Genomic DNA, 44,821 nt, shown 5'->3' with positions numbered 1-44,821 from the left:
GGGGGGGGGGGGGGGGGGGGGGGGGGGGGGGGGGGGGGGGGGGCGGGGGGGGGGGCGGGGGGGGGGGGGGGGCCGCCGCCGCCCCCGCCCGGGGGGGGGCCCCCCCCCCGGCCGTGTCCTGCTTGACTCGCGTGACCGGCGCCAGCACAGTGCGGACCCATGAGCACCGACGCGATCTTCCTGGGCCTGGGCCTGACCGCCGTGCTCGCGGTCGGCTCCCAGGTGCTGGCGAGGTGGCTGCGCGTGCCCGCGCTGATCGTCCTGCTGCCGGTCGGGTTCACCGCCGGCGTGCTCACCGACGACCTCGACCCCGAGCGGCTGCTTGGCGCGGCCTTCTCCCCGCTGGTGTCGCTCTCCGTGGCGCTGATCCTCTACGACGCGGGCCTCGGCCTGGACCTGAAGCACCTCCAGGGGCACAACCGGCGCGTCGTGGTCAGGCTGCTGCTGCTCGGGGTGCTGCTCACGGGGTTCCCGGCCGCCTTCCTGGCGGCGCAGTTCCTGGGGATGTCCTCCCGGGCCGCGCTGATGCTCGGCGCGATCCTGGTGGTCAGCGGCCCGACGGTGGTCGGGCCGCTGCTCAACTTCGTGCGCCCGGTGGAACGGCTCCAGCAGATCCTCACCTGGGAGGGTTCGCTGATCGACCCGATCGGCGCGATCCTGGGCGCCCTGGTCTTCCACTCGATCGTCGCGAGCACCCATCCGCACGTCGGCGTGCGGGCCGGCCAGTTGGTGCTGAGCTTCGCCGTCGGGATCGCCGGTGCCCTGGTCGGAACGGCGGTGCTGTGGCTGCTGCTGGGCAGGTTCCGGATTCCCGAACCGCTCGGCACGTCCGTGCAGCTCGCCACCGTGATCGGCACGGCGGCGGTCTGCGACGTGCTGCGCGACGACACCGGACTCATCGCGGCCGTGGCCATGGGGGTGGCCGTCGCCAACCTCCCGTCCTCCGACATCCCTTCGCGCAACCCGTTCTTCGAGACCCTCGTCCAGCTGATCATCGGACTGCTGTTCATCTCCATCTCGGCGACCATCACCCCGGACTCGCTCAGCGGCGTCATGCTCCCGACGCTCGGCCTGGTCGCCGTACTGGTCCTCGTCATCAGGCCACTCGTGGCCGGGCTGTCCACGCTCGGGACGGACCTCCCACAGGGCGAACGCGCCTTCATCGGCTGGATGGCCCCGCGCGGCATCGTCGCGGCCGCCACCGCCTCGACCTTCTCCACGACCCTGGTCGCGGACGGCGTCGGCGGAGCCGAGAAGATCCTCCCCGCGACCTTCCTGGTCATCGTCGCCACGGTGGCGGTCTACGGCTTCACCGCCGTGCCCGCCGCCCGCCTCCTCCACGTCAGGCGCTCCGCCCGCTCCCGCCCCCTGCTGGTCGGCGGCGCGCAGTGGGTGGTGGAGGTCGGCCGGGCCCTGCGCTCGGCGGGCCTCGACGTCCTGATGTGGGCCGGCCTCGAACCGGAACGCGAACGGATCCGGGCCGCCGGCCTGGAACTGGCCCCGGGCGAACTGCTGGCGGCCGCCACCGGCCAGGGCGCGGAACTGGAGGGCATCACGGCCGTCCTGCTGCTCACCGACGAGGACGACTTCAACGCGCTCGCCTCGACGATCCTGCAGGGCGGCGTCGAGGGCCGGGTCTACCGCCTGGGGCCGCCCCACAGCAGCCACGGAGTGGTGGCCCCGTACACCGGCGGCGAGATCCTCTTCGACGAATCCCTGGCCCGGCCGGCCCTCGCCCGCCGCCACGCCGACGGCGCCCCGCTCCTGGCCGCCCCCGGCGCCGGTACCATCCCCACCGGCCACGACCTGCTCTTCCGTGTCCGCTCCAACGGCACCCTCGCCCCCGTCGTCAGCGGCCACCCACCCCCCGAGGAACCCGGCGACATCCTCATCCTCCTCGGCCCACCCCGCCACCCCACCCCACACTGACCGGAGCCCCGGCACCGGTCCAACCGGCGAGGTCGGCTGGATCATGAACCATGATCCGTCCGCGCGAGACGGCAATGAGACGGTGGTCCGTCAGCACACGCAGGACTCGCACCACCGACTCGCGGGAGGCTCCCACGGCGCTGGCGAGCTCCTGCTGATTGATGGTCAGCCGCCGAGCGGTGAAGTCCCCTGGTACTGGGGCCCCGTAGCTGTGGGAGAGCCTCGCGAGGACCAGCGCCGTACGTGAGACCGTCGGCAGCGCACCGAGGTCCGCCCGGCCGACATCGGATTCGCGCAGCCGTTCAGCCACGCACCGCAGCACAGCCAGCGCGAGTCCACCATGCGCCTCCATGAGGGAAGTGAAGGCCGGAGCCGGTACGGCGACCCCCTTCACCTCTCCCATCGCCGTTGCCGTCGCGGACCGGAGCCCGCCATCCACGCAGGACAGCTCACCGAGCAACTCATCCGGTCCGCGAAGGGCGAAGAGGCTGGTGAAGCCGGTCGCGGATACCGAGGTGACCTTCACCAATCCGCTATGCAGGAGGACCACTCGGTCCGCCGTGTCACCCTCGCGCATCAGGAGCTCACCGCGGCGCCACTGCACCTCCTGGCCCGCGGACCTGATCAGGTGTCTCCACTTGTCGGGCAATGCTGGTCCGGCCATCTCTCGATCCTCCGGGGCCCACCGTAGTCGACCTCTCGTTCTCTTTGCGTAGTTTGACGCAGACGGCCTTCTCCGTCCCCAGGTACAAAGTTGATCAGCCGGTTGCTCTTGCCGCGGACCGGCCTGGAATTCAACCGACCGGGAGAACCGCATGACTGCCCCGACCATCGGACCCAACGGCCGCCCGTTCCCCGGGCGATCGGACGCCACTACCCCGGTCGCCACCGCAGGACTCGACGCGGCCTGGCGAATCCACGGTGTGCTGTCCGAGTGGGTCAGCCGGGTGGACGTCAAGGCGTCGTTCGCTCTGAGCCTCGAAACAGCAGCTCTGGTGGCGATTTCGAGCGTCGCACAGACCGCGCCGGCCACCGGGTCCGTCGCGTCGGGGCGACAGGCGGCAACCGTTCTCACGCTCTGGGCCAGCGCGCTACTCGTCGCCACCGCTCTCGTCTTCGCGATAGCGGCGGTCGCTCCTCGCATCGGTTCCCGCGGCGAGGCGGACGACTGGCGGCACAACGTCATCTTCTTCGGTCATGTAAGGCACTGGGACGCTGATGACCTGGCGGACGCACTCGCCGAGCAGGACCTGCTGCCGGCGCTGAGCAGGCAGCTGGTCGTGCTCTCCCGAATAGCCTGGATCAAACACGTACGGGTACGAGCCTCACTGATCCTGGGCGGGATTGGGGTCACGCTGGCTGCCCTGCCCGCGATGATGAACTCTGTAGCGTAGGCAGACTGACGACGGCTTCACCGATCTGATCGACCAGAAACGGACTCGCTCCATGGACACCACTGCTCCGACTCATCCTTGGGACCTGCCGCCCGAGCACACGCTCTTCGCGGTTGACATCAAGGACTTCAGCAAGGCCCCCGAGCATCGTCAGCCCAGGCTTCGTCAGGCCCTGGACAGCGCACTGGACTCGGCCTTCTCCAAGAGCGACCTACTGGAGGAGTGGAAGAATCCGACGTACCGGCAGGACACCGGTGACGGCTGCATACTGGTCCTCCCCCCGGCTCGCACATGGCGGTTGGTCGACCCGCTCATCGGTGTGCTGGACGAAGAGTTGCACAGCTACCAACAGCAGCGGCAATTTGACGACCCGCCGCTACTCGTGCGGGTGAGTGTGCACATCGGCCCCATGCCCGAAAGCAACCTGGCGGATGCCATCAACGATGTCGCACGGTTCGTGGACAGCGACGCCGTCCGGGCGGGCATCGCCGCCGCGGGTGCCCACGGCAGCTACACCGCGCTCGTACTGTCTGACGACATGTACCGGCGAGTGGTCCTGGCCCGCCGGAGCAGGCTTCTGCCGGAGCGCGACTTCTTGGCCGCACCCGCCACGGTGGCAGGAAAGGGATTCACCCGAACTGCGTGGATCCATGTGCCGAGGCTTAGCCCCAGCGTGGTCGCCCAGCACCTGAAGACGTGCGACATGCCGCCTCCCCGGGAGGAGACCGCAGGGGCGGCTCCTGTGGCTCCTAGTGGCATCCGGGTGTCCGGCAACGTCAACATCAACACCCTGGCAGACAAGATCGACACCGTGCGGACACGACAGATCAACCGCACCGACCAGGCCTCCGGGGAAGGGCAGTTCAACGGGTGAACACCGAGGATCACCGGCCGGTCGACGACCTGGAGGACCTGCTTGCGTCGCTGCCCACTGAGCACCGCTCGTCGGATGGCGTTCCGGGGGCCACACCGCCGTGGTCTTTTCTGCCCCCGCCGTTCGACCCTCGTGTCGTTCGTCCCCTGTCGGACGCGGTTCCGGCCCGGATCACCAACATCGATGTACTCGCCAATACCATCGAGAACGTGCACCAGGAGGTTCGCAAGCGCGACGTCCTCGACGGGACGGAGCTCAGCCGGGCCGAACTGGTCGGCTCCGGCGCCTTCTTCCTGCCGCCGGAGTGGGAACAGGCCTGGTCCGACGGTGCCGACGTACTTCGACCGGACGGCAGCAACGGAGTCCTCCTCGTACTTGCGCGCCGGGGCTACGGTGCCACCACCTTCGCCAGACAGCTCATGGTCCGCCATGCCTCAACGGAATCGACCCTTTTGGACCTAGAGGTTGACTGGGTCCATCCGTCCACCGGACGGTTGCCGCTCAGTGCCGGCCACACCTACTTGTTGGAGCTGAAGGACCCGGAGAGTGATCGCCTCGACCGCGACTTCCTCGACCGACTCTCGACCTTCGCGGAAAGACTGTGCGACGCCCGGTCTCGCTTGGTGGTGACCGTCACGGACGAGATCTGGGTCGGCCATCACGGCTGGCACGGTCCGGGGGTCAAGACCGTGTACCTCTCGGCACCGCCGAACGCGCAACGACTCGTCGAGCACCACCTCAGTGCCAGGAGCCTCGCTCCGCTGATCAAGTACGTTCGGTCGGCGAACGCCAGGGCGTCGATCCAGGGGCGGGATGCCGTCGAGGCGATGCGCTGTGTGGAGATGGTGGTTCGGCAGTGGGCGGCTCACCGGAGGCGGCCGGCCTCCGCCGAGAACGACGGGATGATGGGCCCCGGCGACCGTCCCGTGAGAATAGAGCATCTGAGCTCCCCGACCACACCACCCGACGGGTTGCAGACGCAGATCGAGCTGGCCCTCGCGGACTGGCGGGACCATTTCGACCTGCTCTTCAACGACCCGGCCAGGTCGCCCGCCGGCAAAGACTCTCCGCTCTCGCTCTCCGATCGCTGCCTGCTGCTCGCTCTGGCCGTTCACGGCGTCGCGCCGGCCTCGGTGATCGGTGAGGACGCGCACGCACTGGAGGCGGCCATCGAGGCTGCGTCCGGGGGACCGCAGGCCACCGGTGCCCCCACCGTCGGAACGATCTTCGCCGGACGGGGCCTACGCCCGCGCCTGCTGGCGCTTTCCGCCGAGGTCGATCCCCAAGACCGGGTCACCTTCGACCGTCCCGGGTACTCAGAGGCCGTCCTCGCGTATGTCTGGGACAACTTTCCGTCGTTCCGCTCGGTGCTGCTGACCTGGCTGGTGAGCCTTCCTGTCCGTCCGCGGATCAACAGCGATCCCTCGCCCCAAGCCCTCGCAGGGCTGGTCCTCCGGCACAGGACGTCACAAGACCTGGACGCACTGAAGGACCTGGCCCTCCAGGCCGACCGTGCGCCACTCCTGGTCGCCGTCACCGAGGGGGCACTCAAGGATGACCACATGCGCCGCACGACCTGGAAGTCGCTCCTGCGGTGGGCGAAGCAGGCGACACAGGTCCGTGTGGTCGTCGTGGACGTCTGCCGTGGCGTTTTGCTTGACGGGAACAGCACGCAGAGCGCCTGCCGGTTGGCGATGACCCGGCTTCGCAATCTCGTGCAGACGGAGGACCACACGATCCGGACCGCGGTACTGGACATTTTCGACGTTCTCGCTGCGAGGCCCGACATGCGTCCGATACTGGTCCGCGAAGTGGGGAACTGGCTCGTCAGGGACTGGCCTGCGTCGGCGGGGCGCCTGTGCCTGCTCGCGCTGATGCGCTGCGAGGACGCCGGGACGCCGTGGTTGCTCAGCCCCTCGTCCCCCTTGTCCGAGGTTCACCTCCGGATTGGGCTTGAGGAATTGTTCGGCGACCTGGCCGAATCACCGGAGACCGTCACCCGTGCGGCTTCCTGGCTTCGCCATGCCGCTGCCCACCATGTCGTCACCGACATCGTGCTGGACTGCCTTGCATCTACCCTGCGAGGCCACTCGCAGGCCCAGGCAGCCATGGCGTTGTACCAGGCAGTCCGAGGGACAACGCTTCCGGACGGCAGCCGAGTCGGCGACCACCTCTTCGATCGCATCTCCCGCCCAGCGAATTCCTCAACGCCGCTACCGCTCCAGGTCGATCGCCACACGGCCTCAGTCGGTCCACTTTCAAAGTGATTCTGTCGGGGAGCCCTCCATCGTATGTGTCCGCCGGGTCCGGGTGGCGAACGTGGAGGCGCGGATCCGCTCGCCGCACCTTCACCGCCCCGCCGCCCCGGCGGCGCGCTCATCGCCGACCCGGCGCCCTGCCCGGAGGCGCCGCTGGTCGGTGGCGAGGTCCCGCTTTCGAGCGTACGAGGCCCTCGAGGCGTGTTCCTGGGGTGCGAGGTCGGTAGGGCCAGACCGGCTGGGACTCGCCTCTGACCTCACGTACGCTCGGGTGCGACGGGGGACTCATGGGGGTGGGCTCGGTGCCTGGACGCGGGGGTGTGCCACGCGGTTGCGCGGTGGTCGCGTGGGTGGTGCTCGCGGGGGGCTTCGGGCTGGCCGCCTGGATCTACCTGAGCCTGCGGCCCGAGCCGCAGCCCGACGTCGCGAAGGCGGCCCAGTCGGTCACCGCCCGGGCGGCGGACCGGGCGCTGACCGCCCAGGCGGACCGTCAGCTCGACCAGGTGCGCGCCGCGTTGCCCTGGGCCATTTACCTGGGGACGACGGTGGCGGACTCCTGCAGCACCGGCTGGGTCGACCACGGCCTCGCGCTCACCCGCCGGACGTGGACCCCGGTGACCTGCTCCAGGACCACCACGGTGTACGAGGCGTTCGATGGCGACCTTCCGTCCCGACTCGCAGAGCTCGACACCGTCCTGGCCACCGCGGGGTGGCATCCCGACCGGACCGGAGCCCCGCTGGACCGCGAGGAGCACCCGGGGCTGGTCGCAGCACTCGACTACGCCCACCGGCCGCCCGACGATCCGACCCCGGCCCAGGTCGCGGAGGCGGCCGCGCGGCCGAATGCGGCCACGGTGCAGTACGCCGTGCCGATCAGCTTCGACTTCGTGCCGCCCGCAAGTGCGAAGGCGACTGCTCGACAGGGCGGAACGGTCGATGTGGCGCAGGCCCCCTACCTGCCGGCCCTCGACGACGGAACGGCCGCGCACGACGTGATGCTCAAGTACCCGTCGGTCAAGACCTCGTACTACGTCGACTGGCGTCAGTACGGTCACTCCCAGCTGGCCGCCGCTGCCTATCCCGCACACGGCGCCGTCCTCGCCATCTCGATCAGCGGGAACTACAACACTGGCCGGGCTCGGCCGTGACGAGCTCGGTGCCACCGGGTAGGCCGATCTCCAGCTCACCCGGAGCCTCCGAGCGATCTCCGGAGGCATGACCCCTTCGCCGAACAGCGCGGCAGCCTTCAGTCGAACACCCTCACGGCGCTGACGTGCTTTCGCCGTCAGCCCGCTCCCACACGTATCTCGCGTGCCGGACGCTCTGCCGCGAGGGGTGACCATCCGTCAGCAGAACGGTAGGCCCTCTGACCCCGAAGAGCCGATTCCGGTGGGCAAGCCGGGATTTCGACAACGGAGTCGAGAGGGCGACCGATCGCGCTACTTCGTGCACAGTTTCCGATGCGCCGCTGCGTTTCGGCGATCGATGGCGTGATGTCGACCAGTGCCCTTGTCGGCACGCATCGCCCCCGTAGCATGACCGGATGTCGGATTCGGTCGTGCAGGGAGGATCCCATCGGTGCTGCACTTCAGCACGCTCGGATCGCTCAGGGCGCGGCGCGGCGACCGGGAGCTGCGGCTGAACCGGGCTCGGGACCGCGCGGTGCTCGCCGTCCTTCTCGCGAACGCCGGGCGGCCGGTGCCCGTGGCGGAGATCATCGACGGCGTCTGGGGCGAGGAGGCGGACGGGGCGCCGGACCGGGCCAGGGGATTGCCGGCCACCATGTACCGGCTGCGCAGCGCCCTGGCCGGCACGGACGGCACCGGCAAGGGTGGGTCCGGCAAGGGTGGGTCCCCCGACGGCGGCAGTGTCCTGCGGCACGTCGGCAAGGCGTACCGGCTGGAGGCGGACCCGGCCAACATCGACCGCGCGGTGTTCCTAGCCGAGCTCGCCGCCGCCACCGCCGCCCGGCACAACCGGCAGCCCGAGCGGGCCCACGCCCTGCTCACGGCCGCACTCGGCCGCTGGTCCACGCCGGTGGCGCTGGACGGCGTGCCGGGCCCGTTCGCCGAGCACGACCGCCGGATGCTGGCCGGGCGGCGGGAGGAGGCCCGGCTGGCCCGGCTCGAACTCGACGTCGAACTCGGGCTGCCGCTCACCGAGGAACCCGCCCCTGAGCAGGCCACCGTCGTTCCCCGCGCGCTGGCGCAGGGCCGGGCCGGCCGCACCGAGCAGGCCCTCGCCCTGCTCGCCGGCGCCGACTCCGGCAGCGAGGCGGCGGCTCTGGCGGCACGCCTCCGCGACCCGGCCGCGGATCTCGCGGACTGGACGCCCTGGGCCTCCCGGACCGCCCCCCGGGCAGGTTCGTCGGCCGTTCCAACTCCCTCCAGACATCGTGGCATCAGCGCGGGCGGCGGCCAGGTGTCGGCGCAGGTGACCACCAACTTCGGCGGCAACAACTGCACCGAGCAGATCATCATCTGGGACTACACCACCGGCAGTCAGGCGCTCTCCAGCTCGTTCCCCTGCCACTCCGGCCAGTACTCCTACACCTACACCCTCACCAACCCGACCCCGGGCCACGACTACAAGGCCGAGGCCCGCTTCTACTGGCAGCCCGGCAGCGGCTACGACTACCAGCTCAGCCCCGACCTCTGGTACTGAGCCACCGGTCGCGCGGTGACACGGCCCGCCACCCCGTGGGCCCCGCACCCGTGCCGCGTCCCGCTCCCGACACCCACGGGGGCGGGACGCCCCGTTGCCCGGGTGGGGCCGGGTGCTGGGCGTCGGCCACCTCGCGCTTCGGGCGCGTCGGCCGGATGTCAGATCGCGGCACCAGGGGTTCGGGGCCTGGCCCGGGATGGAGCGCGCCGGTGGGCAGGCCGTCCGGTCCCTCGGTGGCGACGCGTCTCGCCGGCCCTGGTCCCGCTCGGGTTCGGGTCAGGTCCGAGTGGGTGGATCCGGGTGCGCGGCCCCAATGCCGGCCAGGATGAGGTCGATGCCGGCCAGGAACTGTTCCCGGTCGTCGTGCTCGGGCAACTGCGCCGCCACCCGGTGCACGAACGGGTATCGAGTGGGATCGAGCTGGGTCCACCGCTGGGCGACCTCATTCAGGAAGGCCGTCCGATCGGTCCGGTGCGCGTGCAGGCGTGCGTTGGCGGCGTTCTGTCCGGCGACGCCGAGGACGTGGATCACGAGCGTGGACGTGGCGTCGAACTGCGCCTCCTCGGGCACGCCGAGTTCCTCCAGCCGGCTGCCGAAACCCTCGAAGATCTGCGGGATCGCGGCCAGCCACGGTGAGCGGGAGAGCTGGGTGCCGACCCAGGGGTGTGCGTCGATCGCGTCGAAGAGTCCGAGTGCGAGGGACCGGACCGCCTCCCGCGGACGCGCGCCGTCAGGCAGATCCGCCATGACCCGGGCGATCACGTCGTTGGTCGCCGCCGCCAGTAGGGCGTCCTTGTCGGCGACGTGCCAGTAGATCGCCCCGCTCCCGGTGGCCAGGTGGGCGGCGAGCGCGCGGAAGGTCAGTGCACCCTCGCCTCCGGAGTCGAGGATCCCGATCGCGGCCTCCACGATCCGTTCCTTCGACAGCGCGTCCGTACGTCGTGCAGCCCGCTGCTTCTCGATGGCCATGAACACAGTTTGACATGAATGGATCGCCGTTCCAACATGGGAATGGAACGGCGTTCCATCCTTCGCCGTCGCTTCGGAGGGACCACCATGACGACACCGGTCACGATCATCGGCGCGGGCCTGGGTGGCCTCACCCTCGCGCGCGTCCTGCACGTCCACGGCATCCCCGCCACCGTCCACGAGGCGGACCCCACCGCCGAGTCCCGCGCCCAGGGGGGCCAGCTCGACATCCATGCGGAGGACGGGCAGCGCGCCCTGGCGGACGCCGGCCTCACCGACGAGTTCCGCGCGATCATCCACGAGGGCGGCGACGCGGCCCGGGTGCTCGACCAGCACGGTGCGCTGCTGCTGGACGTTCCCTCCGGCGGCAGTGCGGTGCGCCCCGAAGTGCTCCGCGGCGACCTGCGTCGGATCCTGCTCGACTCCCTGCCTGAGGGGACGGTGCGCTGGGGCAGCAAGGTCACCGGCATCCGGTCGCTCGGCGACGGCCGGCACGAGCTGACCTTCCGTGACGGCTCGACCGAGAGCAGTGACATCCTGGTCGGAGCGGACGGTGCCTGGTCGAGGGTTCGGCCCCTGCTCTCCCAGGCCCGGCCGGTCTACACCGGAACGACGTTCGTCGAGACCTACCTGCACGACGTCGATGAGCGGCACCCCGAGACGGCCGCACTGGTCGGCCAGGGCGCCATGTACGCACTCGCCCCCGGGAAGGGGATCGTCGCCCACCGTGAGGCGGGTGGCGTCCTCCACACCTACGTCCAGCTGAACCGTTCCGCCGAGTGGATCGCCGCCACGGACTTCACCGACAGCGCGGCCGCGACCGCCCGGATCGCGGCCGAGTTCGACGGGTGGGCGCCGCACCTCACCGCGCTGATCACCGGCGGCAGGTCCGCGCCGGTGGCACGCATGATCCACACCCTCCCGGACGGACACCACTGGGACCGGGTGCCCGGCGTGACCCTGCTCGGCGACGCCGCGCATCTCATGCCGCCGTCCGGCGACGGCGCCAACCTGGCGATGTTCGACGGTGCCGAACTCGGCAAGGCCATCGCCCAGCACCCTGACGACGTCGAAGCGGCGCTCGTCGCCTACGAGAAGGAGCTCTTCCCGCGCAGCGCGGCGTTCTCTGCGGACGCCCACGAGATCCTCGACCTCTGCCTCGGCGAGCGCGCACCGCAGAGCTTGGCAGACTTCCTCGGCGGCCACCCGGAGGGACCGGTCGACGCGGTGGCACGGTCCTGAAGGTGACGGCCGCGTCGTCGAGGCCGGCGAGTCGGCCGCAGCGGTCACGGACGACGCGGTCGAAGCGGGTGCTGCCGGGCTACCGACCTCGGGTCACGCCAGGTCGAGCAACCGCTCGCGCGAGGCGAAGCCGGGAATCGTGTCGGTTCGCTGCGTGCCGGCTGGTCCTTGCCGGCCGGCGCCTCGGGGAGGCGCAGGAGGTGCGGATGGAGTCCTCCTCGCCTCCCGAGCCGTGACTGTCCGCCGCGCGGGTTCCGGTCACCACCGGTCCGCGGCCGGCGACAGGCCTGCGGTGCGCGCGGCGGCGCCCGCCTGGACCGCGAAGAGGCGGTCCCGCGCGTCCTGGTCGAGCGTGTGGAAGTGGCCGTGCGCCTCGAGGGTGACGAAGCCGTGCACGGTGGCCCAGGCCAGCATCAGGGCTTCCGCCGCGTCCGGCACCAGCGGGCTGCCGAGCCGGCCGCGTTCGGCCGTGTCGGCGACGAGTTCGACCATGTGCTCCATCGCCCGCCGGCCGGCCACCACGGTCGGTCCGTCCGGTGGGGCCGCGTACCCGGGCACGGGGGCGCCGAAGATCAGGGCGAAGCGCTCCGGATTCCGCTGCGCCCAGGTGCGGTAGCCGGTGCAGGTGGCCACGAAGCGTCCGTCCAGGTCGTCCGGCGGCACGGTCTCGCGGGTCGCCGTCAACGCGTCCGACAGGCTGTCGTACGAGTCGGCGACCAGGGCGGTGAGCAGCTCGTCCCGGTCGGCGAAGTAGCGGTACAGCGCGGGCGGGGTCATCCCCATGCTGCGGGCGATGTCGGTGAAGCGGAGGTTCGCGGCGCCGCGCTCGACGATCAGGCCAAGGGCCGCGCGCTTGATCTCCTCCACGGTGTCGGCGCGCAGCCGCTCACGGCGGCTCCGCCCGCCGCCCTCGTCGGCCGACCCACCCGTCATCGCCACTCCATCCGCTCGCCGCGTCAGTCACCGCGTCAGTCACCGCGTCAGTCACCGCGTTGACAATCCGTACCCGTCGAGGGAAACGTTACGCTTCGTAAGGCGCGTTATGAAGCGTAACGCTTTGCCGGGGGGCGGAGCCCCTGACGATGCACGGAGGACCACATGCCCCAGGGACTGCGCGAGGACCGGCGGACAGCCGCCGGGGAGAGCGGGCCGCACAGGCCCGGCCCGCTCGGCCGAATAGCCGGTTGGAGCTTCCGGAACAGGGGCCGCACGGTGCTGCTCTGGCTGCTCGCCGCCGTCGCGGCCTTCGGCCTCTCGGCCGGCCTCGGCGCCAAGTACAGCGCCGACTACACCGCGCCCGGCTCGGACTCCAAGCAGGCCCAGCAGCTGCTGGCGCGGGACTTCCCGGGGCTGGGCGGTGAATCGATCAGCCTGGTGCTGACCTCGGACGGCAGCGTGACCGACGCCGCCACCCGCGACCGGGTCAAGGACCTGCTCGCCCGGATGGCCGAGGTGCCGCACGTCAGCGGCATCGACGACCCGTACGGCCCGCGCGGCAAGGTGTCGGCCGACGGCCGCACAGCCCTCGGGCAGATCCACCTGGACGTCGCCGTCGCCCCCGACATGCCCAAGGCGGACACCCAGCGGCTGCTCGACCTGGCCCGCCCCGTCGACGGCGGCCTGCGCGTCCACCTCGGCGGCATGACGGTCCAGCAGACCGAGCAGGGCGCGATCGGCTCGGAGGGCATCGGCATCGCGGCCGCCGCCCTGATCCTGGTGATCACCTTCGGCTCGGTCGTGGCCGCCGGTCTGCCGCTGCTCACCGCACTCGGCGGGCTCGCGGTCAGCAGCGCCCTGCTGCCGGTCCTCGCCGCGATCATGCCGGTCCCGGACTGGTCGACGTCGCTCGCCGCGATGCTCGGCATCGGCGTCGGCATCGACTACGCGCTGCTGCTGGTCACCCGGTTCCGCGAGTGGCGCGCCGAGGGGCTCGAACCCGAGGCCGCCACGGTCGCCGCGCTGGACACCGCGGGCCGCGCGGTCGTGGTCGCCGGCATGACCGTGGTGGTCAGCATGCTCGGGCTGTTCGCGATGGGCCTGTCGTTCATGCGCGGCGCCGCGGTCGCGGCGATCCTCTCCGTGTTCGTCGTGATCGCCGCGTCCGCCACTCTCTTCCCCGCCCTGCTCGGCTACCTCGGACGACACATCGAGCGCCTGCGGCTGCCCCTGCCCCGGCGCCGCGCCGCCCGGGGCGAGAGCCCGGTGGGCGCCGGCTGGCTGCGCTGGAGCAGGCTCGTCGAGCGTCACCGCGTCCTCGGTGCCGTCACCGGGGTCGTCGTCCTGCTGGCGCTCGCCGCGCCGTTCCTGGGTGTGCGTTTCGGCTTCCCCGACGCGGGCAACGACCCTGCCGGGCGCTCGAACCGGCTGGCGTACGACGCGGTGGCCGCCGGCTTCGGGCCGGGCAGCAACGGACCGCTGGTCCTGGTCGCCGAGTTGGCGCCGGGCACCCCCGCCGACGCGACGGCCTCGCTGCCCACCGCGCTGAAGGCGGTGACCGGCGTCACGGCCGTGACCCCTCCGGTGCCCGGCTCCGACGGCCGCTCGCTGCTGCTCACCGTCGTCCCGGACAGCGGTCCGCAGTCCGGCGCGACCAAGACCCTGGTCCGCGACCTGCGCGATCACGTCATCCCGGGTGCGGTCGGCCCCGGCGTCCGGGTGCACGTCGGCGGGGCGACCGCCAGCGCGATCGACAGCACCGACAACATCGCCCGCCGCATCCCGCTGCTGGTCGGCGGCGTGGTCACGGTGTCGATGCTCCTGCTCCTGGTGGCCTTCCGCAGCCTCGCCGTCGCCCTCAAGGCCGCTGTGATGAACCTGCTCTCCGTCGGCGCCGCGTACGGCGTGGTCGCCCTCGTCCTCGAAGGCGGCACCGCCGGCCGGTTGATCGGCATCGACAGCCCCACCCCGCTGCCGGCCTTCGTGCCGGTGCTGACCTTCGCCGTCCTGTTCGGCCTCTCGATGGACTACGAGGTCTTCCTGGTCAGTCGGATGCGTGAGGCCTGGCTGCGCAGCCAGGACAACGCTGAGTCCATCGTCAGCGGACTGGCGGGCACCGCGCGGGTGATCACCGCGGCGGCGGCCATCATGGTCGCCGTGTTCGCGGCCTTCGTCCCGTCGCCCGACCTGCCGATCAAGGTCATCGGCGTCGGCATGGGGTCGGCCATCCTGATCGACGCCACGCTGGTCCGACTGCTGCTGGTACCGGCCGTGATGCACCTGCTCGGCCGCGGCAACTGGTGGCTGCCCACCTGGCTGGACCGCCGGCTGCCCCACCTCCACGTCGAAGGACACACCGAGTTCTACCAGCCGAAGGCCACCCCCGAGGCACCCCGCACCCCGGCGGTGGTCGGGTAGCGGCACCAGCGGACCGCGGGCGCCCGACGACACCCGCGGTCCGCCGTCACGGTGGAAGGCGGCGAGCGGCCTCCATCGGCCGGCGCCCCGACCATCACCTCCTTCGGGTCGCCGCTGCGCTCGTGGTGTTCCTCGGTGGAGGTCGGCAGGAAGACGGTGCAGCCCTTCGCGATGGCGAAGATCACGGCGAAGACGAACACCGGTGCCCAGCCGTCCGGGAAGCCCTGCGGTTTGAAGCCGAGCAGCCCGGCGGGCGGCCCCGCCCGGGCGAGGCCATGATGGGAGAGGCAGACCTCGTACGGGCCACCGACGAGAACAGAACCGAACCCGGGCTTTCCCATGACGGATCCAGGTGAGCGCGCGAATACGGCGTTGCCCGGCCCCGACAGCGTCGACCGGGCCGTGATGAACGCGCTGCTCACCGAGTCGCCGGTCGGGCTGTACATCGTCGACACCGACCTGCGGCTGATCCGGTTCAACACCGCCTCGGCGGGTGTGCGCGGGGTACGGGGTGAGGAGGTCATCGGCCGGCCACTGCGCGAGTTGGCGCCGCTCCTGGTCAACGACACGAACGAGCGAATTCTCCGGAAGGTCGCCGAAACCGGGGAACCGGTCATCGACCTGGTGCAGCGCGGCTCCCCGCCGTCCGATCCGGAGCGGGAGCACGTCTACTCCGTCTCCGCGCTGCAACTCGTGGGCAGCGACGACCAGCAGGTCATCGGTGTGGCCACGATCGTCATCGACGTCACCGAGCGCCACCGGGCCCGGGACAGGCTGGAGCTGCTCGCCCGCTCCAGCGCTCTCATCGGCACGTCCCTGGACGTGACGCGCACGGCGGAGGAACTGACCGAGGTGGCGGTCCCGCAGCTGGCCGACGCGGTGGCGATCGACATCCTCGACCCGGTGTTCCAGGGCTATGCGCTCGCCCCCGGGCCGGTCGGCGACGACGCCACCCTGCGCCGCACCGCATTCCGTTCGGAGCCCGAAGGCCGCCTGCAGCCGGCCTTCCCGGTCGGGACCGTCAACGTGATCTCACCGCCCACTCCCTTCAGCCAGTGCCTGTCCGACCTGCGCCCCCGCCTCGTCCGGGACGTCGAGGCGGCCGAGGACTGGCTGATGCGTGAGCCGCTCAGGGCGGAGCGCATCCGGGCGGCCCACGTGGACTCCCTGGTGGTGGCGCCGCTGGCCGCCCGCGGGGTGATCCTCGGTGTGGCCTCGTTCTACCGCTGGCGCAGACCCGAGTTCGACGAGGACGATGTGACCACCGCCGCAGAGCTCGCCGCCAGGACCGCCGTCTGTGTGGACAACGCCCGGCGGTACACCCGGGAGTCGCGGGCCGCACGGGCCCTCCAGCACACTCTGCTTCCCACTCGGCTGCCCGACCAGAACGCCGTCGAGGTGTCCTACTGCCATGTGCCCGCAGCCGAGGCCGCCGGCTGGTACGACGTCATCCCGCTCCCGGGAGCGAGGGTGGCGCTGGTGGTGGGCACCGTCGGCCGGGACGGCCTCCGGGCGGCGGCCGCGGCCGGCCGGCTGCGGGCCGCCGTCCACACGCTCGCCGCGCTCGACCTGCCGCCCGACGAACTGCTTGCCCACCTGGACGACCTGATGGTTCGTCTCGGCGGGGCGTCGGAGGAGCTCTCCGACGAGGGCACGCCCGTGCGCGGGCCCTCCGGCGCCACCTGCGTCTACGCTGTCTACGACGCCACCAGCGGTGAGTGCGTCTTCGCCCGAGCGGCGCACCCGGCGCCGGAGATCGTCCATCCCGATGGCACCGTCGCGGCCTTCCGCGTCCCGGACGGGCCACGCCTGGGCCTCAACAGGGCGCCTTTCGAGAGCTGCCGCCTGCACCTCCCTACCGGGAGCCTGCTGGCCTTCTACACGCCCGAGCTGCTGCGGTGCCTGCACGGCCGCCCCCGCCGCAGCCTCCAACGCCTTCGGCGGCAACTCGCCCACCCCGAGCGGTCCGTGCAGGAGACGTGCGACGCGACCATCTACTCACTGGTCCAGGAGCGGCCACGCAAGGACGTCGTCCTGCTGACCGCACGAACCTGGCTCCTCGACGGCGACCGAATCGCGTCCTGGACCTTCCCCGACGATCCCGCCATCGTCGCCACCGCCCGCCGCCTGGCCTCCAGCCAACTGGTCACCTGGGGCCTGGAGGAACTCGACTCCACCACGCTGCTCCTGGTCAGCGAGCTGGTCACCAACGCGATCCGGTACGCCGGCGGGAAGGTCCGGCTGCGCCTGATCCACGACATGACGCTCACCTGCGAGGTCTCCGACAGCACCAGTGCGGCACCGCACGTCCGACATCCCCGAGCGAGCGACGAGGGCGGGCGTGGTCTGCTCCTCGTCGCTCAGCTGGCCGATCGCTGGGGAACACGGCAGACGGCGGACGGCAAGATCGTCTGGGCCGAACAGGCCCTTCCGGTGCCCGATACGGCCCCACCCCCGTCCCCCTGAGCTGCCGTCCGGTGGGGTCGCGGCACCAGGCGTGCGAGGCCTTCGAAGCACGGCACCGTCTCGATGTCCGCCTGGATGACCGTGCACCCCCGGCGGGCCTCAGCCCGTCCGAAAGGCTGCGATCCTGGCCGTGCCATGGGCCTGGCGCAGCGCGAACGTGCCCGCCACGCCGCCGAGCTCGTCCCCCAGCTGATGACCCCCGGCCATCAGCTGACGACCGGCGCCGCCTGGCAGCAGCGGCCCAGCACCTACGTGGTCTGCGCCGCCGCTGGTGTCACTTCACGGATCCGGCCATCGCTCCCTGGATGAAGAACCGCTGGAAGCAGAGGAACACCCCCACGGGGACCAGGAGGGACAGGAACGCGCCCGGTGCGAGGACGTCCATGTTGCTGCCGAACTGCCGCATCTGGGACTGCAGGTAGACGGTCAGCGGCTGCGAGTCGTTGCCGGCGAAGATCAGCGCGACCAGCATGTCGTTCCAGACCCAGAGGAACTGGAAGATGCACAGCGAGGCGACAGCCGGTGCGGCGAGTGGCAGGGCGAGGGTGCGGAAGATCCGCCACTCGCTGCAGCCGTCCATCCGCGCCGCCTCCAGGAGTTCGGCGGGGATCTCCAGGAAGTGGTTGCGCATCAGGAACACGGCGAACGGCAGCCCGTAGCCGACGTGGAACAGCACGACGCCGGGGACGGTGCCGAACAGCCCGACGGCGCCCTCGAGTTTGGCGACCGGGATGAGCCCGACCTGGACGGGGACGACCAGCAGCCCGACCACGCCGAGGAAGACGGCGTCCCGGCCGGGGAAGCGCATCCAGGCGAAGGCGTAGCCGGCGCCCGCGGCGAGGGCAACGGTCAGCAGGGTCGCCGGGACGCTGATGAGTACGGTGTTCCACAACGCCTTGGGGACGTCGCCGCCGCCGAGCAGCGCGGTGTAGTTCTGCAGGGTGAGCTGGGCGGGCTCGGTCAGTGCCGTCCACCAGCCTCCGGTGGCGGCGACCTGCTTGGGGCGCAGTGAGGAGACCAGCAGGCCGACGGTGGGTACCAGCCAGGCGACGGCAGCCACGGTCAGCACGGCCTGGACGAGGCCGCTCCGGGTGAGGGCGGCGACCCGGGCCGTGCGCGGCAGTGCGGGCCGGCCGGCGGGCGTCGGTGCGGGCACGGTGGTGGTAGCGGACGGGGCCGCCTGGGTAGTGGTCATGCGCGGCTCCCTCGGAAGCGTCGGACGTTGAGGAGCATCACCGGGACGACGAGCAGCAGCAGCAGGACGCTGAGTGCGCTGCCGAGGCCCTGGTCGTTGCCGCCGCCGAAGGAGACCAGGTAGAGCCGGAGCGCGAGCACGCTCGCGTCCTGCTGCACCGGTCCGGGCGCGATGATGTACACGAGGTCGAAGATCTTCATCACGTTGATGACCATGGTGATGAACACGACGCCGAGGACCGGGGCGAGTTGGGGCACGGTGATGCGGCGGAAGATCTGCCATTCGCCGGCACCGTCGATCCTGGCCGCCTCGATGGTCTCGCGGGGCAGGTTGGCGAGGCCCCCGGCAATGATGACCATGGCGAAGCCGGCCCAGATCCAGATGTAGGCGCCGATGATGGCTGGGGTGATGAAGGCCGGACCGAGCCAGTCGACGCCGCGGTAGGGAGCGGCGAAGTTCGCGGCCGGTATCACCACCGAGGCGGTGGCGGACGGGGCCGCGCCGAACCGGAAGGTACCGTCGGCGGCGGTGGTGGTGGTGTCGACCGTCCGTCCGCCGTCCCGGAGTTGGACGGTGACGCCGGGCAGGCCCTTCTTCCCGGCGTCCAGCCGGCCGGGGTGGCCGCCGCCGCCCGGGACGAAGTCCAGGAACACCGTGCCGCTGACCCCGTCGCCGCCGGCCGGCTCCCGGGCCGTCCGGGCGGTTGCCGGGACCGCGCCGGGCTGTACGCCGACCAGTGGCAACAGCACGACGCGCGTGGGTGCGGGCGCCGCGACGTCGCCGCCCTGGGCTTGGTCGAGGCCGCCGCCGGCGCGTGGGTGGGCGCCCGGATAGGTCGGCTGGTCGTCGAAGGTGTCGTGGACGGCGACCGCGGCGGCGTTGAGCACGCCGCGGTGCGGGTCCGCGTCGTACACCGTGCGGAAGATGATCCCGGCGGCGAGGAAGGAGATCGCCATCGGCATGAAGACGAGCAGCTTGAACGCGGTCGCCCAGCGGACCTTCTCGGTGAGCACCGCGAACACCAGGCCGACGGCGGTCACCAGTGCCGGGGCGACGGCGACCCAGATCGCGTTGTTGCGCACGGCGGTGAGGGTGGCGTGGTCGGTGAAGGCGGTGCCGTAGTTGTCGAGACCGACGAACCGGTGGCCGGAGGCGTCGAAGAGGCTGCGGGCCACCGAGTAGCCGATGGGGTAGACGACGAGGGCGCCGAGCAGCAGCAGGGCGGGCAGGACGAAGAGCAGGGCGAGGCCCCGGTGGCGCCGGAGGGCGCCACCGGATGCCCGGCCCCTGCGGGGTGAGCGCAGAGACATGGTGGATCAGCCCTTGTAGGCCTTGGCCGCGTCGGCTTCGAGCCTGGCCGCGGCGCCCTGGACGTCGGAGGGGTTGGCGATGAAGTCCTGGAGGTCCTTCCACTCGCCCTGGCCCGCGGTGCCACCGAACGCGGCAGGGGCCTGGTCCGACATGTCGAAGCGGAAGGTGTCACCGGCGTCGATCACCGACTTGGCGAACTGCCGGGTGGTGTCGTCGGGGTAGACCGAGGGGTCGACGGCCTTGTCGGGCGAGATGAAGCCGCCGGCCTTGGCCCAGACGGTCGCAGCCTCGGGGCCGGCCAGGAACTCGACGAACTTCTGCGCGGCCTCGGGGTGCTTGGCACCCTTGAGGACGACCGCCGCGTCGCCCGCGCCCATCACCGGGGCCTTGCCGCCGTCCACGGCGGGGAACGGGAACACCTTGGCGTCGACGCCGACCTGCTTCTTCAGCTCGGAGGCGATGACGCCGCCGACGAAGTCGCCCTCGTGGGTCATGGCGGCCTTGGGTTGTGCTCCGAAGACCTCCTGGACGGATGTCGGGAAGTCGGTCTGCAGGGCGCCCTGCCCACCGCCGGCGACGAGTTGCTTGTCGCCGAAGACCTTGCCGAGGGTGGTCAGGGCCTTGAGGACCGACGGGTCGGTCCACGGGATCTCGTGCCGGGTGAGCTTGTCGTAGAGCTCGGGTCCGGCCTGGGAGAGGTACACGTTCTCGAACCAGTCGGTGAGGGTCCAGCCGGCTTGGCCGCCGACCGAGAAGGCCGGGGTGCCGGAGTCGGAGAGCGTCCGGCCGGCCTTCAGCAGGTCGTCGAAGGTGGCCGGGGGCTGGACGCCGGCGTTCTGGAAAGCGCTGGGGCTGTACCAGACGGTCGACTTGTCGGCGGCCTTGAAGTAGAGGCCGTACTGGGTGCCGTTGACGGTGCCGAGGCTGGACCAGATGCCGGCGTAGTCCTTCCTCGCGGCGTCGGTGACGGCGGACGAGAGCGGCGCCAGCCAGCCCTTCTCGGCGAACTGCCTGATCACGCCGGGCTGCGCGACCATGACCACGTCCATCGGGTCGCCACCCTCGATCTTGCTGCCGACCACGGTGGAGAGGTTGTCGCCGGTGGAGGTGTAGCTGACGGTGGCACCGGTCTTCGCGGTGAAGGCGTCCAGCACCTTCTTGAAGTTCTCCTGCTCGGTTCCGCTCCACACGGCGGCGACGGTCAGGGTCTGTCCCTTGAGTTCCCGGGTCGCGGAGTCGGCGGCGGTGCCGCTTCCCCCGCTGCCGCAGGCGGTTGCGGTGGCGGCCAGCACGACGGAGGCGGCCAGGGTGGGCAGAGCGCTACGGAGTCTCATCGTCGAGTCTTCTTCCGTGAGGCGGGTGGGGGGCTTCGTGATGCGGTGAATGGTCAGATAGTGCTGACAGCAGTGGGATTGACCCACCAGGCGGCGGTGGCGGGCGGCAGGAAGCCGTCATCGCAGGGACCGCTGGCCAGCAGGGCCGGACCGACGACCGGGGCCGGCGCGGGAGTGTCGCCGAAGTTGACGGCACACACCAGGCCCTCGCCGCGGACGAACGCGAGAACGCCGGGCGGGGTCTCCAGCCACCGCAGCGGGCCCTCGCCGAGCTGCGGGAGTTCACGGCGCAGTTGGAGGGCGGTGCGGTACAGGTGGAACACGGATCCGGCATCGGCCCGCTGCCGCTCGGCCGTGTGGGCGGCGAACGAGGCCGGTTGCGGCAGCCACGGCGCGGCCGGGCTGTCCGGCGGGCTGAAGCCGAACGGGGCCTCGGCGCCCGACCAGGGCAACGGTATCCGGCAGCCGTCGCGGATCCCGGTCCGGCTACCGGTGCGGTGAAAGATCGGGTCGGTGATCAGCTCATCTGGCAGGTCGATGACTTCGGGCAGGCCGAATTCCTCGCCCTGGTAGATGTAGGCGGCTCCGGGCAGAGCCAGCATCAGCAGGGCGGCGGCCCTGGCCCGGGCGGGGCCGGAGGCCGGGTCCTCCCCCGCGAACCGGCTCACCGTGCGGACCTGGTCGTGGTTGTTGAGCACCCAGGTGACCGTCGATCCGGTGGCGGCGATGTCCCGCACGGCATCGTCGATGACCCGGTGGAAGTGCGCGAGGTCCCACGGCGCGTGCAGCAGGTGGAAGAAGAATGCCTGGTGCAGTTCGTCGGGGCGCACGTACAGCGCCTGCTCGGCCGGCGTGGGCACGGACGCCTCACCGACCAGCAGCCGCTGCCGGCCGTCGCGGACGGTGTACTCCTCGCAGATCGCGCGCCACCGGCGCCAGACCTCGTGCACCTCCGGCTGGTTCCAGGCCAGCGGGTTGACCGAGTCGCGGGTGCGCTCGTCCGCGTCCGGGTCGGGCGAGTCCGGCAGCTCGGGGTGCTTGTACAGCCCGGCCGCCACGTCGATTCGGAAGCCGTCGACACCGCGGTCGAGCCAGAACCGCAACACCTCCTCGAAGTGGGCGGCGACGTCGGGGTTGCGCCAGTTGAAGTCGGGCTGCTCCGGGGTGAACAGGTGGAGGTACCACTGGCCGGGCCGGCCGTCGGCCTCGGTGGCCCTGGTCCACGCCGGGCCGCCGAACATGGCCCGCCAGTTGTTGGGCGGCAGCTCCCCGGCCTCGCCGCGCCCGTCGGCGAAGTGGAACCGCGCCCGCTCGGGGCTGCCGGGTCCGTTGGCCAGCGCCTTCCGGAACCACGGGTGATCACTTGAGCAGTGGTTGGGGACGACGTCCAGGACCAGCTTGAGGCCGAGCAGTCGACAGTCCGTCACCAGGCGGTCGAACTCGGCGAGGTCTCCGTAAACCGGGTCCACGGCGCAGTGGTCGGCGATGTCGTAGCCGTGGTCGTGCTGGGGTGAGACGTAGAACGGGTTGAGCCAGACGCCGTCGGCGCCCAGCTGCCGCACGTGGTGCAGCTGGTCCCGGACGCCGGCGAGATCGCCGATGCCGTCGCCGTCGGTGTCACGGAAGCTGCGCACGTAGATCTGGTAGATCACGGCGTCGCGCCACCAGGCGGGGGTGGCGGGGGTGGTGGGGGCGTGCGGACGTGCGCGCGGCAAGGTGACCGCGTCGCCGTCGGGGAGGGTGGGGTTGGGCATCTCGCTACTCCAACGGTTATGCATTCGCGTTAGGTATAGCAGGCAGATGTCGGCGCTGTTAAGTCTTTGTTCGGTGGAGTTTTCCAGGAGTTGCGAGATGGCATGCCTGGATCAGTCATAGATACGCGTTAGGTACCGCCTGGTAGGAGCCCGCGAAGCAGGGGCTGAGCGCCCCCAGGTCGTCGTCGGCTCAGCCGACGATGGAGCGCAGGTCCGCGGCCAGCCGGGGCAGCGCCGCCCCGGCGGTCCGACGGCCCGACACGACCTCGAACGCCGTCTCGCTGAACGCGAGGCTCAGCTGCTGGTACTGCGGCACGCCAGGGCGCGCCCCGGCCGCCAGGATCGCCGTGCGCAGCACGGGCAGGTACGGGAACCTGGCCGTCAGGTCCGGGTCCGCGTAGAGGTCGGCCCAGACCGGCGGCAGCCCGCCGTCGGTCAGCACGCGGTACTGCGCCCGGCGGCTCGTCAGGAAGCCGATCAGTGCCCGGGCGGTGCGCTGGCGCCGGGAGAACCGGCTGACCGCCAGGCCCGAGCCCCCCAGCACACCGCTGCCGGGCCCGTTCGGCCCGGGCAGCGGCACCACGCCGAACCGCCCCTCCACGGGGGACCCGGCGGCGCCGACCGCGTGGTAGACGTACGGCCAGTTCCGCAGGAAGAGCAGGCCTCCCCGGCCGAAGGCCGCGCGGGACTCCTCCTCCTGGTAGCCGAGCACCTCCGGTGGGATCCAGCCGTCGCGCACGCCCCCGGCCAGGAACTCCAGTCCGGCCATGGCCTGCGGGCTGTCGACCACCACGGTGCCGTCGCCTGCCAGCAGGTCTCCTCCGGCCGAGCGGATGGCCTCCAGCGCGTTGACGGCGAGGCCCTCGTAGGGGCTCAGCTGCCCCGCGTACCCGGACAGCCCGTGCGCGGGGGCCAGCGTCCGTGCCTGCCGCGCCAGTTCCGCCCAGGTGGTGGGCGGCTGCTCACCGGCGGCAGCCAGCACGTCGCTCCGGTAGTACAGCAGGGCGGCGTTGGCGACGAACGGCACCGCGTACAACCGCCCGTCGTAGCGTCCGGTCCGCACGACCGGCGGCAGGAAGCTGTCCAGTGCGAAGTCCGACTCGTCCAGCGGCACGGTCCAACGCTCAGCCGCGAACTCGGCCGTCCACACCACGTCGAGGTTGAGCACGTCGAAGCGGTTTCCGCCGGCCGACAGCTCGCCGGCGAGCTGGGCGTGCACCTCGTCCGCGGCCTCGGGCAGCTCGACCAGCTCGGCGGGCTGGTCCGGGTGCTCGGCGTTCCAGTCGGCCAGCAGCCCCCGCAGGTAGCGGGTGGTGTCCCGGCCGGTGGCCAGCGTGACCGGCCCGACGCCCTCCGGGTCGCCCGCCGCCTGCGCACCGCCGGCCAGGCCGTACCAGGCGGAGGCACCCCCGGCCGCGAGCACCGCCGCCCCGCCCACCAGCGCGCGCACCACGCGCCGACGGCCCGCGTCGGGCCCGGTGGGCGGCCGGTTGTCCATGGAGCTCCTTCGATCCGCCGGCACGGGTGGGCGCCGACGTACGTCCCTTTATACGGCCTCCCTGCTGGTGGGGACCCGTCTGCCCGTACTGTGTGACCGAGGTGTAACCAGCGAACAGGGACGAGAAGGAAGAGGTGACGCCCGGTGCGCCATCAGCTGCTGGCGCTGCTGGCCCGGCAGCCCGCCTACGGGTACGAGCTCAAGCAGGGGCTTGAGCAGACCTTCGGTGCGGCGTACCCTCAGCCGAACATCGGCCAGATCTACGTGACCCTGAGCCGACTGGAGAAGTCCGGACTGATCCGCGGCACCGAGGTGACGCAGGAGGGCAGGCCGGACAAGAAGGTCTACGAGATCACGGAGAAGGGCACCGAGGAACTCGCCGGCTGGTTCGAGGCTCCCACCGAGGGGCCCCGGGTCAGGGACGAGTTCTTCATGAAACTCATCCTGGCCGAAGGCACCGACCTCGCCGACCAGCTGACGCTGATCAACAACCAGCGCCGGCACTGCATCAACACGATGCGCGGACTCAACAAGCTGGCCGCCACCGAGCGCGGCAACCGGACCTCGCTGCTGCTGATCGAGGGTGCGGTCCTGCACCTGCAGGCCGACCTCGACTGGCTGGAGCGTTGCCAGGAGGAACTCACGTGACCGGCTCGGAGCCGATACCGCCGCTGCTGGCCGCCGACGGCGTGGTGCGCTCGCACCTGAGCGGCTCGACCCTGATACCGGCGGTCAGCGGCATCAGCCTGCGGATCGACCGGGGCGAGTTCGTCGCCGTCACCGGCCCCTCGGGCGCCGGCAAGTCCACCCTGCTGCACATCCTCGCCGGCCTGCTGCGGCCCGACGGGGGCGAGCTGTGGCTCGACGGGCGCCGGGTGGACCGACTGCGCGAATCCGCCTGGGCCCGCCTGCGCCGCCGGCACTACGGCATCGTCTTCCAGAGCGGCAACCTGCTCCCCGACTTCTCCGTCGCCGACAACATCGAACTGACCGCGGTGCTCGCAGGCATGTCCGGCCGCACCGCCCGCGAACGCCGCCGGCAACTCCTCGAAGACCTCGGCCTCGCCCACAAGGCCGCCGCCGGGCCCGGTGAGCTCTCCGGCGGTGAGCGCCAGCGGGTCGCCCTGGCCCGCGCGCTGGTCAACCGGCCGCAACTGCTCCTCGCCGACGAGCCCACCGGGAACCTCGACAGCCGCAGCACCCGTGATGTCCTCGCCCTGCTCAGCCGATACCACGAACAGGGCACCACCATCGTGCTGGTCACCCACGACGCCAGGGCGGCGAGCACCGCCGACCGCGTCGTCAGCCTCTTCGACGGCCGGATCGCGGACGACGCCAGGGTGGAGGAGCCCCCGGCCGCGCGGCGCGCCGTCGGGGTCCGCGACATCATCGATTTCGGCGGGTGAGCCGGTGCCTGCCATCCTCCGCTGGATCCGTGCCGACCTGCGCTCGCACCGCCTCCACGCCCTGCTGATCGTCCTCGCCACCGGCGGCACCGCTGCCGCCCTCCTGCTCGCCGGCACGCTGCTCGGCGCCGCCGCCGACCCGTGGCAGAGGCAGTTCCATGCCGCCGGTTCACCCCACATCCGGATCGACCTGCGCCCGTCCGCGCCCGCCCGGGGCAGCGCCGACGAACCCTCGGCCGCCGTGCTCGCCGGCGAACCCGGTGTGCTCGCCGTCTCACCGCCCCAGCACACCGCCGAGACCACACTGGCCGGCCGACGCGCCGACGGCGCCACCACCGCGGGCCCGCCCGGCCGCACCACGCTCGTACTGCGCGGCGACGACCCGGACGCGGCGCGCCCGCTGCTGCGCTCCGGCACCTGGCTCGACCCGGACGACATCCACGGCATCGTGCTCGAACAGTCTGCGGCCGACGCCGCCTGGGCCCACCCCGGGGACCACCTGACCGTCCTCGACGCCCGCGGCGGCCTTGTCGACCTCCAGGTCCGCGGCATCGCGGACAGCCCCGACCAGCTGCCCAGCCAGGCCGCCGGCTACGACCTCGGCTGGGCCCCTCCTGCCACCCTCGACCTCGTGCAGCCGGACCGGGCGGCCCAAGGACTCACCCTCGGCCTGCGGCTGGCCCACCCCGCCGACGCCGGGTACACGGCCCAGCGGGTGGTCAGCGTCCTCGGCGCCGAGCGGGTCTCCCGGATCACCACCTGGCTGGACGCGCGGGCCGCACGGCAGCAGGACAACCGGCTGGCCGGCCTGCTGCTGGGCCTCAGCGGACTCGCCGCACTGCTCGCCGCCGCCCTCGCGGTGGCCGGCGCGGCCGGCGGGCGGATCCGGGCCAGGACCGGCGACATCGCCCTGCTCAAGGCGCTCGGTTTCACCGCCGGCCAGGTCGCCTGGATGTTCATCGCCGAACAGCTCCTGCTGGCCGGCACCGGAGTGCTGCTCGGCGCCGGCGGGGCCGCGATCGCCGTCCACACCGTACCGGCCCTCGGCGGCGGGACCGACGCGCTCCACGGGCTCGTCCCCGGCGGCACGGCGACCACCGGGGCCGTGGTCGCCGCCGCGCTCCTCGCCGTCGGAGCCGCCGCCGCACTGCCAGCCCTGCGGGCCGCCCGCGTCGCCCCCGTGCCCCCGACCGACGGCACCCGGCCACCCGTCATGACGGCCCGGCCGGTCCGGCTCGGCCCACTCAGACAGCTGCCGCCGGCCCTCGTGTTCGGGCTCGGCAGCGTCCTGCGCCGGCGCTCGGACCTGGTGGGAAGCGCCCTGCGGCTGACCGTCCCGGTCGTCGCCGCCACCCTGGCCCTGAGCACCTGGACCACCCTCGACGCCGTCACCCGGCCCGACGGCGGCGTCACCGTCCCGTCCGTCACCGCCCGCCGCACCACCCCCGATCAGACGCCCGGCGACGGACGGCTCGCCGGTGCCCTGGCCGCCGACGCCGCCGTGCAGGGCGTCTACCCGGGCACCGAGATGCAGGCCCTCGCGCCCGGCCAGTCCGCGACGCTCACCCTCCACGCCGTCGGCACCACCGACGCCCCGTACCCGTACACCGTCGTCGAGGGCCGGGCAATCCACGCCACCGACGAGGCCGTCGCCGGACAGGGCGCCCTCGACCTTCTCGGCGCTCGGGTCGGCCAGTGGGTGCGGCTCACCACCGGGAGCACCCCGCGCATCCTGCACATCGTCGGACGCAATCTCGAACCGCAACACGGCGGCCGCGTCCTGTCCACCGGCTTCGACACCCTCGACCGGCCCGGCGACCCCACCCACCCCGACTTCTGGCAGCTGACCCTGCGCCCCGGCGAGGACCCGGCAGAGGTCCAACGCGACCTCCCAGCCCGCGCCGGCCTCGCCGGGCAGACGGAGATCCGCCTCCCCGCCGGCCCGGTCACCCGGCCCGGCGCCCTGCGGGCCAGCGTGGTCGGCCTCCTGCTCCTGCTCGCCCTCATCGGCCTGGTCGACCTGCTCACAACGGCCACCGCCGGCTTCCACGAACGCCGCCGGGACCTCGGCCTGCTCAGGGCGATCGGCCTGACTCCGGGCCAGTCCGCCCTCGTGCTCGCCGTCCGCGGGACGGCCATCGCCCTCATCACGGTCACCGTCGGCTCGGCCGTCGCCATCCCGCTCGTCCGCCGGCTCATCGACCGGCAGGGCGAACTGAGTGGCATCGGCGCGGGCATTGCCCGCGCGCCCTCCACCTGGACGGTCCTCGCCATGGCCGCCGTCTGCGCCACGGCGGCCGCCGCCCTCTGCGCACTCCCGGTGCTGCGCATCCCCCCGCCCACCCTGGCCCCGGACGGCTCCGGCCGGTAGACCTCCCCGGCCCCACACCTGCTCACCACCGGTTCCATGCTCGCCCTCCCGCCCACGGGTTGTTCGGCGATGGCGTCGACGGCTTCGCGGGCTCCGGCCTCGGTGACGTGACCCGTCGACGACCTGCGCCTCGGGGTGGAGAGGGTGGCCGTCGTCGGCCACGGCCGATGGCCCGGCTGCTTCGAACCCGCACCGCATCGCGCGCCGAAACCGCATCGAGGACGACGGGCACTACCTCCCGTCCGAAGCCCAACTACTTTGCGCACCGGGACCGGTGGGCAGCGATCAGGTCGCGGTACCAGGCGTACGACGCCCTGGGGTTGCGCTTCTGCGTGGCGAAGTCCACGTGGACGAGGCCGAAGCGCTGGTGGTAGCCCTCGGCCCATTCGAAGTTGTCGAGGAGGGACCAGGTGTAGTAGCCGTGGACGTCGATGCCTTCGGCGACGGCTTGTGCGAGGGCGTCGAGGTGGGCGGCGAGGAAGTCGATGCGGGGTTGGTCGGGGGTGGTGGTCTCGTCGACGGAGCAGCCGTTCTCGGTGACGGTGACGGGCGGGAGTGCCGTGCCGTAGGTGTCGCGGAGGCCGAGGAGGAGCCGGCGGAGGCCGTCGGGGACGACGGGCCAGCCGAAGGCGGTGTGGGGGACGTCGGGGATGTCGACGAGGTCGAAGGGGAGGCCCGGGTCGGTGGGGGCGGCGATGCGGGTGGGGTTGTAGTAGTTGAGGCCGAGGCCGTCGAGGCCGGGGGAGTGGATGAGGTCGAGGTCGCCGGGCCGGACGGCTCCGAAGATGTCGTCGGGGACGCCGAGGGCGGCGAGGTCGGGGTAGCGGCCGAGGAGGACGGGGTCGGTGAACAGGCGGTTGTGGAGGGCGTCGTAGGCCGCCGCGGCGGTCGCGTCCGCGGGCGAGGGGGTGGCCGGCTCGACGGGGGTGAGGTTGTTGGAGAGCATCACCTCGAGGCCGCGCTCGTGGAGCAGCGAGGCGGCCAGGCCGTGGGCGAGGAGTTGGTGGTGGGCGGCCGGGAGGGCCTCGAACATCAGGGTGCGGCCGGGGGCGTGGATGCCCATCGCGTAGCCGAACACGGTGTGCACGAAGGGCTCGTTGAGGGTGATCCAGGTGGGGACGCGGTCGCCGAGCCGGTCGGCCGTGACGGTGGCGTACTCGGCGAAGCGGTACGCGGTGTCGCGGTCGAGCCAGCCGCCGCGGTCCTCCAGGGCCTGGGGGAGGTCCCAGTGGAAGAGGGTGGGCAGCGGGGTGATGCCGGCTTCCAGCAGGGCGTCCACCAGCCGGTCGTAGAAGGCGAGTCCGGCGGGGTTGACGGCGCCGGCGCCGGTGGGCTGCACCCGGGGCCAGGCGATGGAGAAGCGGTAGCCGTCCAGTCCGAGGCCCTTCATCAGGGCGATGTCCTCGGGGTAGCGGTGGTAGTGGTCGCAGGCGACCGCCCCGGTGTGCCCGTCGCGGATGACCCCGGGCCGGACGGTGAAGGTGTCCCAGACGGACGGCCCGCGCCCGTCCTCCTCCACCGCCCCCTCGATCTGGTAGGCGGCGGTGGCGGCACCCCAGCGGAAGCCCGCCGGCAGGTCGTAGCGGTCCGGCATGGCAGCCTCCAGGTGAGCTTCCGATCCAGGAACATGAGGAGTGCTCATGTTAGCGCTGCGGCGCCGAATCGCCAGAGGCAATCAAGAGCGCGCGGAGGCCGCCGATCGACACCGGCAGGTGCAGGTGCGCACACTGACGGCGCGGTTGGCGAGGGAGCAAGTGGATCACTGATGCTTCCGTGAAGCCGGAGCGCTGCAGACCGGCACGGAGCTCACCCTCTCGGAGCCGCGAAGCGGGCACATCAAAGGATGAATCGAGACATCCTTGTTTCAATAGAGGCACCATCGGTTCTCTTTGGCGCGGGGCCGCCCGCGCCGAGGCAGGCGGCCGGGCTCAGCCCTGAATCCCCCGATCGCCCCCCTCACAAGCGGCACATGGCAGCACATGGCGGAACCGCATGGCTCACGTGGGCGGACAGTGCGTCGTTCAAGGCCGGCCGACGGGCGCAGGAGCGTGTCCACCGACATCCTCGTAGTCAGCACGTAGCGGACCGTGGATCGGTGGACAGCCATGTCGATGCATCGCCGACGCTTCCTGAAGGGCGTTGGCCTGGGTTTGCCCGGCCTCGCCCTGCTCTCGTTCCTGTCCGCCTGTGACGACAGCGGCGGCGATGGGGAGGAGTCCAGTCCGCCGGGTTCCTCCGGACGCCAGAAGGTGATCGTCGTCGGAGCCGGTGTCAGTGGCCTGGGCGCTGCCCGCTACCTGGCGGACAAGGGTCACGACGTATCTGTACTCGAAGCGCGCACCCGCGTGGGTGGGCGCATCTGGACCAGCTTGCAGTGGCCCGGGGTACCGCTCGACCTGGGCGCGTCGTGGATCCACGGCATCGACGGCAACCCGATCACCGACCTGGCCCAGCAGGCCGGCGTACGCACCGCGGTGACCGATCCAGCGAGCTCCACCGACTACGCCCCCGACGGCCAGGAGCTCGATGGCACCCAGACACAGGCCCTGAAACGCTGGCAGGAGGAGACCGCGAAGGCACTGTCGACGTTCCAGAACGACGACAGCAAGGACGAGGCCCTCCGCACCGTCGTGCAGGACGCACTCGGGTGGCCGAACCTCTCGGACCCCGACAAGACCCTGATCTCCTACGCACTCAACGACTACGAGCACGAGTACGCGGGCAGTGTCGACCAGATGTCCGGACTGTACTTCGACGACGATGCCAAGATCAGCGGCAAGGACGTCCTCTTCCCCGAGGGTTACGGCGCTGTCACCGACTACCTGGCCAAGGGACTGCCGGTGCGGACCGGGCAGGTGGTCAAGCAGATCGACTGGACCTCCGGCGGTGTCACGGTCAGCACCGGCCAGGGCACCTTCCAGGGTGACCACGTCGTCGTCACCCTTCCTTTGGGCGTCCTGCAGAGCGGGGCGGTCACCTTCGGTCCGGGGCTGCCCCAGAACAAGACCACAGCCATCAGCACGCTGGGCATGGGTGTGCTCAACAAGTGCTACCTACGGTTCCCGAAGGTGTTCTGGCCCGACACCGACTGGATGACCTACGTCCCGGGCCTGAGCCATTACGGCCAGTGGGAGCAGTGGATCAACGTCGCGCGTGCCGACGACCAGCCCGTGCTGCTCGGCTTCAACGCCGCCGACCTCGGCCGCACGATCGAAAGCTGGAGCGACAACCAGATCGTCGACAGCGCCATGACCACGTTGAAGACCATCTTCGGTGGCGACATCCCCGCCCCGACCGATTACCAGATCACCCGCTGGGCTTCGGACCCCTACGCCTTGGGCTCGTACTCGTTCAACGAGCTCGGCTCGACGCCCGACATGCGTGACCAGCTGGCGGCCGCCGTCGACGGACGTGTTCATTTCGCCGGAGAGGCGACCAGCCGCCAGTCCTTCGCCACCGTTCACGGCGCCTACCTGTCGGGAATCCGCGCCGCCAAGGAGATCGCCGGCTGACGCCTCCTGTCGCAGCGGGGAGACCGTCACATCGCAGGCTCCACCCCGGCCGTACGCCCACACGGCTCGTCAGGCTGCTCGCCGGTAGTAGGTGATGGAGACCTTGACCGGTCCGTCGTTCGAGGCGGTGTTGAGGGTACGGACGATGGCGATGTCCTGACCTCCAGGGGCCCGGACGCAGAAGCTCCTGTCGGCTCGGAGAGTGCTGTACGGCAGGTTCGCCGTGGGCTGGGTCTCGATGCCCTTGAGGCAGTCGGGCAGGGTGAGAGGCCCGGCCGGTGGAATGTAGGCGTCGCTGTCCTCCGGGATGTAGAAGGCTCCGGGTTGGCGGGCGAGGTACCAGGCTGTGGCGTCCTGGGTGACCTTGCCGCTCTTGAGATCGAACTCGTAGTCGCGGTCGGGCGAGGTGAGTTCGAGGTTCGCGTAGGCGGCGCTGTAGCCGGGGACCCCAGCCGGCGGTTCCGATGCGGACGGCGTGGCGGGGCTGGAAGCGGTGGGCAGGGCCGAACCGCTCGTCACCGCGGCGGGCTGGGGCTGGTCTGCGGACTCGTCGAAGTACTCGGTGTAGTCCAGCAGGAGGAACGCTGCGGCGGCACCGACGAGGAGCGCGGCGCCGGTCACCAGCGCGGTGCGACCGCCTCTACGTCTGCGTCTGGCGGGAACGGCCGCGCGGCGGCCGGTCGTGACGGCGTCCACGCTGGTGGGCGTCGGCTCCAGCTTGGTGGGTGACGCGGTATGAAGGACGCGTGAGGTCCGGGCCTCCGCTGACACTGCCGGCTGGGCGGCAGCGGGCGTGGCGGGCAGATCGGTGTGGTTCTGGAGGTCACCACTGACGTGCGGAGGCAGCCAGCCGTCGGAGAAGCGCAGCTCTCCGCCGGTGGCGGGGTGGTTCCGTGCGGCCTCGATCAACCAGGCGGTTCCCGGACGGTCACCGGGGTTCTTGGCCAGGCAGAACCGGACCAGGTCGTGCAGTCCGTGCGGCAGGTGCGAAAGGTCGGGTTCCTCGTGCACCGCTCGGTACAGCGCCATGGGCTCCGGACCGTCGCCGAAGGGGGGCTTGCCGGAGCCGATGAAGGCAATCAGGGCGCCGAGCGCGAAGACGTCGGTGGCCGGGCTCGCGGGCTGTCCGAGGGCCTGCTCGGGGGCCATGAAGCCGGGTGAACCGATCCGCAGGCCGGTTCCGGTGAGCGGGCTCGCATCGGCGGCACGGGCGATGCCGAAGTCGATCACGCGCGGCCCGTCGGGGGCGACGAGGACGTTGCCGGGCTTGAGGTCGCGGTGGACGACGCCTGCGGCATGGATGGCCTGCAGAGCCTCGGCGATGCCGGCGAGCAGGAGCAGAACGGTGCGCTCCGGCAACGGTCCGTGCCGGCGGACGACCTGCTGGAGGGAGGGGCCGGGCACATACGTGGTGGCGAGCCAGGGGCAGACGTCGTCAGTGCCCGCATCCACGACCTGGGCGGTGTACAGACTGTGGATGCGCCGAGCACTCGCCACTTCCTGGGCGAAGCGGTAGCGGAACTCGGGGTCTTCGGAGAGTTCGGGCCGGACCACCTTGAGCGCGACCGGACGCCCGCCCGGAGTGTAGGCGAGATAGACGCGCCCCATGCCACCCGCACCGAGCCGGGCACACAGACGGTAGCCACCGATCTCGCCGGGGTCCTCCAGGCTCAGAGCCTGGAAGGCCGGGGAAACGGGCGCGCCGAAACGCTCTGTGGTCATGCTGGCTCCCAGCGGGTCGTGCGGTGGAGATGGGGACGCGGAGGAAGGTGCGCGACTGAAACGCGCCCTCGGCGAATGCCGGCGTCGGATGGCACCGGATCATAACCGGATCCTCCGTCTCCTCTTGTGTCGGACCTGTGCACCTGATCCGTCCCCTGCCAGGCGCACATCTGCCTCCCGACTGGCCGGCCGCCGCCGGGGTTCGGGGACATGCCGCTACGGGCACCGACGGCAGGGCGTTCGCCCCTCGTCGGAGGGGTGCGTCCTGGGCGTCGGTGCCCGCACGGTCGTTTCAGCCAGCGATTTCCTTGGCCGCGCGGATGCCCGAGAGGTAGGCCCCGTGGACGGTCGCGGACGACTCGCGGTGCGTGGCCTCGCCGGCGAAGTGCACCCGATCACCGATCCGGGCCGCGAGCGCGTCGCGCATGCCCGGGGTGGAGCCGGTCTTGTAGTACGAGTACGAGCCGCGAGCGTACGGGTCGGAAGCCCATCGGGTGATCTGGAAGTCGACGGGCTGGGGGATGTCACCGCCGTACATCGTCTTCAGCGTCTCCATCGCGCCGCCGACGATCTGCGCGTCGCTCCAGCCCTCGATCGTCCGGCCGAAGTCCGCGGCGTTGAAGCCGAGCAACACCGGCTGCCCGACTCCACGGCTGAGGTTGATCCACTGCTCCCACTGCCCGTACTTGTCCAGATCGGGTGCGAACATCAGCCAGTCGGTGTCCGCCCAGAACACCTTGGGGAAACGCAGGTAGCACTTGTTGAGCACACCCGTGCCGAGCTTGTCGATCGCGGTGCGCTTGTCGGCGGGCAGGCCGGGACCGAACGTGACCGTGCCGCTCTGCAGCACACCCAGCGGCAGCGTCACCACCACGTGATCACCTTGGAAGACCCCCCTGTCGGTGGCGACCGTCACACCGGCGGCGTCCCAGTCGATCTGCTGGACGACGTGCTCGGTCCGCACGTCCAGGTCCTTGGCGAGCAGATCGGTGATCTGCCGGTACCCGCCCGGGAACAGCACGTCCTTGCCCCTGATCGAGGCCCCGTTGTCGAAGTGGAGCGCCGACATGTCACCCACGCTGCCGGAGTACTCGTGCTCGTAGTCGTTCAACGCGAAGGAAGCCAGCGCCTTGTCGCCGTTCGACAGCGACGACCAGTTCAGCGCACGCTCGACCACGCTGCGCATCGAGACGTCCTTCTGGTCGTCGTTCTGGTCCTGGTTCGCCTCCAGTGCCTTTGCGGCGGCCTTGCGCCAGCGCTGCATCGCCTGCTCGGAGGCGTCGTCGGCCTTGTGTCCGTTGGCCAGGTAGTCGGTGGCGCTCTCGGGGTCGGTGGTGACCATCCGGGCTCCGGCCTTCTTGGCCAGGTCGGTGATCGGATTCTTGTCGACACCGTGGATCCAGGAGGCACCCATGTCCACCGGGGTGCCGCCCCACTGCTCACTGGTCCAGATCCGGCCTCCGATCCGGCCGCGGGCTTCGAGCACCAGCACGTTCTTGCCCTTGTCGGCAAGGTATCGCGCCGCCGCCAGACCGCTGGCCCCCGCACCGACGACGATCACGCCGCTGCGGTCCGACGGGGAGGAGCCGGCCGGAGCCGACGGTGAGCCGGTCGGGTCGCCGTCGCCGTCGTCCACGCCGTTTGTGCAGGCGGCCAGGGTGCCGAGGGCCGTGGCGGCGGTCAGGCCGAGGCCCATGTTGGTGAGGAAACGTCGGCGGTGCATCGTCATTGGCTGTATACCGATCTGGATCTGCCACGGGCGTGAGGAATCACTGGAGCAGCGCGCTCGGTCGATGCCTGGCCCGTGGGGTTGCGAAGAGGGACCGCGAAGCCTTCGGCGGCGCGCCCGACATCTCCCGGAACCACCGGATGCGGTGGTGCGAATCCGCCTCGTGATTCGCTCGTCGGGCGGCACCGGTGATGCCGCGTACCGAGATCGGAGCCGCGCGACGCTGCGCGGCTTGCCTGGTCCGCCGACCGCTCCCATGCCGACACCGGCTCCCGAGGGATACGGTGGCCGAACGGAACTGACGGATTCACAGCAGGTTCCGGAGGCCCTACCGACGCGCACGGTGCGAGCGCGAAGGAGATTCGCATCACCAAAGGAGCAGGTCCGACCGCGGGCGCGGCAGGTGTCCCTCTCTTCAGTACAATGAAGCTGATACTGCAGAGCATACATTGAGGCACTGGTGTGTCAATAGAGGCATGGGGAGTGGGTAGAGGTTGCGCACCGACGCGACAGAGGTACTGGACGCAGCGATCCCGGTTCTGGCCAAGGACCGCGGGGCGTCCATGCAGGTGATCGCCACACGCGCCGGCATCAGCCGGGCCACGCTGGTGCGCCTGTTCCCGACCCGCCAGCACCTGGTCCAGGCCATGGCGGAGAAGATCCTCGATGACTGCGACCGCGCCCTGTCCCGGGCGGAGAGCGACGACGCTCCCGTCGAGGTGCTGCTCACTGCGCTGGGGGCCGAGTACCCTCCCTTCGCGCAGCTCTGGAACCTGGTCTACATCGAACCCGACGTTCTGGGCGTGCCGGACGCCAGCGCCCGGGCCGGAGACATCTTCAAACGGACCGTGGCGTTCGTCGAACGCGCACAGGGCGCCGGGCTACTGCGTCAGGACATGGCGGCCACCTGGCTGGCGTCGACCTTCTGCAGCCTCGCCGAAACCGCGTGGGAACTGACCCTCGAGGGCCACATGGGTTCGCGACAGGCACCGGAATTCCTCATGTCGGTCCTGCTGCGAGGTACGGCCGCCTGACCGCAGCCCGGCTTCCCGGCCGCGTCCGTTCCGTGCGTGCTCACGTAGCGGTCGGACGCGGTGCCAGCTCGACCGGTGCTCCCCTCAGCACCACGTAGACCACCGAGAACGCCACGATGGCCTCGGCCCACAGGAACGCGGTGTAGTCGAGCAGGCAGCCGATGGGCGGCGCCCCGGGGGCCAGCAGTCTCGGGCTCCAGGCTCTGACCGAACTGCGCAGCCTTCTCGGCGTGCTCGCGGCTGCCCCCGATCAGGCTCCGTCGCTCCGTGGGCTACCCGCCCTGATCGACGAGTCCCTGCGGGCGGGCCTCACCGTCCACCTCACGGTGACGGACCCTCCGGACGGCCGACCCGACCCCGGGCCCGCCGTCCAGTACGTCGTCTACCGGATCGTCCAAGAAGCGCTCACCACCATCCACAAGCACGCCCCGAGCGCCGACGTGAACGTCTCCGCCGAGATCCACCAGGACGGGCTCCACCTCGCTGTGGTCAACTCCTCCGGCGGTACGGGAAGCGAACCTCAGCTGCCGTCCGGCGGCCACGGCCTGGCGAGCATGCGGACCCGCGCCACCGACCTCGGCGGCACCCTGAGCGCCGGTCCCACCCCCGACGTCGGGTTTCGCCGTCCGTGCTCGGCTGCCACTGCTCGACCCGGAAGAGCCGTGAGGGCCGCCGCACAATCCTCACCGTGCCCGCCCGAAGGCCGTGCGGCACCGTGAGGGCTTCAGGGGTCGATGTCCAGTCCCAGGACATTGCAGCCGAGGTGGTGGATGTTGCGTTCGATGCCCGACCGCGTGCGGAGCCCGGGGGTCCTGGCGATGTCGTTGACGATGGTGAGTACGGCCTGTACCCGGATGCGCGCCTCGGCCGGCGACATGCCGGGACGGACGGTGCGCAGCAGGAACAACCACTCGTCGATGTAGTCGCGCTGGACCTGACGGATCCGGTGCCGTTCGTCGTCCGGGAGGTGCTCGGTCTCGTTGACGATGAGTGTCACCAGGTCCGGGTGGGCCAGTGCGAACCGGGTGTACTTCAGCACGAGAAGCCGCAGGGCGGCCGCGTGGTCGTGCGCGGAGGCAAGCGCTTCTGCCAGGTCGAGCCACAATCGCTCGGCACTGCGGTTCATCGCGGTGGCGAGGATCTCGTGCTTGCTGGAGAAGTGGTTGTAGATGCTCTGCCCGGCGATTCCGACGGCGGCGCCGGTTTCCTCGAGGCTGATCGAGGCGTAGCCGCGTTCGGCGAACAACGTGATTGCCGCGGCCAGCAGGCTCTCCCGGCGGGACCGGTGCGGGATTGCCCGGCCACCTCCGAGGCGGTCCGCCGCGCGATCCCCGAGATCCGGGAGGTCGGCGATCGCCATGTGCCGAACGAGGCCGGCGAGCAGGTTCGGATACTCGGGTGTGGGCAGCTCGACGTGCTGGTAGGCGATGCTGGTCGCGATGTCGAGCGTGCTCCAAGCGAGGAGTTCCACGTGGGCGGCGTCCAGGCCCGGCCGGAAGACGGTCAGCTGATCGACGAACAGGCTTCGGGCAGCTCGCAGTTGCTCGCCGAGTTCGGCGTGCTGTTCGGGCGGCAGGTGCCGGGCTTCGCGTTGCCACAGCACGCCGAGTTCCGGACGGGCCAGTGCGGCTTCGGCGAACTCGTCGGTCAGTGAGTCGAGGTCACCTGGCGTAGCGGAGCGCAGCCGGTCGAGGAACGTCTCCAAAGCCTCGGCGACAACCGCGCGGAGCAGTTCCTGCTTACCGCTGAAGTGCCGGTACAAGGCCGAGGGGCCGATACCGACGGCCGCCGCGATGTCGCTCATCGCCACGTTGGCGTAGCCGTGGCGGTAGAACAGCTCACGGGCCGCGGCGACGAGTGACGCTCTTCGATTGCGGGGCCGGGTGCCGCGCGCAGAAGCCGCCGAGGCCTCGGTGTCGACCGTCAACTGTCTTCTCCTGGATCTGGTCCGGTTGCTGGGCGAACGGGCTCGGTACGCCTTCGCCGTCCGCCCAGTATTTCCGGTGCAGCCCGCGCGTGGAAATCCCCGCCCACCCGAAAGCGTGCAGGTGAGGACAGGGTAGGAGAGGACTGAGGCCTCCAATACACGGCACTCTCATGTTCCGTCGGTGCGGCGGCCGGGCGCGGCCGGCCGCCGCCGGCTGTCATCGGGCAGTCCGGGCTCCTTCGGGAGGACGCCCCCGCACTGCTTCGGACACCGGCATCAGGCGCTGTCCCACGTGATCGTCATCCGAGGTCGAGGGATCGGCCGATGATCTCCTTCATGATCTCTGTCGTACCTGCGTAGATGCGGGTGACCCGGCTGTCCTGCCACGCCCGGGCGATCGGGTACTCGAGCATGTATCCGTATCCACCGTGCAGTTGGACGCATGCGTCCACGACCCTGCCCTGCAGTTCGGTGCACCACCACTTGGCCTTGGCGGCGTCGACGGCCGTCAGCTCGCCCTCGTTGAGCGCGACGACGCAGCGGTCCAAGTAGTGCTGGGCCACGTCGATCTCGGTGACCAGTTCGGCGAGCCGGTGTCGGATCACCTGCAGCGATCCGACGGGCTTGCCGAAGGCCTTGCGCTCGCGGACGTAGGCGGTGGTCCAGTCGAACGCGGCGGTGGCCTGTGCCAGGCCGGACACCGCGACGGAGATCCGCTCCTGCGCGAGGTTCCCGGTCAGGGCGAAGAAGCCCTCGCCCTCGGTTCCGAGCAGGTTGGCCACCGGTACCCGAGCACCGGTGAAGGACAGTTCGGCGGTGTCCTGGGCGTGCAGTCCGGCCTTCTCCAGTTTGCGACCGCGTTCGAAGCCCGGGGTGTCGCGTTCGACGACGATCAGGCTCAGGCCGCGGTGCGGGTGATCGCCGGTGCGGACCGCGACGATCACCAGGTCGGCGTTGATTCCGTTGGTGATGAAGGTCTTCGCGCCGTCGATGACGTAGTGGTCGCCGTCGCGGACCGCCTTCGTGCGGATCCCGGACAGGTCGGATCCGGTGCCCGGCTCGGTCACCTGCCTTTCAGTCCAGCGCGACGACGGCGCCGCCGGCGAGGGTGAGGGTGCCGTCGTCCAGGGCGACGGTGAGGGCGAGCGTGGCCAGGCCGCTCTCGACGGACACGACGCCGGCGGTGCAGGTCACGGAGGCGTGCACGGGGGTGAGGGCGGCGAAGCGCACCCGGTAGGAGCGGATCCGTTCCTGCGGCACCCAGTCGGTGAGCAGCCGCGCCAGGTAGGCCATGGACAGCATCCCGTGTGCGAACACGTCGTCCAGGCCGGTGGACCTCGCGACATCGAGGTCGATGTGGATCGGGTTGTGGTCGCCGGACGCGCCCGCGAACAGCGCCAGCGCGGTCCGGGAGATCGGCGCGATGCGCAGTGCGGGCAGCTCGGTGCCGACCTCGATGATCTTCGGGATCGTCACTGAGTCACCTCCGGGTTGCGCACCACGAGGACGCCCTGCATCTCGGCGATCAGCTCGGTTCCGCGGTGGACCTCGGTCTGCTTGACGAGGAAGTCCAGCGCGCCGCCCTTCTTGCTGTACACGTCGACGATGCGTGGTTGCAGGGTGAGGGTGTCACCCGCGTGGGCCGGTCGGTGGTAGGTGAACGCCTGCTCGCCGTGCAGTACCCGACGCAGGTCCACGCCCAGGGAGGTGAGGTAGCCGAACGGGTCGGGCGCCTCCAGTTCCAGGCTGAAGAAGAACGTCGGCGGAACCGGCAGGTCCCGGTGACCGGCCCGCCCGGCGGCATCCACATCCGTGTAGACGGGGTCCGTCTGACCGGTGGCCTTGGCGAAGAAGCGCAGTCGGCCGCGCTCCACCTGGACGGTGATCGGATCGAGCGCCAGCTTCATGGCCGCCGCTGCGTCGATCGCCATCGCTCAGCCCACCTTCTGGTAGAGCGTCACCACGGCGGCACCGCCGAGGCCGATGTTGTGCTGCAACGCCAAGGTCGCGCCGTCCACCTGCCGCGCCTCGGCGTGGCCGCGCAGTTGCCACACCAGCTCGGCGCACTGGGCCAGCCCGGTCGCGCCCAGCGGGTGGCCCTTCGACAGCAGGCCGCCGGAGGGGTTGGTGACCACGCGGCCGCCGTAGGTGTTGTCGCCATCGCAGACGAACCTCTCCGCCGTGCCCTCCGGCGTCAGCCCGAGCGCCTCGTACGTGAGCAACTCGTTCGTGGTGAAGCAGTCGTGCAGCTCGACGACGCGGACGTCCTGCGGCCCGATGCCGGCCTGCTCGTAGACCTGCCTCGCCGCGGCTTTCGACATGTCGTAGCCGACGACCCTGCGCATGTCAGCGTCCGCGAAGGTCGACGGGAAGTCCGTGGTCATCGCCTGGGCCGTGATCGCCACGTCGCTGCGCAGCCCGTGCCGCCGTGCGAACTCCTCCGAACACAGGACGGCCGCCGCCGCGCCGCAGGTCGGAGGGCAGCACTGCAGCCGGGTGAGCGGTCCGTAGATCCGCGGTGAGGCGAGCACCTCCTCGACCGTCACCGGCTCGCGGAACACCGCGTACGGGTTGTTCGCCGCGTGCCTGCGCGCCTTGACCGCGATCTTGGCGAAGGTGTCCTCGGCCAGGCCGTACTCCCTGGCGTAGGCCGCGCCGGCACCGCCGAAGTACTGCGCCGCGAACGGGGCGTCCGATTCCCCCTGCACTGCGAGGGCCGCCTCGTCGAAACGAGCGAAAGGGCTGGTCCGGTCCTGCCAGTGCGACGCCAACGCGCCGCGCTGCATCTGCTCGAAGCCCAGGGCGAGCACGCAGTCCGCCGTTCCGCTCTCGATCGCCTGCCGGGCCAGGAAGAGTGCCGAGGACCCGGTCGAGCAGTTGTTGTTCACGTTCACGATCGGGATGCCGCTCTGGCCCACGCCGTACAGGGCGGCCTGGCCGCAGGTCGAATCGCCGTACACGTAGCCGACGTACGCCTGCTGCACCAGGGCGTAGTCGATCCCCGCGTCGGCAAGCGCGGTCCGCGCCGCCTTCTCACCCATCACGTCATAGGACTCGCTCTTCCTCGGGGTCGTGAAGGGGATCATCCCCACGCCCGCAACGATCACCCTCGATGCCATGCCAGCTCCAGCCTTCCGGTCCATCTGTTGCGCTGGAGACTACTGGTGATTCACTTGCTGGGGAAGATTCCTCCTTCTAGTGGAGTCAACCCCGTCGATTTGGTAGATATGGACTTTCATGTATTCACTTAGGAAGGCGTCCACCGTCAGGGTCGGGGTCTGCGGCGCGTTGTGGCCGGTGATGTGACGCAGCAGACACCGGCCTGCCGCCGGGCGCGCCCGGGAGGTCTCGCGGCGGCTCCGGCTCAGACAGGGCGGAACGGACACACACACCCCGACCGGCCACACGAGACGGGAACCCGGAAGGCGGGAAACGGGCTCCGCCGCCGCGGACTCCGGGCGCGGCGACGGCGACAGAGTGTCAGAGACGTCACCAAAGAACTGCCATGTCCTCAGCTGCGGCCAGGTGTAACCCCACTTGGATAATCAGCGCTTCATCAGCCTGTCGCCTCACAGAACGGGATGGGGAATGCAACCGATTTCCACGGATACGACCAGCCCCGCTTCCGCAGCTCAGTCGTCCCTCCCGCTACGGCGGGTGAAGCTCACGCCATTGATCGCGCTGATCTTCTTCAGTGTCTCCGGCGGTGCGTACGGCATCGAGAAGCTGTTCTCCACCTCGGGGCCCGGGATGGGCCTGCTGCTGCTCGTGGCCGCCCCGCTGATCTACGGCATCCCGCACGCCCTGGTCTGTGCCGAACTCGGCACAGCCATCCCCGTCGAAGGCGGCCACTACCACTGGGTCCGACGCGGACTGGGGAACTTCTGGGGGTTCCAACAGGGCGTGCTGAGCTGGGTGTGCAGCTTCGTGGACATGGCCGTCTATCCTGTCCTGTTCACCAGCTACCTCCAGTCCATGGTCGCCTCGGTCGCACCGGGCAAACACGTGCTGTTCTCCATCGGCGCCATCAGGATCGACCTGAACTGGATGATCTGCCTCGCGGTCATCGCGACGTTCACGCTGCTCAACCTGATGGGTGCGGCCTGGATCGGCGGCTCCTCGGTCGTGTTCGCCGTCATCTGTCTGACTCCCATGCTGCTGCTGACCGTCGTCGGCCTCGCTCATCTCGCGACCGGCGGCGTCAGCCCCGTAGCGCCATTGACGAGCGCGCCCGACCAATCGGCCTGGAACGCGTTCGGCGCCGGGCTCTTCATCGCGATGTGGAACTACAGCGGCTGGGACGCCGTATCGACGGTCGCCGGCGAGATGGAGAACCCCCGCGCACACCTGCCCAGGGCACTCGCCGTCTCGGTGTTCCTGATCACCATCGGCTACCTGCTGCCGGCGATCGCCTCCCTGTCCGTCGGCGCCGACGGCTCGGCCGGGTGGCGGAGTTGGGAGAGTGGCTCCTTCTCCAGCGTGGCCGAGTCGCTGGCCGGACCATGGCTGCAGGTCACCGTCACGGTCGGCGGCATGTTCGCCTCGGCGGCCATGTTCTCCGCCCTGCTCACCACCAACTCGCGCCTGCCCTTCGCCCTGGCCGAAGACGGCTACTTCCCCCCGTGGCTCGCCAAGCGGAGCGCCCGGAGGCAGGTCCCCGTCGTCTCGGTCATCGGCTCGGCCGCGATATACGCTCTGTTCTGCCTGAGCAGCTTCAGCAATCTGATCATCGTGGACGTCTTCCTGACCAACCTCGCGCTGCTGATGCAGGTCGCAGCGCTCCTGGCGCTCCGCGTACGGGAGCCGGACCTGGAACGGCCCTATCGCATCCCCGGAGGAGCCCTCTCGCTGGTCCTGATCACCACGGCGCTGACCGGCGTCACCGCATGGGCGGCATGGCAGCAGTACACGGAGAACGGCACCCAGGCGGTCACCTACTGCCTCGTCGCCGTGGCCGGCTCCAGCCTCCTCTACTTTCCCCTCGCCCGTCGCCGCAAGAGGGCCGCCGCCGTCGCCGGGATCTGACACCAAGAGGGTCCTGACCGGCGCCGGAACGACGTTCCATCAGGAACGTTGCTCCGAAGGCCAATGAGCGAGCAACCCGATGCCGATGCGACAGATGGAGGCGGCGACACGGGTACGCGGCGGCCGGCCCCACCCGAAGGCCCCCGGGACAACTGCTGTTCCGCTGCTCGGCCTGCTCGATCCCACTGCCGCGCGAAGCCGCCGTCGCGGCGTTCCCGTCGCCCGCACCGTCCGGTGACACACCCCGGAGGTGCGGTGTCCGAATGGCAGATCAACCCGCGCCGGAGCCCGCGTGAGCGGGCAGCGCGACACCGGGCGCACGCCATGTGGAGAACGTCCGACGCCACGCCGGGCGAACGCGGCCGCCAGGGATCATCAATGCCTCTATTGACACATCCATGCCTCAATATATCCTTTGCTGTGTCCACCTTCTGAGGCGGCAGCAGGGCCCGCTCCCCTGCCTGCCGCGCTCGGCCCTGAGGAACACCTCCCTCCCCGGCCCCCGGCGGGGTGGTCGGTTGCCGCACTTCCCGGCGCGGTGCCTCCCAGCCCTCAGTGAACGAATGCACGCATCGCTGCGTGCAGGCCCGAAGGTGCGCTTCGTGCTTCGCCACGCAGCGGGCAGCCCGACACCGACTTCGGTGTCCGGCCGCCGACATCATCGGTGAGGTCCGCCGGTCGCGCTCCCACGCCGCGGCCGGCGGACCGATCATCTCGACCGGAACCAGTTCACCCCCACGTACGAACGAATCCCGCGTCAGATCGCAGATGGGTTGACCACCATGAGCATGCAACGCCGAAATCTTCTGAAGGCCCTCGGGCTCGGCATACCCGCCGCGGCCGTCCTGGGCGCCACCGCAGTGCCCACCGCCGAAGCGGGCGTTTCCTCAGCCAGGAACGTCCCAGCCGTCGACCGGCCGGACGTGATCGTGATCGGTGCCGGCATCAGCGGTTTGTCCGCAGCCCGCTACCTCGCCGACCGCGGCGAGGACGTCCTGGTCCTCGAAGCCCGGGATCGGATCGGAGGCCGGATCTGGACCAGCGCGCGCTGGTCCGACTCACCCTCCGACATGGGGGCGTCCTGGATCCACGGCGTCACCAACAATCCGATCAGCGCACTCGCCGCGCAGGCAAAGGCCAGGACCGTACCGACGAACAACGACAGCACCACCTACTACCTGCCCTCCGGCAGCCCCGCCACCGCCGCTCAGGTCCAGGCCCTCAACAGCTGGGCCGCCAAGACCGCGAACGCCCTCACGTCGTACCAGGACACGCAGGACTCGGACACCTCCGTCCGCTCGGCCGTCCAGAAGGCCCTCGGCTGGTCCTCCCTCTCCGAGTACGACAAGGCCCTGCTCGGCTACGACCTGAACGACTACGAGCACGAGTACTCCGGCAGCATCGACCGGATGTCGGCCCTGAACTTCGACAGCGACGCCGACCTCAAGGGCGGCGACGTGGTGTTCCCCCAGGGATACCACCAGATCACGGACCTGCTTGCCGCAGGACTCTCCATCCAGACCGGGCAGGTCGTCGAACGCGTCGACTGGAACTCCACCGGCGTGACCGTCACCACCGACCAGGCCGTGTTCCAGGCCGACCACGTGGTGGTGACCCTTCCGCTCGGTGTGCTCCAGCGCGGAAGGGTGACCTTCGGCCCCGGCCTGCCCGCGACGAAGCGCACCGCCATCGGCAGGCTCGGCATGGGCGTCCTCAACAAGTGCTACCTGCGCTTCCCCCGCACGTTCTGGCCCGGTACCGACTGGCTCGGGTACGTGCCGGCCTCGGCCACGTACGGCCAGTGGGCTCAGTGGGTGAACGTGACCCGCACGAACGGGCAACCGGTACTGCTC

Annotated in this window: 34 protein-coding genes and 1 pseudogene (1 of these 35 running past the window's edge); 17 read left to right on the top strand and 18 right to left on the bottom strand. The window is 70.8% G+C overall.

Annotated features, from left to right (window positions below; all coding sequences use genetic code 11):
• The first annotated feature begins 159 nt into the window (after positions 1-159).
• Positions 160-1,929, top strand: coding sequence for a cation:proton antiporter (locus tag ACIRS1_RS31225; protein WP_402845512.1), 1,770 nt, complete (start codon positions 160-162; stop codon positions 1,927-1,929).
• Here ACIRS1_RS31225 and ACIRS1_RS31220 read toward each other — a convergent pair.
• Positions 1,889-2,593, bottom strand: coding sequence for a Crp/Fnr family transcriptional regulator (locus ACIRS1_RS31220; RefSeq protein ID WP_402845510.1), 705 nt, complete (start codon positions 2,591-2,593; stop codon positions 1,889-1,891). The two genes, ACIRS1_RS31225 and ACIRS1_RS31220, sit on opposite strands and share 41 nt — an antisense overlap.
• A gap of 151 nt (positions 2,594-2,744) precedes the next feature.
• Between ACIRS1_RS31220 and ACIRS1_RS31215 the strand changes: the two genes are divergently transcribed.
• The 5 genes from ACIRS1_RS31215 (at position 2,745) to ACIRS1_RS31195 (ending at position 9,119) form a co-directional block, all read left to right on the top strand.
• A complete protein-coding gene (locus ACIRS1_RS31215) occupies positions 2,745-3,323 on the top strand; it encodes a Pycsar system effector family protein (RefSeq protein WP_402845508.1) in 579 nt (192 codons plus the stop codon).
• Positions 3,324-3,375: 52 nt separating this feature from the next.
• Entirely contained in the window at positions 3,376-4,197 is an 822-nt protein-coding gene (locus tag ACIRS1_RS31210) for a hypothetical protein (protein ID WP_402845506.1), read from the top strand.
• Positions 4,194-6,464: a hypothetical protein gene (locus tag ACIRS1_RS31205; RefSeq protein ID WP_402845505.1), complete on the top strand. Its 2,271-nt coding sequence runs from the start codon at positions 4,194-4,196 to the stop codon at positions 6,462-6,464. The genes ACIRS1_RS31210 and ACIRS1_RS31205 overlap by 4 nt, the downstream gene beginning before the upstream one ends.
• Positions 6,465-6,805: 341 nt before the next feature.
• Positions 6,806-7,603 carry a hypothetical protein gene (locus ACIRS1_RS31200; RefSeq protein WP_402845503.1) on the top strand — a complete coding sequence of 266 codons (798 nt, stop codon included), beginning with the start codon at positions 6,806-6,808 and terminating at the stop codon, positions 7,601-7,603.
• Between the two features lie 430 nt (positions 7,604-8,033).
• On the top strand, positions 8,034-9,119 hold the full coding sequence (locus ACIRS1_RS31195) for a BTAD domain-containing putative transcriptional regulator (protein WP_402845502.1): 1,086 nt from the start codon (positions 8,034-8,036) through the stop codon (positions 9,117-9,119).
• A 276-nt stretch (positions 9,120-9,395) separates the two neighbouring features.
• Here ACIRS1_RS31195 and ACIRS1_RS31190 read toward each other — a convergent pair whose 3' ends face one another.
• The gene (locus ACIRS1_RS31190) at positions 9,396-10,088 is read right to left on the bottom strand and encodes a TetR/AcrR family transcriptional regulator C-terminal domain-containing protein (RefSeq protein ID WP_402845500.1); all 693 of its coding nucleotides are present in this window, start codon (positions 10,086-10,088) and stop codon (positions 9,396-9,398) included.
• An 87-nt stretch (positions 10,089-10,175) separates the two neighbouring features.
• Between ACIRS1_RS31190 and ACIRS1_RS31185 the strand changes: the two genes are divergently transcribed.
• A complete protein-coding gene (locus ACIRS1_RS31185) occupies positions 10,176-11,330 on the top strand; it encodes an FAD-dependent oxidoreductase (protein ID WP_402845498.1) in 1,155 nt (384 codons plus the stop codon).
• A gap of 258 nt (positions 11,331-11,588) precedes the next feature.
• Here ACIRS1_RS31185 and ACIRS1_RS31180 read toward each other — a convergent pair whose 3' ends face one another.
• The gene (locus tag ACIRS1_RS31180; protein WP_360223123.1) at positions 11,589-12,263 is read right to left on the bottom strand and encodes a TetR/AcrR family transcriptional regulator; all 675 of its coding nucleotides are present in this window, start codon (positions 12,261-12,263) and stop codon (positions 11,589-11,591) included.
• Between the two features lie 165 nt (positions 12,264-12,428).
• Here ACIRS1_RS31180 and ACIRS1_RS31175 point away from each other — a divergent pair, with 165 nt between their 5' ends.
• The gene (locus tag ACIRS1_RS31175) at positions 12,429-14,684 is read left to right on the top strand and encodes an MMPL family transporter (RefSeq protein WP_402845495.1); all 2,256 of its coding nucleotides are present in this window, start codon (positions 12,429-12,431) and stop codon (positions 14,682-14,684) included.
• On the opposite strand, the gene ACIRS1_RS31170 is transcribed toward ACIRS1_RS31175, so the two are convergent.
• On the bottom strand, positions 14,630-15,025 hold the full coding sequence (locus ACIRS1_RS31170; RefSeq protein WP_402845494.1) for a hypothetical protein: 396 nt from the start codon (positions 15,023-15,025) through the stop codon (positions 14,630-14,632). The two genes, ACIRS1_RS31175 and ACIRS1_RS31170, sit on opposite strands and share 55 nt — an antisense overlap.
• A gap of 31 nt (positions 15,026-15,056) precedes the next feature.
• On the opposite strand from ACIRS1_RS31170, the gene ACIRS1_RS31165 reads away from it, so the two are divergent.
• Entirely contained in the window at positions 15,057-17,150 is a 2,094-nt protein-coding gene (locus ACIRS1_RS31165) for a SpoIIE family protein phosphatase (protein ID WP_402845493.1), read from the top strand.
• Positions 17,151-17,424: 274 nt separating this feature from the next.
• Here the strand turns inward: ACIRS1_RS31165 and ACIRS1_RS31160 are convergent, their stop codons facing one another.
• From ACIRS1_RS31160 to ACIRS1_RS31140, 5 genes are all read right to left on the bottom strand, one after another.
• Positions 17,425-18,345 (bottom strand): carbohydrate ABC transporter permease, encoded by a 921-nt coding sequence (locus ACIRS1_RS31160; RefSeq protein WP_402845491.1) that lies wholly within the window; start codon positions 18,343-18,345, stop codon positions 17,425-17,427.
• The gene (locus ACIRS1_RS31155) at positions 18,342-19,655 is read right to left on the bottom strand and encodes a carbohydrate ABC transporter permease (protein WP_402845489.1); all 1,314 of its coding nucleotides are present in this window, start codon (positions 19,653-19,655) and stop codon (positions 18,342-18,344) included. Before ACIRS1_RS31155 ends, ACIRS1_RS31160 begins: the two co-directional genes overlap by 4 nt.
• Before the next feature lie 6 nt (positions 19,656-19,661).
• Positions 19,662-20,990, bottom strand: a complete 1,329-nt coding sequence (locus ACIRS1_RS31150; protein ID WP_402845487.1) for an ABC transporter substrate-binding protein — start codon at positions 20,988-20,990, stop codon at positions 19,662-19,664.
• Between the two features lie 53 nt (positions 20,991-21,043).
• Positions 21,044-22,744 (bottom strand): glycoside hydrolase family 13 protein, encoded by a 1,701-nt coding sequence (locus ACIRS1_RS31145; RefSeq protein ID WP_402845486.1) that lies wholly within the window; start codon positions 22,742-22,744, stop codon positions 21,044-21,046.
• A gap of 190 nt (positions 22,745-22,934) precedes the next feature.
• The gene (locus tag ACIRS1_RS31140; RefSeq protein ID WP_402845484.1) at positions 22,935-24,242 is read right to left on the bottom strand and encodes an ABC transporter substrate-binding protein; all 1,308 of its coding nucleotides are present in this window, start codon (positions 24,240-24,242) and stop codon (positions 22,935-22,937) included.
• 144 nt (positions 24,243-24,386) lie between these two features.
• On the opposite strand from ACIRS1_RS31140, the gene ACIRS1_RS31135 reads away from it, so the two are divergent.
• From ACIRS1_RS31135 to ACIRS1_RS31125, 3 genes are read left to right on the top strand one after another with little or no spacing between them, the layout of a single operon-like run.
• Positions 24,387-24,890 carry a PadR family transcriptional regulator gene (locus ACIRS1_RS31135; RefSeq protein ID WP_360217492.1) on the top strand — a complete coding sequence of 168 codons (504 nt, stop codon included), beginning with the start codon at positions 24,387-24,389 and terminating at the stop codon, positions 24,888-24,890.
• Positions 24,887-25,648, top strand: coding sequence for an ABC transporter ATP-binding protein (locus ACIRS1_RS31130; protein ID WP_402845481.1), 762 nt, complete (start codon positions 24,887-24,889; stop codon positions 25,646-25,648). The genes ACIRS1_RS31135 and ACIRS1_RS31130 overlap by 4 nt, the downstream gene beginning before the upstream one ends.
• A gap of 4 nt (positions 25,649-25,652) precedes the next feature.
• Entirely contained in the window at positions 25,653-28,019 is a 2,367-nt protein-coding gene (locus ACIRS1_RS31125; protein ID WP_402845479.1) for an FtsX-like permease family protein, read from the top strand.
• 253 nt (positions 28,020-28,272) lie between these two features.
• On the opposite strand, the gene ACIRS1_RS31120 is transcribed toward ACIRS1_RS31125, so the two are convergent.
• Entirely contained in the window at positions 28,273-29,613 is a 1,341-nt protein-coding gene (locus ACIRS1_RS31120; protein ID WP_402845477.1) for a GH1 family beta-glucosidase, read from the bottom strand.
• A gap of 511 nt (positions 29,614-30,124) precedes the next feature.
• Here ACIRS1_RS31120 and ACIRS1_RS31115 point away from each other — a divergent pair.
• Positions 30,125-31,531: a flavin monoamine oxidase family protein gene (locus ACIRS1_RS31115; RefSeq protein ID WP_402845475.1), complete on the top strand. Its 1,407-nt coding sequence runs from the start codon at positions 30,125-30,127 to the stop codon at positions 31,529-31,531.
• A gap of 69 nt (positions 31,532-31,600) precedes the next feature.
• Here the strand turns inward: ACIRS1_RS31115 and ACIRS1_RS31110 are convergent, their stop codons facing one another.
• Both ACIRS1_RS31110 and ACIRS1_RS31105 read right to left on the bottom strand, forming a co-directional pair.
• Positions 31,601-33,253 carry a serine/threonine-protein kinase gene (locus ACIRS1_RS31110; protein ID WP_402845474.1) on the bottom strand — a complete coding sequence of 551 codons (1,653 nt, stop codon included), beginning with the start codon at positions 33,251-33,253 and terminating at the stop codon, positions 31,601-31,603.
• Positions 33,254-33,545: 292 nt separating this feature from the next.
• Positions 33,546-34,976, bottom strand: coding sequence for a flavin monoamine oxidase family protein (locus tag ACIRS1_RS31105; RefSeq protein ID WP_402845472.1), 1,431 nt, complete (start codon positions 34,974-34,976; stop codon positions 33,546-33,548).
• Between the two features lie 500 nt (positions 34,977-35,476).
• Between ACIRS1_RS31105 and ACIRS1_RS31100 the strand changes: the two genes are divergently transcribed.
• Positions 35,477-36,016, top strand: coding sequence for a TetR/AcrR family transcriptional regulator (locus ACIRS1_RS31100; RefSeq protein WP_360217536.1), 540 nt, complete (start codon positions 35,477-35,479; stop codon positions 36,014-36,016).
• Between the two features lie 40 nt (positions 36,017-36,056).
• Here the strand turns inward: ACIRS1_RS31100 and ACIRS1_RS31095 are convergent, their stop codons facing one another.
• Complete coding sequence (locus ACIRS1_RS31095; RefSeq protein WP_402845513.1) at positions 36,057-36,170, bottom strand: hypothetical protein; 114 nt, start codon at positions 36,168-36,170, stop codon at positions 36,057-36,059.
• 7 nt (positions 36,171-36,177) lie between these two features.
• Between ACIRS1_RS31095 and ACIRS1_RS31090 the strand changes: the two genes are divergently transcribed.
• Positions 36,178-36,735, top strand: a complete 558-nt coding sequence (locus ACIRS1_RS31090) for a sensor histidine kinase (RefSeq protein WP_402845470.1) — start codon at positions 36,178-36,180, stop codon at positions 36,733-36,735.
• Positions 36,736-36,740: 5 nt separating this feature from the next.
• Here ACIRS1_RS31090 and ACIRS1_RS31085 read toward each other — a convergent pair whose 3' ends face one another.
• The 5 genes and pseudogenes from ACIRS1_RS31085 to ACIRS1_RS31065 all read right to left on the bottom strand — a co-directional run bounded on the left by ACIRS1_RS31085 (position 36,741) and on the right by ACIRS1_RS31065 (position 41,062).
• Complete coding sequence (locus tag ACIRS1_RS31085) at positions 36,741-37,943, bottom strand: TetR/AcrR family transcriptional regulator (RefSeq protein WP_402845469.1); 1,203 nt, start codon at positions 37,941-37,943, stop codon at positions 36,741-36,743.
• A 299-nt stretch (positions 37,944-38,242) separates the two neighbouring features.
• Positions 38,243-39,010 (bottom strand): annotated as a pseudogene (locus ACIRS1_RS31080) (acyl-CoA dehydrogenase family protein); the annotation flags it as partial.
• A 7-nt stretch (positions 39,011-39,017) separates the two neighbouring features.
• Complete coding sequence (locus ACIRS1_RS31075) at positions 39,018-39,419, bottom strand: MaoC/PaaZ C-terminal domain-containing protein (RefSeq protein ID WP_402845467.1); 402 nt, start codon at positions 39,417-39,419, stop codon at positions 39,018-39,020.
• Positions 39,416-39,874, bottom strand: a complete 459-nt coding sequence (locus ACIRS1_RS31070; RefSeq protein WP_402845465.1) for a MaoC family dehydratase N-terminal domain-containing protein — start codon at positions 39,872-39,874, stop codon at positions 39,416-39,418. Before ACIRS1_RS31070 ends, ACIRS1_RS31075 begins: the two co-directional genes overlap by 4 nt.
• 3 nt (positions 39,875-39,877) lie before the next feature.
• Positions 39,878-41,062 carry a lipid-transfer protein gene (locus ACIRS1_RS31065; protein WP_402845464.1) on the bottom strand — a complete coding sequence of 395 codons (1,185 nt, stop codon included), beginning with the start codon at positions 41,060-41,062 and terminating at the stop codon, positions 39,878-39,880.
• Positions 41,063-41,600: 538 nt separating this feature from the next.
• Here ACIRS1_RS31065 and ACIRS1_RS31060 point away from each other — a divergent pair.
• Together ACIRS1_RS31060 and ACIRS1_RS31055 are read left to right on the top strand one after the other, a co-directional pair.
• On the top strand, positions 41,601-42,968 hold the full coding sequence (locus tag ACIRS1_RS31060; protein ID WP_402845462.1) for an APC family permease: 1,368 nt from the start codon (positions 41,601-41,603) through the stop codon (positions 42,966-42,968).
• A 782-nt stretch (positions 42,969-43,750) separates the two neighbouring features.
• A protein-coding gene (locus ACIRS1_RS31055) for a flavin monoamine oxidase family protein (protein ID WP_402845461.1) crosses the window boundary here: on the top strand, positions 43,751-44,821 show its 5' portion. Its footprint extends 333 nt past the window's final position; only the first 1,071 of its 1,404 coding nucleotides appear in the window; the start codon lies at positions 43,751-43,753; its stop codon lies off the right edge, out of view.

This window comes from Kitasatospora sp. NPDC101176 (genome assembly GCF_044768035.1).
In the GTDB taxonomy this organism is placed as follows: domain Bacteria; phylum Actinomycetota; class Actinomycetes; order Streptomycetales; family Streptomycetaceae; genus Kitasatospora.
Note: the sequence above shows the minus strand (reverse complement) of the source record. Positions and strands in the feature narration are given on the sequence as shown.

Bases quoted from the DNA above. Each gene is read 5' to 3' on its own strand.
- ACIRS1_RS31225 (WP_402845512.1), top strand. From the start codon at position 160: ATGAGCACCGACGCGATCTTCCTGGGCCTGGGCCTGACCGCCGTGCTC.
- ACIRS1_RS31220 (WP_402845510.1), bottom strand. From the start codon at position 2,593: ATGGCCGGACCAGCATTGCCCGACAAGTGGAGACACCTGATCAGGTCC.
- ACIRS1_RS31215 (WP_402845508.1), top strand. From the start codon at position 2,745: ATGACTGCCCCGACCATCGGACCCAACGGCCGCCCGTTCCCCGGGCGA.
- ACIRS1_RS31210 (WP_402845506.1), top strand. From the start codon at position 3,376: ATGGACACCACTGCTCCGACTCATCCTTGGGACCTGCCGCCCGAGCAC.
- ACIRS1_RS31190 (WP_402845500.1), bottom strand. From the start codon at position 10,088: ATGGCCATCGAGAAGCAGCGGGCTGCACGACGTACGGACGCGCTGTCG.
- ACIRS1_RS31185 (WP_402845498.1), top strand. From the start codon at position 10,176: ATGACGACACCGGTCACGATCATCGGCGCGGGCCTGGGTGGCCTCACC.
- ACIRS1_RS31180 (WP_360223123.1), bottom strand. From the start codon at position 12,263: ATGACGGGTGGGTCGGCCGACGAGGGCGGCGGGCGGAGCCGCCGTGAG.
- ACIRS1_RS31175 (WP_402845495.1), top strand. From the start codon at position 12,429: ATGCCCCAGGGACTGCGCGAGGACCGGCGGACAGCCGCCGGGGAGAGC.
- ACIRS1_RS31170 (WP_402845494.1), bottom strand. From the start codon at position 15,025: ATGGGAAAGCCCGGGTTCGGTTCTGTTCTCGTCGGTGGCCCGTACGAG.
- ACIRS1_RS31160 (WP_402845491.1), bottom strand. From the start codon at position 18,345: ATGACCACTACCCAGGCGGCCCCGTCCGCTACCACCACCGTGCCCGCA.
- ACIRS1_RS31155 (WP_402845489.1), bottom strand. From the start codon at position 19,655: ATGTCTCTGCGCTCACCCCGCAGGGGCCGGGCATCCGGTGGCGCCCTC.
- ACIRS1_RS31150 (WP_402845487.1), bottom strand. From the start codon at position 20,990: ATGAGACTCCGTAGCGCTCTGCCCACCCTGGCCGCCTCCGTCGTGCTG.
- ACIRS1_RS31145 (WP_402845486.1), bottom strand. From the start codon at position 22,744: ATGCCCAACCCCACCCTCCCCGACGGCGACGCGGTCACCTTGCCGCGC.
- ACIRS1_RS31140 (WP_402845484.1), bottom strand. From the start codon at position 24,242: ATGGACAACCGGCCGCCCACCGGGCCCGACGCGGGCCGTCGGCGCGTG.
- ACIRS1_RS31120 (WP_402845477.1), bottom strand. From the start codon at position 29,613: ATGCCGGACCGCTACGACCTGCCGGCGGGCTTCCGCTGGGGTGCCGCC.
- ACIRS1_RS31115 (WP_402845475.1), top strand. From the start codon at position 30,125: ATGTCGATGCATCGCCGACGCTTCCTGAAGGGCGTTGGCCTGGGTTTG.
- ACIRS1_RS31110 (WP_402845474.1), bottom strand. From the start codon at position 33,253: ATGACCACAGAGCGTTTCGGCGCGCCCGTTTCCCCGGCCTTCCAGGCT.
- ACIRS1_RS31105 (WP_402845472.1), bottom strand. From the start codon at position 34,976: ATGCACCGCCGACGTTTCCTCACCAACATGGGCCTCGGCCTGACCGCC.
- ACIRS1_RS31090 (WP_402845470.1), top strand. From the start codon at position 36,178: ATGGGCGGCGCCCCGGGGGCCAGCAGTCTCGGGCTCCAGGCTCTGACC.
- ACIRS1_RS31070 (WP_402845465.1), bottom strand. From the start codon at position 39,874: ATGGCGATCGACGCAGCGGCGGCCATGAAGCTGGCGCTCGATCCGATC.
- ACIRS1_RS31065 (WP_402845464.1), bottom strand. From the start codon at position 41,062: ATGGCATCGAGGGTGATCGTTGCGGGCGTGGGGATGATCCCCTTCACG.